Annotated in this window: 52 protein-coding genes and 4 pseudogenes; 28 read left to right on the forward strand and 28 right to left on the reverse strand. The window is 45.3% G+C overall.

The genetic code is table 11. The features are described from left to right. Positions 1-182: 182 nt before the first annotated feature. The 3 genes from HMPREF3034_RS05590 to HMPREF3034_RS05600 are packed head-to-tail and all read right to left on the reverse strand — an operon-like array spanning position 183 to position 3087. Complete coding sequence (locus tag HMPREF3034_RS05590) at positions 183-638, reverse strand: gliding motility lipoprotein GldH (RefSeq protein ID WP_036898351.1); 456 nt, start codon at positions 636-638, stop codon at positions 183-185. Beyond that, positions 635-1915, reverse strand: coding sequence for a PSP1 domain-containing protein (locus tag HMPREF3034_RS05595; RefSeq protein WP_062433906.1), 1281 nt, complete (start codon positions 1913-1915; stop codon positions 635-637). Before HMPREF3034_RS05595 ends, HMPREF3034_RS05590 begins: the two co-directional genes overlap by 4 nt. A gap of 20 nt (positions 1916-1935) precedes the next feature. Continuing rightward, positions 1936-3087 (reverse strand): DNA polymerase III subunit, encoded by a 1152-nt coding sequence (locus tag HMPREF3034_RS05600; protein WP_062433909.1) that lies wholly within the window; start codon positions 3085-3087, stop codon positions 1936-1938. Positions 3088-3522: 435 nt separating this feature from the next. Here HMPREF3034_RS05600 and HMPREF3034_RS12560 point away from each other — a divergent pair, with 435 nt between their 5' ends. From HMPREF3034_RS12560 to xylE, 4 genes are all read left to right on the forward strand, one after another. After that, positions 3523-3663 (forward strand): hypothetical protein, encoded by a 141-nt coding sequence (locus HMPREF3034_RS12560; protein ID WP_156431049.1) that lies wholly within the window; start codon positions 3523-3525, stop codon positions 3661-3663. Further along, positions 3653-4189: a hypothetical protein gene (locus HMPREF3034_RS05605; RefSeq protein ID WP_062433912.1), complete on the forward strand. Its 537-nt coding sequence runs from the start codon at positions 3653-3655 to the stop codon at positions 4187-4189. The genes HMPREF3034_RS12560 and HMPREF3034_RS05605 overlap by 11 nt, the downstream gene beginning before the upstream one ends. Further along, complete coding sequence (locus HMPREF3034_RS05610; protein ID WP_062433916.1) at positions 4176-4838, forward strand: ATP-binding cassette domain-containing protein; 663 nt, start codon at positions 4176-4178, stop codon at positions 4836-4838. Before HMPREF3034_RS05605 ends, HMPREF3034_RS05610 begins: the two co-directional genes overlap by 14 nt. 226 nt (positions 4839-5064) lie before the next feature. Continuing rightward, positions 5065-6531 (forward strand): D-xylose transporter XylE, encoded by a 1467-nt coding sequence (xylE, locus tag HMPREF3034_RS05615; RefSeq protein WP_036898341.1) that lies wholly within the window; start codon positions 5065-5067, stop codon positions 6529-6531. 9 nt (positions 6532-6540) lie between these two features. Here xylE and HMPREF3034_RS05620 read toward each other — a convergent pair whose 3' ends face one another. Then, the gene (locus tag HMPREF3034_RS05620; protein ID WP_036898338.1) at positions 6541-6909 is read right to left on the reverse strand and encodes a DMT family protein; all 369 of its coding nucleotides are present in this window, start codon (positions 6907-6909) and stop codon (positions 6541-6543) included. A 189-nt stretch (positions 6910-7098) separates the two neighbouring features. Between HMPREF3034_RS05620 and HMPREF3034_RS05625 the strand changes: the two genes are divergently transcribed. Then, on the forward strand, positions 7099-8337 hold the full coding sequence (locus HMPREF3034_RS05625) for an anaerobic sulfatase-maturation protein (RefSeq protein WP_036898335.1): 1239 nt from the start codon (positions 7099-7101) through the stop codon (positions 8335-8337). A 23-nt stretch (positions 8338-8360) separates the two neighbouring features. Here the strand turns inward: HMPREF3034_RS05625 and HMPREF3034_RS05630 are convergent, their stop codons facing one another. Then, positions 8361-9242 (reverse strand): carbohydrate kinase family protein, encoded by an 882-nt coding sequence (locus HMPREF3034_RS05630; RefSeq protein WP_036898332.1) that lies wholly within the window; start codon positions 9240-9242, stop codon positions 8361-8363. Between the two features lie 4 nt (positions 9243-9246). Between HMPREF3034_RS05630 and HMPREF3034_RS05635 the strand changes: the two genes are divergently transcribed. The 3 genes and pseudogenes from HMPREF3034_RS05635 to HMPREF3034_RS12950 form a co-directional block, all read left to right on the forward strand. Next, the gene (locus tag HMPREF3034_RS05635; RefSeq protein WP_036898329.1) at positions 9247-9873 is read left to right on the forward strand and encodes a MotA/TolQ/ExbB proton channel family protein; all 627 of its coding nucleotides are present in this window, start codon (positions 9247-9249) and stop codon (positions 9871-9873) included. Beyond that, the gene (locus HMPREF3034_RS05640) at positions 9870-10208 is read left to right on the forward strand and encodes a DUF2149 domain-containing protein (protein WP_006950051.1); all 339 of its coding nucleotides are present in this window, start codon (positions 9870-9872) and stop codon (positions 10206-10208) included. The genes HMPREF3034_RS05635 and HMPREF3034_RS05640 overlap by 4 nt, the downstream gene beginning before the upstream one ends. 388 nt (positions 10209-10596) lie before the next feature. Further along, positions 10597-11172, forward strand: a pseudogene (locus HMPREF3034_RS12950) (transposase); the annotation flags it as partial. A 287-nt stretch (positions 11173-11459) separates the two neighbouring features. On the opposite strand, the gene HMPREF3034_RS05655 reads toward HMPREF3034_RS12950, so the two are convergent. The 3 genes from HMPREF3034_RS05655 to xerA all read right to left on the reverse strand — a co-directional run bounded on the left by HMPREF3034_RS05655 (position 11460) and on the right by xerA (position 15871). Continuing rightward, positions 11460-12812, reverse strand: coding sequence for a hypothetical protein (locus HMPREF3034_RS05655; RefSeq protein ID WP_036898322.1), 1353 nt, complete (start codon positions 12810-12812; stop codon positions 11460-11462). Between the two features lie 11 nt (positions 12813-12823). Continuing rightward, positions 12824-14224, reverse strand: coding sequence for an HmuY family protein (locus HMPREF3034_RS05660; RefSeq protein WP_062433920.1), 1401 nt, complete (start codon positions 14222-14224; stop codon positions 12824-12826). 726 nt (positions 14225-14950) lie between these two features. Continuing rightward, positions 14951-15871, reverse strand: a complete 921-nt coding sequence (gene xerA / locus HMPREF3034_RS05665; RefSeq protein ID WP_036898317.1) for a site-specific tyrosine recombinase/integron integrase — start codon at positions 15869-15871, stop codon at positions 14951-14953. A 39-nt stretch (positions 15872-15910) separates the two neighbouring features. Here xerA and aroQ point away from each other — a divergent pair. Further along, positions 15911-16327: pseudogene (gene aroQ, locus HMPREF3034_RS12260) on the forward strand (type II 3-dehydroquinate dehydratase). A 15-nt stretch (positions 16328-16342) separates the two neighbouring features. Next, positions 16343-17041: an O-methyltransferase gene (locus HMPREF3034_RS05675; protein WP_082721709.1), complete on the forward strand. Its 699-nt coding sequence runs from the start codon at positions 16343-16345 to the stop codon at positions 17039-17041. 68 nt (positions 17042-17109) lie between these two features. Here the strand turns inward: HMPREF3034_RS05675 and HMPREF3034_RS05680 are convergent. Beyond that, positions 17110-17364, reverse strand: a pseudogene (locus HMPREF3034_RS05680) (FtsX-like permease family protein); the annotation flags it as partial. On the opposite strand from HMPREF3034_RS05680, the gene HMPREF3034_RS05685 reads away from it, so the two are divergent. Both HMPREF3034_RS05685 and HMPREF3034_RS12955 read left to right on the forward strand, forming a co-directional pair. Beyond that, positions 17322-18077 carry a ParA family protein gene (locus HMPREF3034_RS05685; RefSeq protein WP_062433925.1) on the forward strand — a complete coding sequence of 252 codons (756 nt, stop codon included), beginning with the start codon at positions 17322-17324 and terminating at the stop codon, positions 18075-18077. The pseudogene HMPREF3034_RS05680 and the gene HMPREF3034_RS05685 sit on opposite strands and share 43 nt — an antisense overlap. 223 nt (positions 18078-18300) lie before the next feature. Next, complete coding sequence (locus HMPREF3034_RS12955) at positions 18301-18615, forward strand: hypothetical protein (RefSeq protein WP_231725616.1); 315 nt, start codon at positions 18301-18303, stop codon at positions 18613-18615. Between the two features lie 99 nt (positions 18616-18714). On the opposite strand, the pseudogene HMPREF3034_RS12960 reads toward HMPREF3034_RS12955, so the two are convergent. The 4 genes and pseudogenes from HMPREF3034_RS12960 to HMPREF3034_RS05710 all read right to left on the reverse strand — a co-directional run. Further along, positions 18715-18915, reverse strand: a pseudogene (locus HMPREF3034_RS12960) (hypothetical protein); the annotation flags it as partial. 11 nt (positions 18916-18926) lie between these two features. Further along, positions 18927-19142 carry a hypothetical protein gene (locus HMPREF3034_RS05695; protein WP_062433928.1) on the reverse strand — a complete coding sequence of 72 codons (216 nt, stop codon included), beginning with the start codon at positions 19140-19142 and terminating at the stop codon, positions 18927-18929. A 1145-nt stretch (positions 19143-20287) separates the two neighbouring features. Then, complete coding sequence (locus tag HMPREF3034_RS05705; RefSeq protein ID WP_062433931.1) at positions 20288-21124, reverse strand: bifunctional metallophosphatase/5'-nucleotidase; 837 nt, start codon at positions 21122-21124, stop codon at positions 20288-20290. Positions 21125-21163: 39 nt separating this feature from the next. After that, on the reverse strand, positions 21164-21928 hold the full coding sequence (locus HMPREF3034_RS05710; protein ID WP_052052896.1) for a 5'-nucleotidase C-terminal domain-containing protein: 765 nt from the start codon (positions 21926-21928) through the stop codon (positions 21164-21166). Positions 21929-22848: 920 nt separating this feature from the next. Here HMPREF3034_RS05710 and HMPREF3034_RS05715 point away from each other — a divergent pair. From HMPREF3034_RS05715 to rplS, 3 genes are all read left to right on the forward strand, one after another. Then, on the forward strand, positions 22849-25896 hold the full coding sequence (locus HMPREF3034_RS05715) for a SusC/RagA family TonB-linked outer membrane protein (protein WP_052052756.1): 3048 nt from the start codon (positions 22849-22851) through the stop codon (positions 25894-25896). A 12-nt stretch (positions 25897-25908) separates the two neighbouring features. After that, complete coding sequence (locus HMPREF3034_RS05720) at positions 25909-27459, forward strand: RagB/SusD family nutrient uptake outer membrane protein (protein WP_062433934.1); 1551 nt, start codon at positions 25909-25911, stop codon at positions 27457-27459. A 190-nt stretch (positions 27460-27649) separates the two neighbouring features. Further along, on the forward strand, positions 27650-28015 hold the full coding sequence (rplS, locus tag HMPREF3034_RS05725; protein WP_036896348.1) for a 50S ribosomal protein L19: 366 nt from the start codon (positions 27650-27652) through the stop codon (positions 28013-28015). A 116-nt stretch (positions 28016-28131) separates the two neighbouring features. Here rplS and HMPREF3034_RS05730 read toward each other — a convergent pair whose 3' ends face one another. After that, positions 28132-28410, reverse strand: coding sequence for a hypothetical protein (locus HMPREF3034_RS05730; protein ID WP_036896347.1), 279 nt, complete (start codon positions 28408-28410; stop codon positions 28132-28134). Positions 28411-28632: 222 nt separating this feature from the next. On the opposite strand from HMPREF3034_RS05730, the gene HMPREF3034_RS05735 reads away from it, so the two are divergent. Beyond that, complete coding sequence (locus HMPREF3034_RS05735) at positions 28633-29475, forward strand: DUF3737 family protein (protein ID WP_062433998.1); 843 nt, start codon at positions 28633-28635, stop codon at positions 29473-29475. 12 nt (positions 29476-29487) lie between these two features. Further along, entirely contained in the window at positions 29488-30636 is a 1149-nt protein-coding gene (locus HMPREF3034_RS05740; protein ID WP_062433937.1) for a MalY/PatB family protein, read from the forward strand. A 37-nt stretch (positions 30637-30673) separates the two neighbouring features. Here HMPREF3034_RS05740 and HMPREF3034_RS05745 read toward each other — a convergent pair whose 3' ends face one another. From HMPREF3034_RS05745 to HMPREF3034_RS12575, 7 genes are all read right to left on the reverse strand, one after another. Next, positions 30674-31453, reverse strand: coding sequence for a FecR family protein (locus HMPREF3034_RS05745; protein ID WP_036896344.1), 780 nt, complete (start codon positions 31451-31453; stop codon positions 30674-30676). A gap of 78 nt (positions 31454-31531) precedes the next feature. Next, positions 31532-32527 carry a DUF4249 domain-containing protein gene (locus HMPREF3034_RS05750; protein ID WP_036896340.1) on the reverse strand — a complete coding sequence of 332 codons (996 nt, stop codon included), beginning with the start codon at positions 32525-32527 and terminating at the stop codon, positions 31532-31534. A gap of 3 nt (positions 32528-32530) precedes the next feature. Then, complete coding sequence (locus HMPREF3034_RS05755; protein ID WP_062433943.1) at positions 32531-35206, reverse strand: carboxypeptidase-like regulatory domain-containing protein; 2676 nt, start codon at positions 35204-35206, stop codon at positions 32531-32533. A 470-nt stretch (positions 35207-35676) separates the two neighbouring features. Next, on the reverse strand, positions 35677-36720 hold the full coding sequence (locus tag HMPREF3034_RS05760) for a DUF4831 family protein (RefSeq protein WP_036896394.1): 1044 nt from the start codon (positions 36718-36720) through the stop codon (positions 35677-35679). A gap of 10 nt (positions 36721-36730) precedes the next feature. After that, entirely contained in the window at positions 36731-38248 is a 1518-nt protein-coding gene (locus tag HMPREF3034_RS05765) for a bifunctional ADP-dependent NAD(P)H-hydrate dehydratase/NAD(P)H-hydrate epimerase (protein WP_036896337.1), read from the reverse strand. 62 nt (positions 38249-38310) lie between these two features. After that, on the reverse strand, positions 38311-38535 hold the full coding sequence (locus tag HMPREF3034_RS05770) for a hypothetical protein (RefSeq protein WP_036896336.1): 225 nt from the start codon (positions 38533-38535) through the stop codon (positions 38311-38313). Between the two features lie 42 nt (positions 38536-38577). Further along, on the reverse strand, positions 38578-38745 hold the full coding sequence (locus tag HMPREF3034_RS12575) for a hypothetical protein (protein WP_156431051.1): 168 nt from the start codon (positions 38743-38745) through the stop codon (positions 38578-38580). Positions 38746-39332: 587 nt separating this feature from the next. Between HMPREF3034_RS12575 and hpt the strand changes: the two genes are divergently transcribed. The 5 genes from hpt (at position 39333) to HMPREF3034_RS05800 (ending at position 44007) form a co-directional block, all read left to right on the forward strand. Further along, positions 39333-39869, forward strand: a complete 537-nt coding sequence (hpt, locus tag HMPREF3034_RS05780) for a hypoxanthine phosphoribosyltransferase (RefSeq protein ID WP_036896333.1) — start codon at positions 39333-39335, stop codon at positions 39867-39869. A gap of 29 nt (positions 39870-39898) precedes the next feature. After that, positions 39899-40471 carry an adenylate kinase gene (locus tag HMPREF3034_RS05785; protein ID WP_036896331.1) on the forward strand — a complete coding sequence of 191 codons (573 nt, stop codon included), beginning with the start codon at positions 39899-39901 and terminating at the stop codon, positions 40469-40471. A gap of 348 nt (positions 40472-40819) precedes the next feature. Then, positions 40820-42001 carry a GTPase ObgE gene (obgE, locus tag HMPREF3034_RS05790; protein ID WP_036896330.1) on the forward strand — a complete coding sequence of 394 codons (1182 nt, stop codon included), beginning with the start codon at positions 40820-40822 and terminating at the stop codon, positions 41999-42001. A gap of 10 nt (positions 42002-42011) precedes the next feature. Beyond that, entirely contained in the window at positions 42012-42800 is a 789-nt protein-coding gene (gene pgeF / locus HMPREF3034_RS05795) for a peptidoglycan editing factor PgeF (protein ID WP_036896329.1), read from the forward strand. A 19-nt stretch (positions 42801-42819) separates the two neighbouring features. Next, the gene (locus HMPREF3034_RS05800) at positions 42820-44007 is read left to right on the forward strand and encodes a M23 family metallopeptidase (RefSeq protein ID WP_062433949.1); all 1188 of its coding nucleotides are present in this window, start codon (positions 42820-42822) and stop codon (positions 44005-44007) included. Positions 44008-44015: 8 nt separating this feature from the next. Here HMPREF3034_RS05800 and HMPREF3034_RS05805 read toward each other — a convergent pair whose 3' ends face one another. From HMPREF3034_RS05805 to dnaE, 4 genes are all read right to left on the reverse strand, one after another. Continuing rightward, complete coding sequence (locus HMPREF3034_RS05805) at positions 44016-44204, reverse strand: hypothetical protein (RefSeq protein ID WP_036896327.1); 189 nt, start codon at positions 44202-44204, stop codon at positions 44016-44018. A gap of 163 nt (positions 44205-44367) precedes the next feature. Beyond that, positions 44368-45549: a phosphoribosylaminoimidazolecarboxamide formyltransferase gene (locus HMPREF3034_RS05810; RefSeq protein ID WP_062433952.1), complete on the reverse strand. Its 1182-nt coding sequence runs from the start codon at positions 45547-45549 to the stop codon at positions 44368-44370. 153 nt (positions 45550-45702) lie between these two features. Then, on the reverse strand, positions 45703-46017 hold the full coding sequence (gene trxA, locus HMPREF3034_RS05815) for a thioredoxin (RefSeq protein ID WP_062433955.1): 315 nt from the start codon (positions 46015-46017) through the stop codon (positions 45703-45705). 106 nt (positions 46018-46123) lie between these two features. After that, on the reverse strand, positions 46124-49831 hold the full coding sequence (gene dnaE, locus HMPREF3034_RS05820; protein ID WP_062433957.1) for a DNA polymerase III subunit alpha: 3708 nt from the start codon (positions 49829-49831) through the stop codon (positions 46124-46126). A 205-nt stretch (positions 49832-50036) separates the two neighbouring features. On the opposite strand from dnaE, the gene HMPREF3034_RS05825 reads away from it, so the two are divergent. Continuing rightward, positions 50037-50732, forward strand: coding sequence for a phosphatidylserine decarboxylase family protein (locus HMPREF3034_RS05825; protein ID WP_036896323.1), 696 nt, complete (start codon positions 50037-50039; stop codon positions 50730-50732). A gap of 340 nt (positions 50733-51072) precedes the next feature. On the opposite strand, the gene HMPREF3034_RS05830 is transcribed toward HMPREF3034_RS05825, so the two are convergent. Further along, positions 51073-51531, reverse strand: a complete 459-nt coding sequence (locus tag HMPREF3034_RS05830) for a nucleoside deaminase (RefSeq protein ID WP_156431052.1) — start codon at positions 51529-51531, stop codon at positions 51073-51075. 80 nt (positions 51532-51611) lie between these two features. Between HMPREF3034_RS05830 and HMPREF3034_RS05835 the strand changes: the two genes are divergently transcribed. From HMPREF3034_RS05835 to pyrH, 4 genes are all read left to right on the forward strand, one after another. Then, positions 51612-52412 carry a hypothetical protein gene (locus tag HMPREF3034_RS05835; protein ID WP_062433960.1) on the forward strand — a complete coding sequence of 267 codons (801 nt, stop codon included), beginning with the start codon at positions 51612-51614 and terminating at the stop codon, positions 52410-52412. 3 nt (positions 52413-52415) lie between these two features. Beyond that, positions 52416-52790 (forward strand): YraN family protein, encoded by a 375-nt coding sequence (locus HMPREF3034_RS05840; protein ID WP_062433963.1) that lies wholly within the window; start codon positions 52416-52418, stop codon positions 52788-52790. 9 nt (positions 52791-52799) lie between these two features. Further along, positions 52800-53531 carry a biotin--[acetyl-CoA-carboxylase] ligase gene (locus HMPREF3034_RS05845; RefSeq protein WP_062433966.1) on the forward strand — a complete coding sequence of 244 codons (732 nt, stop codon included), beginning with the start codon at positions 52800-52802 and terminating at the stop codon, positions 53529-53531. Positions 53532-53603: 72 nt separating this feature from the next. Continuing rightward, positions 53604-54314, forward strand: a complete 711-nt coding sequence (gene pyrH, locus HMPREF3034_RS05850) for a UMP kinase (protein WP_062433969.1) — start codon at positions 53604-53606, stop codon at positions 54312-54314. A 177-nt stretch (positions 54315-54491) separates the two neighbouring features. On the opposite strand, the gene HMPREF3034_RS05855 is transcribed toward pyrH, so the two are convergent. Both HMPREF3034_RS05855 and HMPREF3034_RS05860 read right to left on the reverse strand, forming a co-directional pair. Then, entirely contained in the window at positions 54492-54773 is a 282-nt protein-coding gene (locus HMPREF3034_RS05855) for a DUF4834 family protein (RefSeq protein ID WP_062433972.1), read from the reverse strand. Beyond that, positions 54774-55487: a CDP-alcohol phosphatidyltransferase family protein gene (locus HMPREF3034_RS05860; RefSeq protein ID WP_062433974.1), complete on the reverse strand. Its 714-nt coding sequence runs from the start codon at positions 55485-55487 to the stop codon at positions 54774-54776. 279 nt (positions 55488-55766) lie between these two features. On the opposite strand from HMPREF3034_RS05860, the gene HMPREF3034_RS05865 reads away from it, so the two are divergent. After that, complete coding sequence (locus tag HMPREF3034_RS05865) at positions 55767-57668, forward strand: LptF/LptG family permease (RefSeq protein ID WP_062433977.1); 1902 nt, start codon at positions 55767-55769, stop codon at positions 57666-57668. Positions 57669-57671: the final 3 nt, after the last annotated feature.

Below are 57671 nucleotides of genomic sequence, written 5' to 3' on the forward strand. Positions count from 1 at the left end.
CAGGGTGGGTCAAATTAGTGTGGCTTTTCCAAATATCGCTCATTTCCAAATCGTTACCTATACAACCAGTATTTAATCGCAGAGTATTGTGTTTTAAGCACTTAGCCCAATATCATATTTTTTTACCGGACAGCAATAAATGTATATATCCACTCTTTTTTTTGCAAAGAGTTGTTTCTATTTTATCTATTCAGCATGATGCCAATATCGCTGATGCCGGGAAGAATTTCACGCTTCATATCATGGCGTACGCTGATAGACAGGCTGTCGCCAGCGTGCAGATACATCTCCGTTACCTTGAAATGGTATTGATAATAGCTCAAACCGCGACCTTTACTGTTGCCTCGACGGTCTATCAATTCACAGTTGAGGGTATCTGATTTCACGCTACGGCCGGGGAAACGAGTCTGGTCTACAATCAGTGTCAGCTCCATAAAAGGGTACGAGCCGTTGATACGCAAGCCTAACTCAGCCTTGTACATGCCCGACTGTGCTACCGGTGGTATCTGATATTTCAGTGTGTCGTTCTTCTCCCATCCGGCAATAGGTGTATGCTCATATTTGTCATACACCTTATTTCCGGTACAAGCCGACAAGAGTGCGACTGCCACGACTATGACTGAGAGAAATCGTTTCATTGTTTTGCCGGTGTGGCGGTCTCTTGATTTCTTGTTTGTGAAGCCTGTTGAGGTTTGTTATCACGGTTTTGTCCGTTGTTCCTGTTGCCGTGATTGTTGCGATGATGACCATTCCTTGTTCCACGGTTGTCGCCATTGCGCTGTTCACCCTCTTTGGTTTGAGGTCTCGGTCTATTGTTTGGTTTGTTGTTACGCTTCTTTTTGTTACGATCAAAACGACTCAAATCGCCACCTTCCAATAAGTCTTTAGGCCGTTCGGGTTGCTTCTGCTTGTCGTCTTCCAAGAGCGATAGGGGCTTCTCTCCACGCTTGTTCATCTCGATAACTTCGCGTGCTCGCTGTGCAGAGATGGTCTCTAGATTCACGGGCATGCGTTTGTCGGTAGAGTAAGTTACCTCTCCTGCCAATATATCTTGCTTGAAAAAGTAGTAATCGCTGTCTTGTGTCTGTAGCATTACCTCCTTGCTAGGCATCTTACGCCCTGCTTCCATGTAGGTATCCACTTCGTAGTTCATGCAGCATTTCAACTTGGCGCACATGCCGGCAAGCTTCTGTGGGCTCAGTGAGATGTCTTGGTAGCGTGCAGCGTTGGTGCTTACGCTCACAAAGTTCTTCAACCATGTAGCGCAACAAAGCTCACGTCCACATGGGCCAGTACCACCGATGCGCCCTGCTTCCTGCCTTGTACCAATCTGTTTCATCTCAATACGCACGTGGAAAGTGTCGGCCAACACCTTGATAAGTTGTCTGAAGTCTACACGTTCGTCGGCAATATAGTAGAAGATAGCTTTATTTCCGTCGCCTTGGTATTCCACATCGCCAATCTTCATTTGTAGTCCTAGGTTCTTAGCTATCTGTCTACTCTGTATCATGGTGTCGTGTTCGCGACTCTTAGCTTCGTGATATTTGTCCATATCAACAGGCTTTGCGATGCGGTAGATACGCTTGATGTCGTCTGCAGACTTCAGGTTTGCTTTCTTGATTTGCAGTGTGACGAGCCGTCCTGTGAGTGTTACAGTGCCGATGTCGTGACCCGGTGTGGCTTCCACGGCCACGATGTCGCCCTTTTTCAGAGGCAGGTTGTTCACGTTATGGTAGTATCCTTTGCGCGTATTTTTGAATTGTACCTCCACCAAGTCGGTACTTTCTGCGTTGCCGGGAACGTCGGCGAGCCAGTCGTAGGTGTTCAGCTGGTTGTCTTGGCGGCCACATCCATGGCAGCTAAGCCCCCTGTCGCACCCTCTGGATATCTTGAATTTCATGTTTTTGTAGTCCATAAACAATTCTATAGTGGGTTTTATTTTCTCACGAGCAACACTATCATCTTCAGTGCAAAGTCAAAGAATACAATTTTTGCATTGGCATTTTGCCCGATGTCTCGGCGTGCTCGTTCTATTAATTCGGTAATATCTATGATGTTGGCTTCGTTGATGAAGCGTGCAAAATTCTTCGCAAAGTCCTCTTCGGCCTGCGTCATGTAGGTGAGTTCATGTATCTTGAAGTTGTACATGAAGCTCTCTCTCACCATTCGCAGACTATAAGCTAGGAGTCGACGCTGCTTCTCTCGTCCGTACGACGCTACTGCTTCGCTCCATACTTTCAACTCTTTCACGTTGCGCATGTAGGACAGTCGCATCAGCATCACGAACATGTCGAAGAATATTGCGTTCTCGTTATTGGCATCAAGTGTTTGTATTGCCTTGTGCCAACTGCCTCCGGCCATACGCGCTATACGGTAGGCTATGTCGCTCTCCAGTCCGCGTCGCTCTATCAAAGCTTGTTCTATGTCGCCCTCTTCTATTCGGTGTATGTCGATACGCTGTACTCGGCTGCGGATGGTATCGATGAGTTGGCCGGGCTCTTCGCACACGAGTATGAAGACGGTCTGCGTAGGTGGTTCCTCCAGTAACTTGAGTAGCTTGTTGGCGCATTCTGCATTCATACGCTCCGGCAGCCACATGATACACACCTTATAGCCGTTTTGGCTCGATTTCAGACTCAGTTTGTGAATCAGCGCGTCGCTCTCTCCGGCACCTATCTGCGCCTGCTGGTTGGCGGCATCCATCTGTGTCAGCCATTGGTCGATGGTGAAATAAGGTCCACGCATCATCATCTCGTGCCATTCAGTTGCGAAGTCGTCGCTCACCATCTTATGTTCCGACCCTGTGCCAGAGGGGCGAATTACGGGGTAGGAGAAGTGAAGGTCGGGATGTTCCCATACCTTTAGCATGGCTTCGGCATTGAGTGTGGCGGCTTCGTCGGTAATGATTCCCTTACCATGCTCGTCGCGCTCGCCCAAGAGATAGGATGCGAAAGCCATGGCCAGCGCCATCTTGCCACAGCCGGTCGGCCCGCATAGCATCATGGCATGGGGAATACGATGTTCCTCTACCATTTGCATGAAGCGTTGTTTGGCTTCACCTTGTCCTATGACTTCACTGAATTTCACTCTATAATTTTCTTTTATAAAAGAGGTATATTTGTGGCAAAGTTACTAAAAAGCATTGAGATAAACGAACAAAAAGAGCGAGTAGTTTGGAGTGAAAAGTAGGGAATGATGGGCGGATAGGGAAGAGTGAGTGGTTAGAAGTGATGGGTGAAGAGAACAAAAATATCTAATTTGTCTACCGATTGCGGCTCCCTCTCTGAAGGAGAGAGGCTGAGTGAGGTTGTTGCAAGGGCTTCGCAACGATGCTGGCTTGCCTTTGCAACAGTGCTGATAAGTTGAGGCAGCATTGCTGAGTCGCCATTGCAGCATTTTAAGTTTGCCAGTTTGTGAGTTTATAAGTTATTAAGTAAGGCTGTGAGTTCATGAGTTTTTGAGTTGATAAGTTGTTGAGTTTAGGATGAAAATAATGAGCTTTAAGAAGTACATAACCCTTTTATGGCGAGTAGTTGGTTGCATTGGATGGAAGTCATTGCCATACCGTTGGTGGGTGTGATGGTGGCTTGGATACCACAGGTTCATACCTCTATCGGGGGGAAGTGCACATTCTCTCTTTCCTCAGGGGAGTATGGAGTATGAGCGAGGATTGCGTGTGATGTTGCCCTTTTGGAGTGTATTGCTAGTAGGAGCAGTCGTAGGCGTGGTGAAAGACAATCCGCGCATCTCATTGGTAGCAATGCTTTTAACTCTTTTCTTGGTATATCCTGTGATGCTTAGCAATCTTGTCAACCCATTGTATATGCGCAATTACTCATCTGTAAGCAGGTTTGTGAAGACGCATATACGCCATGCAGTTGTCAATACGCTTGTTGTTTGGCTGCCGTTTGCACTAATGCTTTGTCTTGGTTATCCATTGTTGATAGGCCTGTCATTATCGGTTCAATTTTATTTGGCGACATTTTTGTTGGTGGTGCAGGTGTGTTTTTTGCGGATTCTCTGTCGTAATAATATGGTGATGGAGGGACTTCTCCTACTGGCTTTATGCCTGCTGGCTGGTTTAGTAGTATATTCTGCTTGGGGCATTGTTGTGCAATTCTTGATTGCCTGTTTGCTTTTTCAATTTTCATTATCGTCACTTAAAACTTTGATTGATGGTTATCGTTGAGCACTTGAACAAGAAATATGGTTCGCATCTCATTTTGGGAGATGTAAATTTCAGGCTCGATGCTGGTTGGGTCTATAGTATCATGGGTGAGAATGGAGCCGGGAAAAGTACGCTTTTTCGCTGTCTGATGGGGCTTGAGCGGTATGAAGGACAAGTAGAGATAGATGAAGATAAGGGAACGATAGGTTATTTGCCCGATGTGCCTTTCTATTATTCATACGTCACGGGTTACGAGTATGTGGAGTTTTGTTTGGAAGCGCAGGGAGTAAAAGCGAGCAGACAAGAAATTGATGAAGCTAATGTACTGTTACGATTGCCACTCGACCGATATGCCACGCGATATTCGTTAGGCATGCAGAAACGGTTGGCGTTGCTCGCTCTCATGCTCCAACGCAACCTTGTTTATATACTTGATGAACCTTTTAATGGCATGGATATGCCGGGAACGCTCATCTTGAAGCGGTGGATAAACGAACTTCGACAACGCGGATGTACCATACTTTTTTCCTCACATATCATTTCTTCGTTGACTGATGTGTGCGATGAGATATTCTATCTGTACCAAGGTAGTATCGCACGATGCTATGTAGACGAGTCGGCCGAAGCCATAGAGCAAGACATGATGGATTACTTCTTGAAGGCGAAGTGAACAAAATATGAGATGAGAAGTGTCAGATAAGTCCTTGATAAAGAGGTGGTAATAAGCCGTTTTGTTTCCGAAACCGTCATTTCCGAAACCGTTGTTTCGATAAATTTGTTTACAATGGAAATAGAGAGGTTATCGGTTCTTAGGCAAATCATTGCAATATGTCAAGGGGATTTGCCTTGCTGAATCGTATTATGAACTGTAACTAAGCAATTTAAACCTAATAGATATGACACAAAATTCGCAAGGCTCTAAAGCCTACCTAGTTTCTATTGTGATGGTCGCTGTACTTGGTGGCCTGCTTTTTGGCTATGATACGGCAGTTATTTCGGGTGCGGAGAAAGGCTTACAGGCCTTCTTTATGAATGCTACCGACTTCGTTTATGGTGACGCATGGCACGGTTTTACGTGTGCAAGTGCATTGATAGGCTGTATTATTGGTAGTGGATTATCGGGTTTGTTGGCCTCTAACTGGGGACGTAAGCGCTCACTTATTTTTGCCGGTATCATGTTCTTCATCTCGGCTTTGGGCAGTATGTATCCCGAATTCTTGTTTTTCGACTACGGAGAGCCATCACTTAGTCTGCTCATCTCGTTTAATATCTATCGCGTGATAGGCGGTGTGGGCGTCGGATTGGCGTCGGCTATCTGCCCAATGTATATCGGTGAGGTGGCTCCTTCTAACATTCGAGGAATGCTCGTAAGTTGGAATCAGTTTGCCATTATCTTTGGTCAGCTGGTCGTTTACTTCGTTAATTTCATGATATTGGGCAGTCATGCCAATCCCGTTATCGAACTTGTGAACGGTGTAAACCAAGTGGTGAACGGCGAAGCAGCCTCTTGGACCATCGCAACCGGATGGCGTTATATGTTCGGAAGTGAGGCTGTACCGGCCGGATTGTTTGCTTTGCTCATCTGTTTTGTGCCGGAAACACCTCGTTATTTGGTGATGGTGGGTCGCGACGAACGTGCTTTGGGTGTGCTGAGTCGTATCAATGGCAGCGAACAAGCTGCTTTGATACTCAATGATATTAAGAATACTATCAGTGAGAAAACCGAACGTTTGTTCTCTTATGGATTCCTTTGTATTTTCATCGGCATCATGCTGAGCGTGTTCCAACAGGCTGTAGGCATCAATGCCGTGCTGTATTATGCACCTCGTATCTTTGGTGATATGGGCATGGATAACCCGATGGTGCAGACCGTTATCATGGGTATTGTGAATATTCTCTTTACGTTGGTGGCCGTATTCACGGTGGAGAAGTGGGGGCGCAAGCCTCTGCTGATAACCGGTAGTATCGGTATGGGCATCGGAGCGTTTGGTGTTGCGCTCACATTCGGCAATGTCTCGCTGCAGATTATCACCATGTTAAGCATCATGGTTTACAGTGCTTCGTTCATGATGTCGTGGGGACCAATCTGTTGGGTACTCATCGCTGAGATCTTCCCCAATACTATTCGAGGCAAAGCGGTGGCTATAGCGGTGGCTTTTCAGTGGATATTCAACTGGATAGTAAGCAGTACTTTCGTTCCAATGTTTAATATGCACCTGACTCCGGGAGACGACTTTGGACACTGGTTCACCTATGGTCTCTATGGCGCTATTTGTGTAATTGCAGCTATTTTCGTTTGGCGACTGGTTCCGGAAACCAAGGGTAAGACCCTTGAAGAGATGGGCAAGTTGTGGAGAAAGTAGGTTTTTGGTCTATTTGAATACCAAGTAGACCGCTAAGATGAGGCAGCCGAAAGCTGCATAGTGGTTCCAATGAAAGGTCTCGCCTTTGAAAAAGAGTACGGTAAAGACGGTGAACACGGTAATGGACAGTACTTCTTGCACTACTTTTAATTGCAAAAGTGTGAAGTGCCCTCCATTACCTTGGAAGCCGTATCTATTGGCCGGAACCTGACATATATACTCGATGAGTGCCAACATCCAACTTAGTAGGATGACAAAGATGAGTGGCGTAGCGTTTGAGAGGAGTTTCATCTCTTGCAATTTAAGGTGTCCGTACCATGCAAAGGTCATGAATATGTTGGACACCAAGAGCAGAAATATTGTAAGATATGGATTCATAACAATTTAAATTTTGACTTGCAAAAATAGATAAAAACGATGAAATAGCAAAAAGGGACTTCTGTTTGTTGAAGCCGGTAGAATTATGTGGAACGCATGGAAAGACCAGATACAATAATCATGTGGGTGCACTAAAAACCTTTAAAAAGTGTGTAAACAAGAAACTTATGCTTATTTTTGCAGCTATCTATGACAACAATATCACCTTTTTCACGACCTTTATACGTCATGCTCAAGCCTGTTGGTTCGCATTGTAACTTGGCTTGTGAGTATTGTTACTACCTTGAAAAGTCGAAATTGTATCCCGATTACTCCAAGCAAATGATGACTGACGAGTTGTTGGAGAAGTTTACAGAGGAGTTTATTGGTGCTCAAACCATGAACGAAGTGCTGTTCCAATGGCATGGTGGCGAACCGCTGATGAGGCCATTGTCGTTTTATAAACGAGCATTGGAGTTGCAGAAAAAGTATGCCGGAGGCCGTAAGATAGACAATGTGTTGCAGACCAACGGTACATTATTGACCGATGAGTGGTGTAAATTCTTGCATGATAACAACTTTCTTGTGGGCGTTTCGATAGATGGGCCGCAAGAATTTCACGACGAATTCCGCAAGTCGCGCTCCCGAAAACCATCGTGGGCGCAGGTAATGAAAGGCATCCGACTGCTCAATAAGTGGGATGTGCAATGGAATGCGATGGCTGTTGTGAATGAATTCAACGCTGATTATCCGCTTGAGTTTTATCGTTTTTTCAAAGAGATAGGAGCACATTATATTCAGTTTGCGCCTATTGTGGAGCGTCTTGTGAAGTATCCTGCACCCGAAAAACCGAATGAACCGGAGGCTGCCAAGCGTCATTTGGCTCATATGTTGGACACGAATGCTCCGTTAGCTGACTTCTCTGTATCGCCAAAGCAGTGGGGTAGATTCCTATGTACGCTGTTCGATGAGTGGGTAAAGCAAGATGTGGGCGAGTATTTCGTTCAGATCTTTGATGCCACACTGGCCAATTGGGTGGGCGAGATTCCCGGTGTATGTACCATGGCACAGCGTTGTGGGCATGCAGCCTGTATGGAGTTTAATGGCGATGTGTACTCTTGCGACCACTTTGTGTTCCCGGAATTCAAGCTTGGAAACATCCATGAGCACTCGTTGGTAGAGATGCTTTATGGCGAACGACAGCAACGTTTCGGTGATATTAAGCAGCAGTTGCCCCGTCGTTGTATGGAGTGTGAGTGGAAGTTTGCTTGTAATGGCGAGTGCCCGAAGAACAGATTTGTGAAGATTGCGGCTGGTGAGCCGGGCCTAAACTATCTATGTGAGGGATATAAGATGTTCTTTAACCATGTCGCACCCTACATGGATTTCATGAAAAAGGAGTATGAGAATGGCCGTCCACCGGCTAATGTGATGAAATTTAGACCGTAGATAGCGTTGTTATAGTAAGCGTATTATGCTTTCAAATTAGTGAACTTCTTTGGCAAAACAGGCATGGCACCGTTTTGGGTACATACGTATGCACTTACTTCTACGGCTAACTTGTGAGCCTCTGTAACACTCTTGCCGGCCAAGATAGCCGCACAGAAGGTGGCGGTAAATGAATCTCCCGCGCCAACAGTATCGGCAACGTCTACCTTTAGCGTCTCTAGGAACGATACATTACTAGGTGTAAATACGTAACTTCCGTCTGCTCCACAGGTAAGTATCAGCATGTTGAGATTGTAATGATTTAGAATCAAGCGGCATTTGTCCTTAATATTAAGCTTTGAACAACCTAGAAGTTGACCAATGATAACCAATTCTTCATCGTTGATTTTGAGCACATTACAGAGGTGTAGAGACTCTTTGATAATTTCAGCAGTATAGAAATTTTGTCGAAGATTGATGTCGAAGATACGTAAACAGTTGTTAGGTGTGATGTTGATAAATCGTTGAATGGTGTTGCGAGAGCCGGAACTGCGCTGCGCAAGCGAGCCCCAACATACGGCACGAGCATTCTGTGCGAGGCTAATCATTTCCGGTGTCAGCGGTATATTGTCCCATGCCACATCCTCACGAATATCGTATGTGGGTACACCTTGGGCGTCGAGCTCTACTTGTACGATGCCTGTAGGGTAGTCAACACGTGGCATCAGATACTTCAAGTCTTTGCTTTCGAGAGCTTTGATAGTCTCATCGCCGAGCGCATCTTTGCCTAATGCACTGACAGCTTTGGTCTCTAAACCGAATTGCCCTACGTGGTAAGCGAAGTTAGCAGGTGCTCCTCCCAGCTTCTTCCCTTCGGGTAGTACGTCCCAAAGAACTTCTCCCAGTCCGATAATTGCTCCGTCCATAACGTTGAAAGACTGTGTTTCTCGTTTTGAATATATATCACATGCCCTTTTCGGGATAGCCAACAGTCTGCTGATTCCCGACATCATCTTGTTGATTCTCTTCTTTCTGCGCGCCCTTGTGCTGCTTGGCGGCACTTACAATGGCTTCATGCTGCGCCGCAGAAACAATCAGTGCTTCAACCATCTCATAAAAGACCTTACCCCCGACGGTATCGAAAACCTCAAGGAAAGCCTGCCGCAGAAGACCGACTCCTTGTACGTCCGTTATCTGAAAGACATGCTCGACAACGGCAAAGACCATGAGGACTATACCGACTATCTCATCACCCAATATGAAACTGAGAGTGTCAAGGAGGTGAATCTATCGCGCCTGCTGGCCAAGTTAGGCCCTGTTCTCGGACTTATCGGTACGCTTATCTCCATGAGTCCTGCACTGGTAGGTCTCTCGACCGGCGACATCTCCGGCATGGCCTACAACATGCAAGTGGTCTTTGCCGCAACGGTCGTGGGTCTGGTCATCAGTGCCGTAGGCCTATTTACCCTACAGTTGAAACAACGATGGTTCTCTCAAGACGTAAACAACCTCGACTACGTAGCGCGCATACTGAATCAAAAGGAGGAACACCCATGAGCCGCAGGAGAAGAGGTAGCCGTCTTTTAGTAGATGATGATGCCGACCCGCTGAGCGTGGTTGTCAATCTGTTCGACGTGGCCATGGTGTTTGCCGTCTCTCTGATGGTGGCCATGGTGATGCACATGAATATGACCGAGGTTTTCGGAAATGAGGACTTTACTGTGGTCAAAAACCCAGGAAAGGACAATATGGAGATAATTACAAAGCAAGGAAAGCAGATAAACACGTATAAAGCCTCGGGAGAGACCACTGATAACAATGGTGCGAAAGGTAAACGGTTAGGCACTGCTTACCAGCTGGAAAACGGACAAATCATTTATGTGCCCGAGTAAGCACACTGTCCTCGCTCCTTTCCTGTCATAACGTATGGCTATTTGAACGTTTACCAAAGGCACGGAAGATCCCTGAAAGTGTTGCACGATAGGGTGCATGGATGCCCTGTTGCCGCCCTGCGATGTATGGGGCAAGTGCTGAAGCACTCGTTTTGCAAGACACATCAATACCTTATTATCATGGTGTGGGGTGCAATGTAAGTGCCGGCAGCGTATGATTGCGCAGTACCTCAAATGCGAAATATAGTGGTACGAGGTGTAATGTAAGCTCTGCAAGAGTGCAATATGGGCCCTCTACAAAACTATCACCCACGGATTCGTTCATGTCAAAAATAGTCAGTACCTTTATATTATGAAATAGAGGCCATCGTCTCCCAGTTTTGCCAACCTGCTCCTCGGTCAGCGCAAAGGTCAAGCAGGCCTTCTTCTTCCAGATAGACAGGATAATCGACTGGATTCCCATACGAAGCATTATAGCAATCGCCTATACCAAGGGCCATAAATCAACAGGTCGCCCGAGTTATGACGGCTTGGTTTTATTCAAGACCAAACTTCTGCATACATAGTATGGACTGAGTGACGGTGAAGTTGAGGAGGAGGTGAACGATCGCCTCTCTTTCAACCGTTTCGTCGGTTTGGTATGGAAGACACTGCTCCCAACAGCACGACTGTCTGCCGTTTTCGGAATACACTGGTAGAGGCCGGCCTGTACGATATGATTCTCGATGAAATGAACCGTAAACTTGAAGAGAAAGACACTATCGTCAGGAACGATGCCATCGTAGAGACAAGTATTATAGACACTCCCCATCGTCCTCGTGGGTATAGGAAATATGAGGTGATGGAAGACTGTAATGAGGAGGACGGCCGAGAAACCTTGCAAGAAGCAATGCTTAAGGAAGTTATCAAATCCAATGTGGACGGGGATGCCCGATGGAATGTACGTTGTCAAACGAAAGTGCACAACTGCAAATATAGTTATTTACTCTGATATTTCATTGTTTTTAATGGCTTAAATGAGCGATCTTATGACCGATTGGTGTTCAACCCCAAAGGAACGACAGACCGACTGCTCAATCCTTCTGTCACTCTTTTGAGGTTTATCGTTTTATTGACTGTTCACGAGGACGATGCTTCCGCTTGTTTCCGTCCGTCGTCTTCCACTCTTACAGGTCTGATTGTATCACGATATTCTTCTATCGACCCCATGCTCTCTTATGACCGTTGGGTGATTGTGTTTTCTCTCTTCTTCTATTGCATTTTTAGAGTTACTTTGGCAGGGTACACGCGTGAGGGGTCGCCGAAGAGTGCCGTTGATTCCACCATCGTACCTACATTGGGGGTTATTTTATCATGGAAAACAGTCTTCCCGTTATACGTTACCTCTATGGGACGCGAGAAATCCACCTCGCTGATGTAGAGACAGAAGCTGCCCCCGACCTTCCCTTGGCTTGTTTTGGTTTCCACGACAAAGCGGTTTCCATCGTGCTGTACGTCGAAGAACAGACTGCTCCCTTTCTCGGGTTGCAGGTTTTGAAAGCCGAGATAATACACGCCGGCAGCATAGCTGTCTTTGCCGTCGAGGTCGTAATAGCGGTAAGTTATCCGTTTCGGATAGTGCCTTCGTGTGTAGTTCAACAGCCATGGAATTACTTTCGTATAATCTATTTCATGGCCTTGTCTTGCCTGCAGATTCACTTCGTGCACAAAATCTTCCGGCCACTGCTCATGCAGAGCTTTCATTTCGAGTTGCCAGATACCTGCGTAGTCGGCACGACCATATTGATAGTCCTTCTCGCCCACTTCCATTCTGAAAGCCGTATTGCGGTAATTCTGTGCCTCTCCATTTATTTTCTCGGCAGCGGCCATCGGGCCTACGCCGGCAAAATAGTCGGGCATGAAGATGCCGAGCCGCAGACTTCCGTACCCGCCTTCAGAGATACCGGTGAGATATACCTTGTCGGGATTCACCAACCCGCTAAGTACTGCCGCCTGTATCGCTTGCTTGAAAGCCACGCGCTTAGGCAGGAAATACCATCGTCCCTTGCGGTCGTCAGGCATACGGGGCACCATATAGGCCACGGGTTGTCCCTCTTGGAACACGCGATGGGCAAGGTCGAAGTTGATTTCAAACTCCTCCGTGTTAATCAGACTTTCCCACGGCCCGGGCGCATCGGCATATAAACCGCCGCCATGAAGGTGGATAATCAGCGGATAACCTCTGGCAGGACGGACTCCTTTGGTAAAGAGGCGCACTTTCATGCGTTCCTTTTCGGGTATTTCCCATACCGTTTCTTTATACGTTGCGTTCATTCCTGCGAAGTCGAAAACGCGTGTCCATCCCGTGTGCGCCTGCTTCCAAAGTTCCCAAATGCGACGTTGCTGCGTACCGACATCAGCCGGTTCTATCTTCTCACGATACATTCCGACCGATGGGGCGGCAGGTATCTCGGCGTCGGATATGCTCCGATAATAACTGATAATCTCGCTATCCGTGGCCGGAACTACAGGAGTATCCTCCTGTTCGGACTGCTTACAGGAAGCGCCGAGCAAGAGGATACCACAGAAAAACACGTACAGACAAATGCTATATCTGTGTCTCATACTGTTCTCAATTAAGGATTGTCAGTGGATTCTTGAAAGTATTTCTTGTCGTCTGCTGCCCATCCCCATGCTTTGATGTAAGCATCGATGGTACCTTTCGGCACAATGAAGTGGAGGAACACGTTGCCTTTGGCATCATCGAACTGAAGGTCTGAGAAAGCATCGTAGGGACTTGTCGCCTTTTGGGGTGGTGTCGTTCCTTTGAAAACGATTTCTTTCAATGCTTTGTCATAGAGGAATGCGCCGGCCTTTATTTCCTTTACGGCTGCCGGAATCACTACTTTTTGCAGTTTTTTGCAGCTCATCAGACAGTGTTTGGATATGATCTGCACTTTCTCGGGGAAAGCGAACTCCTCCAGACCTGCACCTTGGAACGCGCCCTCACCAATGGTCAGCACCGATGAAGGCAATGTGATTTTGCGCAGTTTGGGCAGACCCGTAAAACCTTCTGCTTGAATATTCTCCAGCGAATTGCCGGGGAATACGAGCTCTTCGAGGTTGCTCATGTAGATAAACCACGGCCAAGCACCGGCAATACTCTGCAGGTTGGCGGGGGCAATGAGCTTCTTGATGTTCCTGAAGTCTTTAAAACCGGCACTTTCATCCGATAGTTTCAGCGTAGCGCCGCTGATGTCGAGCACCTCGAGTGTTTTGGTTTGTTTCAGTGTATCGAGGTCTTCGTCGTTGATATTGCCGCTTTTGATGGTGAGGTAACGCAACTCTTTCACATTGCTCTTCTTGAGTAGCTCGGTCAGTTTACCGGCTTCCAGCTGCTCTACCACTAATTCTCCGGGGGCAAGTGCATTGGTTCCTGTCTCGTCAATATATGCATACTTGAATTGGATATTTCCTAAAGTGCCGTCGGCTCCATGATGGTTTGTGAACTGGAGTTTCACGTAATGACCGTCTGCTGTGCGCACAATATATACCGTAGGCTTTACAGACAGCGACATACCCTTCATGGTATACCATTCCGTAAAGGCGGGGTTACACATCTTTTCCACAGTAACAGGGGGCATACTGCGCAACGACATGACATTCATTTTCCTGTCGGTAAGCCATTCGTTCTTAGCGCCTCCCTCTAAGAAGGGTTTCACTGTTTTCACAGCATCAAAGTCCGTGTATCGTGTCACGTAGACGGCACCGTTGTTGGTGCGACCGTTCAGCATGTCGAAAGCGATGTCCCAGCTCTTCGTTCCCGATGTTTCTGCCGCTGTTGCATCTACCATTTGGTTTGTGGCAAACGAGAAATAAGCGAAGCCGCTCTTAGTCATTTTCAGTTCCGTGCTGACCGTTCCTTGCGGACGAGGCGAGGGAGTGGGGTCGTCATCATGCGAACATGCGGTGAAAAAGAACACGCCGCACATCAAAGCACCAGCAATGCTGGATGATTTTACAAAAGTTTTCATCATGTAATGTTTGGATAATGTAAATAATTAAATGGGTTTGTCTTACGGCGCAAAATTAGATCTTTACCGTCAGTATCACAATACCTAAAAATCGGTATTCGGCCAATGCTCGTATATATAATAAAGGTAATACGACATGAAAAAGTCGTGGAAATCCTCAATAATAGGGAGGTAAGACGATGGCCGGGATGTGGTGAGAGATGAAAAGTTTTGTTGTTTCCGAGGAAAACCGCATTTTTGCACCATTCATTTATTAAAAACAAGCAATCATGGTCGTTTTCTATGAGCGACAACGGCTTTTCTCTCTAGGGAGAAACGCAGAAAACGGGTGATTTTGATTTTCCCCAGGGTGGGGAAACGCAAAAAATGGGTGATTCTGACTTTCCCCAGGGTGGGGAAAGCCGGTTTTTTCCGTTTTTTGATGATTCTGCCCACGGAATTTGCAGTTTTCGTCGATTTCTGATGATTCTGTCCACAGAATTTGCAGTTTTCGCTGTTTTTTGACGATTCCGTCCACGGAATTCGCAGTTTTCAGCGATTTCTGATGATTCCGTCCACGGAATTTGCAGTTTTTTCCGTTTTTTCGCTCGTCGGGGTGCCCCGAAACACAGTTTCTGCTGTTTTTCGCTCGTCGGGGTGCCCCGAAACGTTGTTTTTCATCGAGCAGCAGCCATGAAAGACAATGTGGCTTGTGGCACTTCGCTTTGGAACGCACAAGAAGTCCCCCGCCTAAGAATCGGACGACGCCATATTCCTCGGATGATGCCGGAGGATCTCATCCCGCAAGGTTTTTGTATCAATATGGGTATAAATCTCGGTCGTGCTGATATCTTCATGCCCCAGCATCGCCTGTATGGCCCTCAGATCGGCTCCGCCCTGCAACAGGGCCGTGGCAAACGAATGGCGCAGCGTATGGGGAGAGATCTTCTTGCGAATGCCTGCATCGCGAGCGGCTCGCGTAATCATGATGAAGATCATGGTGCGCGTAAGATGATGCCCGCGGCGATTCAGAAATACATAGTCTTCCTCGCCCGGCTGAATGGCGAGCTGCACACGATCAGCAAACCAGAGCTGGAGCTCCTTGATGGCCTTCTGCGAAATCGGGATAAGGCGTTCCTTCTTTCCCTTGCCTAACACGCGCACAAATTGCTCCTCCAGAAAAAGCTGAGAGAGCCTGAGAGCCACGAGCTCCGACACGCGGAGGCCACACGAGAAAAGCATTTCTATGATCGCTTTATTGCGCTGCCCCTCTGGCTTGGAAAGATCCAGTGCAGCCTCCATGCGATCCACCTCCTCTTCAGAGAGCACCTCGGGCAGATGCTCGCCCAGGCGGGGCGATTCAAGAAGTTCCGTAGGATCCTTCTCCAAGAATCCATCCAGCAACAAAAAGCGATAGAACGCGCGCACGCCGCTCAATATACGGGCCTGCGAAGAGGCCCCGATTCCTTTCTCTCGCAACAAGATGACAAACGTCTCCAAGTCTTCCAACTGCAAACGAAGAAGATCTTTCTCATGCTCCCTACAGAATTCCAACAGATGCGCCAGATCATTCCGGTAAGCCTCTACGGTGTTTGCGGAATAACTCCTTCCCAACTTCAGATGCCGCAAGTAGAGCTTCATTATATCAATGGAAGATTTGTCCCTTTGCATTTTATTTGCTATATTTGCTCGCAAAAATACAAGAAAATTATGAGAATACAAATTATAAACGGACCGAACCTAAACCTTTTGGGCGTGCGTGAACCGGAAATCTACGGACAGTAATCTTTTGAAGACTATTTCGGAAAGCTCACCGCGCAGTATCCGGACATTCAATTCTCCTATTTCCAGAGCAACATAGAGGGCGAACTCATCAATAAAATGCAAGAAGTAGGATTCGATTTCGACGGCATCGTCTTGAATGCAGGCGCCTACACACACACCAGCGTGGCCCTGCAAGACTGCATACGGAGCCTGAAAACACCCGTAATAGAAGTCCACATCAGCAACGTTGCCACACGCGAAGGATTTCGCCAACAATCGCTCATCGCCCCAGCCTGCAAAGGCATAATCGCAGGATTCGGACTCGATAGCTATCGACTGGCCGTAGAATCCTTTCAGAAATAAGAAAAAGGCAAACCCATGAGCAACGGCAAACAAAACAACTCCATCACCCAAGGCACAACAGCCGTTGGCACAGAAGCCTCTGCAAGAGAAACGCTCGACGACTACATCCTCTCCCACATAGACCCGGAAAGCAACTATCTACACAACCTTTGGAGAGCCACCCACGTAAAAACCGTGCACGGAAGAATGGCCAGCGGACACCTGCAAGGTCGCCTACTCAAGATGCTGGTAGAGATGATCCGCCCCAAAAACATACTCGAAGTAGGAACATTCAGCGGCTATAGCGCACTCTGTATGGCAGAAGGACTCCCACCGGAAGGTAAACTTTATACGCTGGAAATCAATGACGAGATGGAAGACTTCGCGCGGCCATGGATAGAAGACTCTCCTTACGCCGACAAGATTGAATTCATCATAGGCGATGCCAACCAACTGATTCCAGAGCTGGGCATTACCTTCGACATGGCTTTTATCGACGGCGACAAGCGCTCATACAAAGAAACTTATGAGAAGGTGTTGGCCGCCATACGACCCGAAGGCTTTATCCTTGCCGACAACACGCTATGGGACGGACATGTCATTGACCCTGCCTATGATGACGACCGACAAACTCTGGGCATCCGAGATTTCAATGAATTCGTAGCCAAAGACAACAGGGTGGAAAAGGTCATACTACCCCTGAGAGACGGACTGACCCTCATCAGAAAGAAATAAAACATCCGAAGAGAAAAGACCTCGTATCTATAAGCAATCCCCGAGGAAACATCCCCTAAAAGCCCGTATCAATCGCCCAGCAGCCTTTTGCCCAATGCGCGCACCGGATACCACACCGCAAGCCAACCCACAGTAATCACCGTAACAAAGACAAAGGCTACATCCGTGTAGTGAACACTTATCGGATAAGCATTGACGATAAAAGATCCTTCACTATCACCCAAATGCACAAAGCCGTAAGTCTGCTGCAACCAACAAAGCAATAAACCAATCAAAACTCCTGCTACGGCACCTATTACAGCTATCATTCTTCCCTCAAAAAGGAGGGGCAGGCAAAACGACGTTCACGGTACTCGTGGCAAGCTACCTGCATTATGTAAAAGGGTATGACGTCGCCGTCATCGACTGCGACTTCCCCCAGTACAGCATCCATGACATGCGCAAGCGCGACATGGACAGGATTTCAAAGGACGATTACTACAAGGTGCAGGCTTTCGAGCTGATTAAGACGCTCCAAAAGAAGCCCTATATCATCGAGTGCAGCAGGGCCGAGGATGCCATTGGTAAAGCCGAAACGTTGCAGGCTTCGCTGCCGTTGGACTTCATCTTCTTCGACCTGCCCGGCACCGTCAACAATGCCGAGGTGGTGAGCACCCTGTCGCGGATGGACTATATCTTCACGCCCATCATCGCCGACCGCGTGGTGATGGAAAGCTCCATCAAGTTCGCCACTGTCATCAACGAGCAGATGGTCGTCACGGGCAGGTCGGACATCAAGGGGATTTACCTGATATGGAACATGGTAGACGGACGCGAAAAGACGGAGCTTTACGACATCTATGAAAAGGTGTGCGCGGAGTTTGCCCTGCCCGTACTCAAGACCTTCCTTCCCGACAGCAAGCGGTTCAGAAAGGAGTCGGAGACTGGTCGCAGGAGCGTGTTCCGCTCGACGATTTTCCCGCCCGACAAGGTACTTGTCAGGGGCAGCAACATTGACGCCCTGACCGATGAAATCCTTTCTCTCATCCATTCGTAAACTTCACCATCATGGCACGAAAGACAAAAGCCTCGGATATCGACAGCAATTTCATCATCAATGCATTCAGGCGCGATGACATGAGCATCCCGCTGGAGGCCTCGATGAAATATTTACCGACATCAAGATAAATGACGTTGCAGGTGAAAACGAAGACGCAGAGGACGATGAGCCCGATACACCTGCGGCAAAGGGAACGAGCTTCGAGGACATCGACAGGGCGGTGAAGTCCGTGAGAAAGCCCGAGGCGAACGAAGCAGAAAAGCTCCACGCCGGCAAGACCTTCAAGGACATCGCCGAGACGGAACTCTTTCAAAAGATCACCGAGAGCTTCGCCGGCATTTCCGACAGGGTCAACGAGGTTATCGACCTCTATACCGCCCGTGCCGCAGAGGCAAAACCGCTCGTCCTGCCCGCGCGCATCGAAGACTTCGATATCCGCGTTTTGTATAACCCGTTAACAAGAAACGACAATGAAAGAAAAAGACTACGGATAAGGTGCACCTGCTGCCACTATATCCACAAGAAAGTTAAGTAAGACAATTTCAATTCAACCCCGACGGGCGGTGTATGACCGTTTTTCATGCACGCCCGTCACCAAACAACGTTTTATGAACAACAAGCAAAAACCATTTCTCTCGCATTCTGTGTTGGGACTGACCATTTCAAAGTAGAATGCGATAAACTCTTTTCTTGCTTCTCTGCGCAACTCCTTATACAAGATTTTCAGTTGCGAATGGTTACCGTTGATGTAGGTTTCATACATATACTCGAAGATGTCGTTCACTTCGTAGTATCGGCATTGCTGGCTGGGTGTCTTACTGTGTCTTATTTTTATCTTGAATTATGTTATAGGGTGAATATCCAAAGAATAAGGGCGAGAATACTTACGAGGGTGAGCACGTAGAGGACTATTGCCCAAAGGGTGCGGAGAATGCCTGTGAAGACTTCCGCAAGCAAACCGACAACCACACCGACCGCTCCAAAGACGATGCTTATAACGCTTGTGAGCAGCAGGCGAAGGGTTGCGCGCAAGGCTCGGTGAATGTTGATTGACTTTTTCATTTTATTTGAGTTTTTAATGTTTAATGCGGATCCAAGAGCTTGAGGGAGTTGAGTTTCACTGCTTATCTGTCTCTCGTTTATCCGACATTTTTTTTAATGCGTCTTCCTGTCGCATCGGTCGTTTTCGTTTCAGGTGCCTCACAAAGGTAGGGATGAGCGAATGCAAGGTTTTTGAGGGAAAATACTACCCAGAGCAAAACGCAGTGGAGCGTAGGCGTGGAGATTTTCTCCAAAACCGAAGGCACCGACCTTGCAGTAGCGTAGCATGCCGGAATTACCTTTGCGCCTGAACGGGGACGACCAGCGGATGCGATACGGTGAAGACCGCATCGAAATGGAGGTAAACGGAAAAGAGACAGATTCGGATGAAAAAGTAAAAAATCTGATTGCATGCCATACAATCAGATAGTAAAAAGCGTAATGAAGCGGGCATGTAAAAGCCACCTATAGAAGACAAAGACGGAAGAGGAAAGGTACGAAGTCTGCCTTTCGGGCTTGCTGCGATGGGCAGGCGTGTACTTTTTCCTACGGCTTTGTCAGACAAGTCGGAGGTAGACGGGTGAGGGATTTATCACCACCTGAATAGCTCCGACGACAAACAATGCGGCTTTTACAACCGCTTCCAAGAAAAGGAAAAACATCGAAAAAGAAAAATCTGAAAAATTGTCTTGCTGAAATCCATACCTTAGAAAGTATAGCCGGTACACAGAAAAGTGGCAGGAAGCAGATTTGCCGAAATCCTTTTCGACAGGCAGCTCCCTGCCTCTTTTCGTCGGTCATGCTAAAGGCAGGAATGTGTTATGCCCGATAGCGAAGTTTGCGAAGACAGAGGGGATAACTTATTTCTGCCGAAGATGAGAAGGATTTCAGCAAGACAATTAAACCATCGAAATGACAACAGAAAAGTCTGCCCGATAAGAAAAAATAAGTTTTTCTTTGGTCGGACAGCACATTTTATTTATCTTTGCATCAATAACAAGAGTTGTTTGAAACGACAGCAAATCAAGGAAGTCCGGGGAATTTGAGTAGTAACCAAATCGTAACCCTTTTCCTTTTTCCAATTTTATAAGTACTTATAATCAAAGAGTTATAAAGAATCGACTCTTTTAGCCATTAAAACGTTCCTTATAATTTGCCTAGTATCTTTATTTCTTCTGTAAATCCAGTGTCATTTTCCCCACGAATATGGCGTTTTTGCCATTTTGGTCTACTGGAACCTGCCTGCCATCTAAGTCGGTGACGTAGCGCAGCGCTTGGAAATAGGTGTGTGAATGACCACCCAATACCAAGTCGATGCCACGTGATGCGGCTATCAACTTTTGATCGTTCATATCGCTTTCGTCCCATCCCAGATGCGAGATAAGTATTACTACGTCACACTTCTTTTCTTCTTTGAGTAGCTTCGTCATGCGGTTGGCCACTTCGATAGGGTCGAGATATTTCACGCCTACAAAGTTTTTAGTAGCTACCAGTCCCTCCATCTTCGGGTCAAGTGCAAAGATTCCTATTTTGACACCTTGTCTTTTTAGCACTATATAGGGCTTCGTGAGTCCCTCGACTGGTGTTCCTGTGAAATCGTAGTTAGAACAAATGATGGGGAAGTTAGCCATCTTGAAGAGACGAGCCATGTTTTCCAGTCCGAAGTCGAACTCATGATTGCCCACTGTCGAAGCGTCGTAGTGCATGCGATTCATGAGTTCTATCTCTACATCGCCCTTGAAAAGGGTGTAGTAAGGCGACCCTTGCGAGAAGTCTCCGCTATCTAATAGCAGTAGTTTGGGATCTTTTTTGCGTTCCTGTTCTATCATGGTGAGACGGCGAAGGAATCCACCTCTGCCGGCTTGCATGGTGTCAGCCAAATTGATACTGAGCGGTTCTATGCAGCTATGTGTGTCGTTGGTGTGGAGTATGGTGAGCTGTTTCTGTGCACCGACGGCCAGTGTAGACAGGCAGAGTGCGATGCTGATGATATATCGTTTCATGATTGTATGGTCTTAAACTTTTCAGAATGGGTAGTTATATTACTTCAAAACGACAATGCGTCCTTCTACATTGCTGTCTACTACCTTGCCTTCGGCTTGCATCTCCTTGAAATAATTCATGATGATGAAGCGTGTATCGTTTTCTTTAGACTGCGGAGATAGCAAATCAGTACCACGTTTGAGGGCCGTCATATGGTCATTGCCTTGCGCCAAATAGTCGATGGTGGCAATGCGATATTGCTTATTCGGATCGATAGGTTGGCCGTTGAGGGTGACGCTTACGAGTTTACGGTCTTTGATTTGCATAGTCACGCCCTTGCTGACCCCCTCTCCGCCGACGGAGGCGATGTTACTGAAGAGTTCCATGAGGGCCTCGCCCGACAAGGTAATAAAGCATATTTTGTTCTCAAAGGGTGCTATTCTCACCACGTCGCCTACGGTGATGTTACCTTTAGACAGTCCCGCGCGGATGCCCCCCATATTATAAAGCCCCATGACGGGATGCTCGTTGAAATCCTTTCCGCCCCAAACCATGATGTCGGCCAAGAGATTTGATAACGTACTTTCGGGTCGACGGGCAAACATGGGCTTTGCCAGTGTACCCACCACCGGTTTCATGATGCTGTCTATTTGTTGTTTATAAGGTTTTAGGAACGCGGCAGCTTCTGCGTCTTGTGGTTGGTCGTATCGCTTGTCAATAATGATACGGGTACGCTGAATGCCTGTTAGTTGATAGTGGGAGTGGCAAGATACCATCATCATTCCGACCAGTGCCACGCCCAATCCTGTGTATTTATGTTTCATAAATAAGTTACTGTTATACGATACAAATTTACATAAAAATCGCGATATATAAGCCAGTGGAAATAAAAAACGGGAAATAAATTCCCGAATCGCCTTCCCATTTGACGTGCACAAAGATAGGAATAAAATACGATAATAATGATTTCTCATCTTTATTTCATTTTCCGAATCTAGTAAGACTTCCCTTCTCACCAACACTTTATATAGAGATTGGGCAAAGAGGGGGAGCCTTTCAGGCTCGGTCATGTTCGGCTTCTTTTACCGTAAGCCTAAAGGCATACGGTAATTCATGGGTTGTCCTTCAGACAGAAAAGCTCTTATATCACGACTTATAAAGTCTGTTTGTACTTGGAAATAGTTTATGTCTTTCTTTAAACTAGTCTCTTTCTCCTTCAACTTACAAACTTATTAAGTCATAAACTTGCAAACTTAATCTGCTGCACGGGCTTGGCAGCGATGCTGCCTCAACTTTTCAGCAATGTTGCAAAGGCGAGACAGCATTGTTGCCAAGCCCGTGCAGCAGATTCAGAGTGAGGAGTTAAGAGTGAGAAGTGGGGAGTTAGTAATGGTGAATAGTGAGGATTTTGTGATTATCAGTCTTTGTTTCGAGATGGGGAATGGGCTAAAATGCGGATTTATTGTTTAAATTTTCTGTGTTATTTTGAATAACGTAAGTAAAAAAACAGTATATTTGCATCAGATATAACTATTTGTGCTATGAGGACGGAAAGCCAAATAATCTATGCCGATAAACAAAAACGATGACTTATTTCTAGCCAGCTATGACTATAACATGTCATGGGGAATATGTCGGATACATGGTTGTTTCTTCCCTTTTGAAATGCATATAGTAGTGAATAAGGATGTTATTAACTGTTAGGAATCAACCTATACTTATATATTAACAAAACTGTATTAACATGAAAAAGACAAAAAGATCCAAGATCGGCCTGTTTGGAGGCATTGTACTTGCTATCGGAGTCTCAGCAACACCTGCTCATGTCTATGCTGTAACAGATGTTTCACCTGCAGCCAGTGTACAACAACAGAACTCGCAACGTGTAGTTGGGGTTGTGAAAGACCACAAAGGCGAACCTATTATCGGTGCCGTGGTTACCTCGGCCGGGCGAAAAGCGGGAGCTGTGACAGATGTTGATGGGCACTTTACCATTAATGTGTCACCCGGAAGCGAACTCCATGTGTCGTGTATCGGTTTCAAACCGGCTGTTGTTCGTGTGAAGGGAGATACTAACCAATACAATATTGTGTTGGAAGAGGACAACAAGGCTCTGGACGAAGTGGTGGTAGTAGGTTACGGAACACAGAAAAAGGTAAACCTGACCGGTTCTGTTGCGTCTATCAGTTCAGATAAATTGGCCAATCGTGTGGGTAGTGATGTCACCAATATGTTGACAGGTTTGATGCCCGGTGTGACGGTCATACAGAATAGCAGCATGCCGGGGGCCGACCAAGGAATCATGCGTGTGCGCGGATTGGGCACTATGGGCGATGCCAGTGCGATGGTAATCGTCGACGGAGTAGAAAGTAGTATGAGCAGTGTCAACCCCAATGATATTGAGAATATATCGGTATTGAAAGACGCTGCAGCCTCGGCTATCTACGGTGTTCGTGCTGCTAATGGTGTAGTACTTATCACGACGAAGCGCGGAAGCAAAGGTCGTACGAACGTAAGTTACGACGGTTACGTGGGATGGCAGCAAGCTACGCGCATGCCCAAGTATCTAGACTCTTACAATTATGCTACCCTTATGAATGAGGCATATACGAACGATGGCGTGCCGGCACCTTTCTCTAACGAAGATTTGCAGAAATTTAGAGATGGAACTTCACCCGATACGCATCCCAACTCGGACTGGTTGGATGCTTTACTCTCGCGTAGCGGTTTCTTCCACAATCACCATGTGAGTATCAAAGGTGGTGGTGAGAAAGTGACTTACTCGTTAGCGCTGAACTATTATGACAAGCAAGGACTTGTAGAAAATACCAACTTCAAGAAGTTCAACGTGCGTACGAACATCGATGCACAGATTAATAAACGTGTGAAGTTGACTACCGACCTTGCCATGTATCGCAGTCGGTCTACGCAACCGGCCGATGGTATGGACAACTTGATGCATTATGCGTTCCGCGAAACACCTACTACGCCTATCCAACTCAGCAATGGTAACTACCCATTGTTCAAAAACGAGCATAATTCTGTGGCTTATTCAAGGATTGGTGGTACTGATGAGGCAATCAATACCAACTTCCAAGGAAGCTTGGGATTACAAGTAGACATCATCGATGGATTGAAATTGCGAGGCTTGGCAGCTTCTACGGTGAGCCTGCTCGACAATCCTATACATACTAACTCGATGAGTTTCTATGAAGCCGGCCGGGAAACGCCTATCAAGGTGACGCAAAGTAAGCAGGCAGAAAGCGATACCAAAGCATACGAAATCAATTTACAGGCCTATCTGGACTACCATAAGTCGTTTGGTAAGCACGACATAGGTGCGCTTTTGGGTTACTCACAACTCTATCAACAGACGCGTCTTTTAGGAGCTTCGCGTAAGAATCTGTCTAACTCACTTAGCCAGCTTAATGCCGGAGAAGTGACTGGACAGACAACTACCGGTACCGAAGTGGAATATGCACTTCGCTCTGTATTCGGTCGTCTGACTTATGCTTATGATAACCGTTATCTATTCGAAGCAAACCTTAGAGACGACGGAACATCGCGCTTCCCCAAGAATAAACGTTTCGGTGTATTCCCCTCTTTCTCTGTAGGATGGCGTATCTCAGAAGAGAAATTCTTCAAAGTCGACTGGGTAGACAACTTGAAATTGCGTCTGTCTTGGGGACTTTTGGGTAATCAAGAGACCATCGACGTGAATGGAGTAGTTAATAACTATCCTTTCCAGAATACTTATGTGTACGGTTACGATTATAGTTTCAATAACAAACTCTACACAGGTATCTCTATTGCCAGCCCAATGGCTAATAACAATATTACTTGGGAAAAGACCGAACAGTGGAACGTTGGTTTTGATGCTACACTGTTTAGAAACCGCTTAACGTTCTCGGCCGATTTCTTCCGCAAGGAGACTCGCGATATATTGTTGCAACTTCCTATTCCCTATATTACAGGTGTAGGTGCACCGATGCAGAATGCCGGAACCGTACTCAATACCGGTTTTGAATTGCAGTTGGGCCACAACAACCACATTGGTGATTGGAACTACTCGCTGAATGCCAACTTCAGCTACGTACACAATAAGATAACCGACCTCAAGGGGGGCGATACTCCCGGACAATCTGTAGGCGATCCGTTGTGGGCTTACTATGGATACGAGTGTGATGGTATCTTCCGTAGTGCTGACGAGATAACAAAACACCCTGCACAGACAATGGGTACACCTGTTCCCGGCGATTTGAAGTATCGTGATTTGAATGATGATAAGACTGTAGATAGTCGCGACCGCCGTGTGCTGGGTTCGTATTTCCCCAAGATTGGTTTTGGTCTTAACTTCGCAGTACAATATCGTAACTTCGATTTGAATGCCGTATTCCAAGGCTCTGCAGCCGTTAAGGGACTTCCGGTGAGCGAGATTCGCTATGCTTTCTACAATGGTGGAAAGGTGACCGATAAGTATTTGGATCGTTGGACCAAGGATAATCCCAATGGTTCGATGCCTCGCTTGTCGATGAAAGACTCTAAGAACCGTGTCACTTCTAGCTTCTGGGTACAGGATGCATCCTATCTTAAGATGAGAAATTTGCAAGTAGGATACAGCTGTCCGAAGTCTTTTATCTCTAAGTTCGGTATCAGTCGCCTACGTATCTATTGCAGTATTGACAATCTCTTTACGCTCTCCGGCTTCGATAGTGTCGATCCGGAAATGGTATCGGGTAACTATTATCCGTTGACACGCAATTATTCATTCGGTCTCAACATAAACTTCTAAATTTTGAACAGTATGAAAATCAAACAATATATTCCACTGTTGGCTGCCGGCTTATTGCTGTTTGCATCGTGCAACGACAGTTTTCTAGAGCGTACTCCGAAAGATCGCCAGTCAGATGCATCGTTTTGGAAAGACGGCAATGATGCCCAAAGCTATGTTAATGGTATCTATCTCTACTTGGTACAGCCTGAGAACCACACCATCATGACCGATTGCTATACCGATAATGCTGTTCCGGTGCATGTGGGAGCAGAGCAGGGAGCACTCTCGGCAGGTACTTCTACATCGAGTAATCCGCACTTCCTCCAATTATGGAACGATGCTTATCAAGGTATTCGTCGCTGTTTGGTGTACAAAGAGAAGATAACCGATGTCCAGATGAACGACAAAGACAAAGCACAACTCACAGCAGAAGTGCAATTCTTGGAGGCATTCTTCTATTCTACCTTATTAAAATATATGGGTGGTGTGCCTGTTTTGGATCATCCTTTGGCACTCAATGAGACGATGCCTGCAAGGAAGACGGCTGAGGAGACCTATGATTATATCGTAGGATTACTTGACAAAGCTGCTCCCAATCTGCCTATGAAGCGTGCTGTTGTAGACCATGGTAAACCCAGCGCCGGTGCTTGTTATGCCTTAAAAGCGCGTGTGGCTTTCTATGCCCATAAGTATGATGTAGCGGAAGAAGCTGCTGCCAAGGTGATGGCCTCAAAGCAATTCAAACTCTACGATAATTATGGTGACCTTTTTCAACCGGTAGCTGAGACCTGCGATGAAATACTCTTCGATCGCGAATATATCGAGAATCCGAAGAATTCTAAGGAAGGTAGCAAGATAGGATTGTTCTTTGCACCTATCATGATGGGTGGTTGGGAAGCTCTTTCGCCCACTCAAGATATGGTAGATGCTTATCCTTGTACCGATGGAAAGTCTATCAAGGAGTCGCCACTCTATAATCCGGCTAAGCCTTTTGAGAATCGTGACCCACGATTGGCTTTCTCTATTCTTTGGAAAGGGGCACAGATAGCAGGTAAAGCCTATGATATTAAGCAATTGGGCGATGGTAGTCATACCCGTACAGGATATTGTATGCGTAAATATATGAATCCGGAGAATGATGGTATCAATAATTATGACTGGACCAACTTTATCTATATACGTTATGCTGAAGTGCTGCTTACCTTTGCAGAGGCTCGTAATGAACGTCTCGGAGCACCCGATCAGCAGGTATATGATGCCGTGAATGAAGTTCGTCAGCGTCCGAGTGTTAATCTACCGGCATTGCCTGCAGGGCTTAACAAAGACCAAATGCGTACAGCCATTCGACTGGAACGCAGACTGGAATTGGCCTTTGAAGGTATCCATCTCTTCGATACGCGTAGCTATAAGACTACTGAGAAAGAAGTGACAAAGCCTGTCATGGGCGTGGATGATAGTGGAAAGCCATTCCAAGTAGAAGTTCGCAAGTTTAATCCAAACCGTGATTACTTGTGGGCAATCCCTCTGAAGGAAATCGATTTGGGCAAAGGTGTATTGAAACAGAATCCCAATTGGGATTAAATCCATAGGAAGGAATGTTGGCAAAAAAGTACAGTGAGATATTCCAATGACGTCAAGAATTATGTAATAACATTTGGCATATCGTGGAAAAAGCTGTAACTTTGCACCGATTTTCGGCGTAACCGCTGGTGACAGAAGAGTTGTCGCGCACGTTGCGTTGGAGCAACAAACATTTTTTTAATACAACAAAATGGATTTAATAAAGGTTGCTGAGGAAGCATTTGCTACCGGTAAGCAGTTCCCATCGTTCAAAGCCGGTGATACAATCACTGTAGCTTACAGAATCGTCGAGGGTACAAAAGAGCGTATTCAGCTCTATCGTGGTGTGGTAATCAAAATATCCGGCCATGGTGACAAGAAGCGTTTCACTGTTCGTAAGATGTCTGGTACCATAGGAGTAGAGCGTATCTTCCCTATTGAGTCGCCTGCTATAGACAGCATCGAAGTGAACAAGCGTGGTAAAGTACGTCGTGCTAAACTGTACTATCTGCGTGCACTTACCGGTAAGAAAGCTCGTATCAAGGAGAAGAGAACTCTTGTTGCTACAGCAGAATAATTCATTCCATCCGATAAGGATAGTAAAAAAAGAGGTTCAGCCCATTGCGGTGCTGAACCTCTTTTTGGTTATTGGGGGGATGAGAGTAGTCGTACTAATTGGCCTTTATAGACTAATTATTTGTTATTAGTGTTTTCTTCCTCATCCTTAAATGTTGTACGTAGGGTGTTCCAATCGTCAAAACCCGCAAGCAAGGCAAGGCGGTCAAGGACTTCAGGAGACGGTTTCTCTATCCCCTTGACGTATTTCCAGAGCTTACGGAGCGATGCTGACTTCAGATGTATGTGATGTTTGGAAAAATATTTCGATAGTTTTTCGAAATCTACTTGTATCGTTTCTCTTGCATTCAGCTTGGCTTGGACTTCTTTCCAGATAATCTTAATATCTTTTCCCATATCTCATAACAAAACAAATAACTTATTAAGTGTTTCTATTATTTGTTTGCAAAGGTATGAAAAACTTCATGAGTGCCATCTTAAAGCAATGAATATTTCTTGTGTGAGGGATGATATGATGTTCTTGATGTGGCGTCAAGTAATATTGATAGTTAAATCTGTAAATTGTTTAATTGCCGTTTACGATATTCTCTTTACCTTTGCAAAAGATACAAGATGAAGATGGAAATAATAAAAGATAAAAAGTTTGGGGGCGAGCGCCCTCTCTTTGGAGCACACGATGTGCGTTTGGAAAATATTGAAATAACGGACGGTGAGTCGGGTATAAAATGCTGTCGAAATTTGGAATGTGACCATTCTGCATTCTATGGCAAATATCCTTGGTGGCATGTAGACGGCAGTCTGATAACCAACTGCTACTTTGCGCCGGAGAGCCGGTCGGCTATTTGGTACAGCACAGATATGGTAATGAAAGATAGTGTGATTGATGGACCGAAGTTTTTTCGTGAGATGAAGAACCTTACATTGGAGAATGTGAAAATCAATGATGCTGATGAAACTTTCTGGAAAGTTGATGGTTTGACAATAAAAAATGTATCTTTGCATGAGGGGACTTATCCTTTCATGTTCAGCAAGAATATCTATGTGGATGGATTGGAGAGCGATGCAAAATATGTTTTCCAATATTGTGAGAATGTAGAAGTGCATCATGCTAAGATTACCACGAAGGATGCGTTTTGGGAATGTGACCATGTGACCATCTATGATAGTGAACTTGACGGTGAGTACTTGGCTTGGCATAGCAATCATGTGCGCTTGGTAAACTGCCATATTAGTGGAGAACAACCGCTATGTTACGTGGAAAACCTCGTGTTGGAGAACTGTACATTTGATGCAGCATGCGACCGTGCCTTTGAAGACTCGGATATTCAAGCCGATATTCGTGGTACGATAACCAACATCAAGAACCCTCGTACCGGTCGTATTGTGGCCGATGAGATTAGCAGTGTGACTTACGACGAATTCGTGAAAGCACCAAATAACTGCGAAATAGTAAAACGATAAATTTATAATAACATGTTTGACTTTGATAAACTAATAGACCGTCGTAATTCCAATTGTATTAAATGGGATTTAGTGAAAGACACTGATGTCATCCCAATGTGGGTGGCCGATATGGATTTTGAAGCTGCTCCTTGTATCAAGGAAGCATTGATGAAGCGTGTAGAACATGGCGTTTTCGGTTATACACTAGTGCCCGAAAGCTATTATGAGGCTGTGCAGGGGTGGTTTGCGCGTCGTCATGGATTTACGATTGAGCGCGACTGGATGCTCTATACATCGGGAGTAGTACCCGGAATTGCCTGTGTTCTCAAGGCATTGACGATGCCGGGAGAAAATGTTTTAGTTCAAACACCGGTATATAATTGCTTCTTCTCGTGTATCAAAAATGCCGGGTGTAATGTCTTGGAGAATAGATTGGTACGCCGAGATGATACCTATGAGATAGATTTTGAGGATTTTGAAGCGAAGTGTGCCGATGAGAAGACGACGGTATTCTTGCTTTGTAATCCTCATAATCCGGGTGGACGTGTATGGCGGAAAGAGGAATTAGAACGCATGAACGATATCTGTTTGCGCCATGGGGTGCGTGTGGTGTGTGATGAAATACACTGTGAATTCGTGATGCCGGGCTATCAATATACTCCGTTTGCGACTGTATCGGAGGCTTGCTTAAAGAATGTGGTAACGCTGAATGCGCCTTCTAAGGCTTTCAATATTGCAGGTTTGCAGATTTCTAATATCATTTGTGAGAATGCAGAGGTACGTCGTCGTATCGACAGAGCTATCAATATCAATGAAGTTTGCGATGTTAATCCGTTTGGAGTGGTGGCTCTTGAAACTGCTTATCGGGAGGGTGAGCCGTGGATTGATGAATTGAATGTTTACTTAAGAGATAACTACAAAGCACTAAGGGCATTCATTGTAGAACACAAACCGGAATGGACAGTGATGCGACAAGAGGGCACTTACGTGGTATGGGTAGATGTTTCGGCTATGGGAAAGCCTGTCGCTGAATTGGAAGAATGGTGGCTGAAAGAACGTAAAGTGTACGTCAATGCCGGTACACATTACGGTGATGTCGCCGGAGAAGGCTATATTCGTATAAATATAGCTTGTCCTCGGAGCAGGATGCTGGAAGGTTTGAGTCGACTATGTCGCTAAACTACTGTTACCATTCCGAGGACTAAGCGCGTGTGTATTATAATGAAAGGTTTATATCAAGTGTCTTATTGATAATCTCAATAATCTCATCTAGCTTCCCGGCATCAAAGTTTCCTGTGAGACGTTTATTGGTGTTGGGAGCTATAAGATGAGTTCCATAGTGGGCATTCAGGTCTTCCACCACCTCATTGATAGGGGTGTTATCGAAGTGGAAGCGATGGGTGGCCCAACTAACGTGGTTCTCGTCTTCGTCAGCAATGCGTACAGGGCGCTCATCTTTTTGTGATATGACGGCGCGCATACCCTTGGTTAGCATGATTCCATCGGCTTGACCTAGTGCAGTGAAAAGCACTTTCCCACTATTGACATATACTTCTGTATGTGCTGTCGTTTCGGCTATCTCAAACTTAGTACCCAATACTCGTACATGGCCTTGGCTACTTTCCACATCAAAAGGGCGCTGATTGTCATGCTTTACTTCAAAGTATATCTTGCCAGTCATGGTTACTTGTCGGCAGTTATCGCCTTTGTAAGAGAGTGTCGAGTGTGGTGATAGGGTCACATGTGTGCTGTCTGACAGCCAAAAACTTTGGGTCTCTGTCCGGGCAACCAATGTAGTTGTGGGCTGACGCAGCATCAAGTAGCTGCCAATAGAGAGCAAAATGAGGAATGATGCTACCATACTGACGATTCGTAAGGCTGTATGTTTCGGCTTTATACCGACGCTTGCACGAAATCTATGGATAGCTTTTCGGGTATCGAGCTTTCCTTCTTGATAATAATGCAGCACAAAGGCAGTTTCTTGTTTTTTGTCCATGATCAAATTACTATTTCATTCATATGACGTAAGAAAGTCTATTTCCCCCCATTCAAAATGCAAATAAAAAAACTTTTCTCAATATTCTAGTTCTACTTTCATCCAATCGCTCTCGCTCAGAGCGTAGCAACCAAGGACGCCAAAGCCCCCGCGGATGTTGGTAAAAGAGGGTTTCATCTGCGATAAACCATAGCGAGCAAGCTTGTTATTGGCTAATTCATTGATTGATTTGAGGAATTTATAATACTCCGGGGAAAGCTTGTAGAGGAATACCTTAAAGCTTCGACTGATGGGTACTTGGCTTGTCATGGCGGTTTGATAACTCAACACGTTGAGGCGTAGGGTATGGGTTAGTCCGTTGATATTGTGGTCGTTGAAGATGTAGAAGTTACGATAGAACATGTTGTTGAAGCCCAAACTGTTGTCAATATCGGATATATGGTTGAGCACAATTTCGTCTTTGGTATTGATGTCAGCCCAGAAATAGGCGGAATCTAAATCTTGTAGATTCTCATACGAGTCGTTTTTGGGTGCTATATCCTTTACTAGAATGCGCACGGCATAGTAGTCTGCAGTAGCTTCGGGGTCGGTAAAGTGGGCTTGTATTTGGTAGTATGTATCCTTGATGTTATCTTCTCCGATGCGTGTGACGTATATAGTATTGTCGGATATAATCGGAATAGCTTGTGGAATGGAACCTTGCGATTCTACGTTAGGGAGACTGTCGGTTGATACACTCAAGTTGATGAGATCTCCGGTTTGCTGTTTCCCCGTGGTATAGTACATACCATTCTCTTTCTTGTAAACTTTGCGTGGCATGCCATTGACACTATATTGTATGTTGGCTTCCCTTACCTCAGAGGCTGATATAGACCGTTTTGTACCTACAGGAATGCTCTTCCATAGTTGTATATAGGTGGTGTCGGCCGTAGAAGGGAATACATAGGCTACTAATTTGTTGTTAGTATCGGTAGAAACAATATTGAAATCATCTTGACATGCCACCGTACTGAACGCCAACAAGCATATGATACAGAGGATGAAAGTATGTTGTATGAATCTTCTTAGTCTCATTTTTTAGAACTTATAAGTGTAACTTATTGATGGAATGATGGGTATAAAGCCTTTTGCCTGAGCTGTAAACTTACCTTCTTTGTTCACTTTGATTTGTACGTAAAGTGGGTTTAGGTGACAATATACATTATAAAGACTGACGTTCCATATACGTTCGTGTTTCTTCTTGGTAAGTTTATGGAAGTCGAATCCTACATCCAAGCGATGGTAGAGTGGCAACGATTGGTTGTGGGGACGGTCGTAGATATAGCCAAAGCTAGCTATATTATCGCCCAGATTCAAATAGTATTGCACGATTCCGTCGTCAATATTTGCGGGCACTTCCGGCAAATTAGCATACTGTGTAGGGATACTTACGCGATTACCACTGTGTAAAGTCCAAGCTGCAAAGCAATAGATGTTGCGTGCTAGATGGTATCTGCCACTGATATTGAATTTATGTCGGTTGTCGAATTTGTCGTAATACCATCCCGGATAGAACTCTTTAAATTTGCGTTTATTCCATGAAAGCGTGTAAGCTGCGTCTATCTTGAGGTCTTTGGTCTTATATCCGAGGTCGACCGAGATGCCGTAATAGCGTCCTTTTCCTTGCATGATGTCTTTGTCCCAACTAGCTGCCGGCGGTTCCAGTCCCATCCAATTAGCATATTGTACTAGATTGTGCGAAGACTTATAGTATGCTTCAAGCGAGGCTGTCCAGTTATGTCCAAGCTGCGTATATACTCCTGTGGCAACCTGATACGACCGCATTGGTCTTAGCGAACGAGTTGTCGGCACCCAGTAATCAGTCGGCATGTCAAGATAGGTATTGGAAAGTTTGTGAACGAATTGGGTCATGGATGTCCATGAAAGTTTCATGGAGAGATGGTTGTTTACCTGATATTTGATAGCTAAACGAGGATCAATATTGAAGTAATTCTTACCCACAATACCGAAAAGGTCTAAATGTATGCCGGCATTGAGGCTTAGATGGTTGTTGAAAGTCATCTCATCTTCGATGTAAGCATTCCGTTCCATAGCGTGCAAACGGTTGTGGCTAGTGGTTCTAACGCTATCCAGTTCGTTCTCGTTATAGCCATAGTAATCCAGTCGTCTGTAGGTTTGGGGATGGAATGTATGGTAGGTAAGGTCGTTACCAAAGCGTATATGGTGGGTTGGGTTCGGTCTGTAATCGAACTCAGTACGGTATCCTAAGTCGTAGATAGTAGATTTGTAGCCATGCTCTGTGTGCGAAATATCGGCCGTAGTATGGTCTAAGAAGTATATTCTATCATCGTCGCTATAGGTGTAGTTCGACCTGTTATAAGAGTAAATACCAATGAAATTGGCGAAAAGTTTGTGCGAAAATTGGTATCGCCAAGCCACTGTGGCGTTGAAATTCCCCCATGTTAATTTCGATTTACTGATTTCCCGATCCCATTCGGTCAATATGGCTGAAGCCACATTGTTGTCTAATCGTAGCATATCGCGCCCCGAATAGAGGCTCAATGCCAATTTGCTTCGGTCGTTAAACTTATGTGTAACCTTCGCATTGACGTCATGGAAGATATAGTTGACAGTGGTCTTTTTGAATTCTTTACTATGACTGATAATCGAAGAGATAGGCTTGGAGAGCAGGTCTATCCATGAACGTCGGATGCCAATATTGAATGAAGTCTTGCCTTTCTTGATAGGTCCTTCGAGTTGGAACCGTCCGTCTATCAGTCCGATAGAGGCAGCTCCGTGTATTTGTTCCATATTTCCTTCGTTGGTACGGACGTCGATAACCGATGACAGTCGGCCACCGTAGCGTGCCGGAAAGCCGCTTTTATAGAAGTCTACATTGTTTACTATGTTTGTATTGAAGGCCGAGAAGATACCTAATGTGTGGTTTGAATGGTAGAGTGGGCTGCTATCCAGCAGGAATAGATTCTCATCATTGTTGCCACCATGTACGTAAAGTCCGGAGGCAATCTCTACACCTTCGGCCACACCGGAGAGTCTTTGTAATGTCTTTACCACATCGGGCGAACTGAGTAGTGAGAACTCTGTCTGTAGATCTTTGCGTCCAAACGAACGTTTACCTGTCTGTGTGGTCAGCAAAGGTGAGTTCAAATCGCCCGTGACAACAATCTCCGAGAGGTGTGTATTCTCCTTGAGAATGATAGAACAATTGTGGTTGCGCTTGAGTTCAAAGCTTCTTATTTCATCAGAGAACCCTATGTAAGAAATGCGAATCGTATGTTGCCCACTTGGCAGTGTGAGACTATAGAAGCCGTATTCATTGGTCATGGTGCCTGCACCTGTATCTTTATCGTAGATGGTTGCATTGATAAGCACTTCTCCATGTTCGTCGTGTACGTATCCACTAATTGTATATAGGGTAGGTGGTTTGGGCTGGTTTTTGACGACTTGTAACTCTTTGGCTGTCAGTATTACGTATTGTCCTTGTATCGACCAAGCTATATGGGTATTGCCAAAGAGTTGTGTTAAAGCTTCAGAGAGTGTCAAGCCTTTTATAGAAGCCCCATTGTAAGCTTGATTGATGGGTAGTGAAGAGTCATAAATGAAGTGTACATGCCTATCTTTCTCAATGAGAGCCATTTGTTGTTTGATAGAGGTTAGATCTTTTCCAAGACTCTCCATCGAAACAAAACAAATAAGTGCTATTGTTATATATATGGTATGAATGAACTTCATTCTACAAAAATACGCAAAAGTTTGCGTATTTCTTATTCCATCAAATCTTTTTCTTAGAAAACATGAACAGAGAGGAGAGACTTTAAATCGTGTGAGTTGGCGTGTTTACCGCCATCGTAAAGTTGAGTGTCTAAATGTGTGTCCGTTATATGAAAGTATATTGCTCTCCTTCTGTTTCATGCATATATATGTCCAGTTGAGATTTCATGGCTAGCCGGGAATGTCTTTATTCCCTTGGTTGTCAATCACTTTACTGTCTTGTAGAGAGAGATTCTACTCGTTAATTCATCTATATGACGAGAAAAAATAAAATCCCCCTATCCGCTTAAGATATTTTTTTATTTTCTTTTTCCAAATGATTGAAATAGAATATAGTCCTTGTTAGAAATCCATATAAAAGATATGCCATGCACGACTCGTTCAAAGTCCTGCATGACATATTATATAATAGTACGCGCGTGTGCGCGAGTTTACTGTGGTTGCATATTGATACTCTCCACGTTTCCTGTGATACCGTTCAATATAAGATTTGTATTGAACTTCTTACCAAATAATTCTCCGCTCATAGTTTCCATGCGTCCGAACTGCGCTGCATAAAGTTCAAAGCTCGCCCATTGTTCATCTGCCTTGAATAAGGTGAGGCGGATACGTCCCGGCAGATTGACATTCAGGCCTATATCATCCTTGGATTTCTTCTCTTTCTCGGTTCCCAGCTGAATCGTAGCGATGTCGTGCAAGTCCTCAACCTTTACAAGATAAGGTCTGCCGGCAAGATCGTCAATGTCTACCATGCCCAATTTTTGAGAGAAGCGGAATAGTAGTTGTTTATCAACCTCTTTTTCTGGAACGAATGTTATCTCTGTCTCAACGGTGTCTTTTTGCGTTGTTCCTTCGAACACCTGCATCAGTGCACGCTCCTGTTTGTCTAGGTTTTCAAACATCAATTTGAGTTGTTCTCCATCTTTGGGCATAAAGTCGGCCTCTCCACGCGACAGTTGGTTGCGGCTATCGCGTATGTCGTATATCTCACGTGCAATGAGTTCGGCCATTTTCGCAGAACTTCCGGCAGCCAAAATGTCCTCAGTCATATAGTTGTGGGCGTCTATTGGAGTCGGTTTGCGAGCCGGTTTGAAAGCCTTATAAGGTCGTTGTTTCTTCGGTTGGGCGTTGACAGCCAGCAGCACGCCGTTCTCATCTCTGTTCACACTATAGATGACATGCTTCTTGTCCAGTTGCAATGTGAACTGCTTGGTAGAGTCGGGTAGACCCACCGAACGTGTACTTACGCTTACCAATCTGTATGTAGTGGTTGGTTTTTGCGGTACGTCGCGCATTCTCATATATTTGTCGGCATAGAGCGCCAGTTGCCCCGGAGTGGTGGTAGTCTTCTCTATGAGCACGTTGAACTTGATGGCCGTTTTAGGCAAGAAATACGTTGTTCCTTCCACAGGCTGTTGAGCTTGTAGATTCATGGCAGTCAGTATAAGGGCTGCCGGTAGCAAGATTTTCTTGATATTCATAGTTTCAGTCGTTTAAACGTTTAAAAGCTTGCGGCAGATACTCTATCAAATCGCTGGCTATGAGGCTCTCCATGCCTTTGTCGCGAACAGCGATGTCGCCGGCCAGTCCATGTAGATACATGCCTAATAGGCATGCTTCGCGCTGCTGATAACCACGAGCTAACAAACCTGTGATGATACCTGTGAGTACGTCACCGCTCCCCGCTGTGGCCATACCGGCATTTCCTGTACTGTTGAAGAGGATGTTACCATCGGGCAAGCAGAGTGCCGAGTAGTGTCCTTTTAGGATGATGTATGCCCCCAAATGCTCAGCTAAGTCGCGTGCTTTGGCCAATCGTTCGTAGTCTCCGTTACTTGCTCCGCCCGATAGACGGTCGAACTCTTTGGGATGTGGTGTCATGATGATACCCTTAGGCAACTGTTGCATCCATGCCCGGTGGTTGGCCAACATGTTCAAAGCGTCGGCATCGGCCACGATAGGGCACTGAGTACGACGTAATTGGGCAATCATAGCGATGGCTGTACTCTCCTGTAGCCCCATACCGGGACCTATACCTAGTACATCGAAGTCGGCAGTATCAACAGGTTCGGAGAAGAAAGTTTCGTCTTTATCTAGTTGCATCACGGCTTCCGGGACGCTGATTTGCATGATGTCGTAATTGCGTTTTGGCGTGTTTATGGTTACCTTTCCTGCTCCCGAACGCATACAAGCTTTGGCAGCGAGTATCGCTGCTCCCGACATACCGTAGCTTCCGGCAATGAGTAAAGCGTTGCCCATGTTGCCCTTGTGTACGAAGTCACCACGATGTTTAAGCAGTTTTCTTACGTCGGTCTCATCAATAAGTGTGTAGGAAGCTTCTGTTTTTGCGATGTATTCGGATGACAATAGGATGTCGAGTACCTGTATTTCGCCGAGGTATAGTTGGTTATCGGGCAACAGCATCGACAGTTTTTTCTGCTGTAAGGTGAGGGTGACGTTGGCTCTTATGATGTTCATACGAACATTATAAGTATTGTCTTCGGTCATCAACCCCGACGGCATGTCGATGCTTACCACCTTGGCCGGTGACTGGTTGATGTATCTTACGAGCGAGGCAAAGCCCCCCGCCAGTGGCTTGTTGAGGCCTGAACCGAAAAGTCCGTCGACCACTAAGGTGTCGCTAGTGAGTTTGGGAGGATCAAAGTTGACGGATATTTCGTTGAACTCCTTGACACGTTTACAGTCAAGCAGTCGCTGTTTGTTGATGGTACAATCCTCGGATAGATAGTTGTGTACGTTGAATAAGTACACGTTTACTTGGTAATCGTGCTCGGCTAACATGCGTGCTACGGCCAATGCATCGCCTCCGTTGTTACCCGGGCCGGCAAAAACCATCACTTGCATACGGTTGGTCCACCGGTCGGTGATGGCTCTTGTGATGGCTTTAGCAGCACGTTCCATCAAGTCAATCGACTCGATGGGTTCGTGCTCTATAGTATATTTGTCGAGTTCTTTGATTTGAACTCCGGTAAAAATCTTCATATCCCTGCAAAAATACAAAAAAATGGCGGATATGAGAGTGGTTTGTCCTACTTTTTATTTGGTTATTGTATGTTGGCTTTACCGGCAAACTCGCCCTTTCGCTTCTGTTCTCCGCCACGAATAGTCTGCTTCAAATTGAAACGAAGTTCTATATTTTCTTTGCCCACCCTCTTTACAAATACGGAGCTTGTAGGGTCAAGTAAATTGTCTTTGCCATTGGCTTTGATGTCTTTGCTATCTACAGTCCAGTCTCCATTTTTGCTGAGATCAATCTCTTTACCGTCCATATTGCTGGGTACGGTGAATGTGATGTCTGCTTCGGGAGCTTTTCATGTGCTGTATTTGAAGATGTATTTACCGTTGGCTTCTTTAAATGTGAGCATCTTGGAAAGTACATTCTTGTCGAACTCGTCGTCTTTGCTGCACGAGCTGAAAACAGTTGTTGATACTAAAGTAATTGCTGCTAAAAATAGAATCATCGAGATTCTTGAAATCATTTTCTTGTCCATATAGTTATAATCCTGATTAAAATAAAAACTTAAATAATTGGTGCAAAGTTATACATTTGTCTTGATAAAACTTTCAGTTTATACATTTTTCAATGTTATTTTTGGTGTTTTGGGAAGTTGGTTAGGGCGTTTTGAAGGCATGTGTAAGTGGCTGAGCCGACAGCAACTACTCTATCAATGACCGATGGTTTCCCAAAAGGGAGGGAGAACAAAGAACTTATCAGCTTAAAACTCATGAACTAACAAGTTCACTCGATAACTCATCTACTCAAAAACTGATGAACTCAATTTGTTGCAGTAGTTTCTCAGTACTGCTGCCAAGCCCATTCAGCATTGCTGCAAGGGGGAGACAGCAAAAATGCCAAGACGCTGCAGTGGGCTAGTTGACAAATTGACGAGTAGACAAGTAGACGAGAGGGGGAACTAGAAGTGAGGAGTTAGGAGTTAGAAGTGATGAGTTGGTGGGGGTGAAAGAGACAATTTAACGATGTTGACTACGTAATATCTATGTGGAAATGTACTATTATTCATTTCTTTTTCGTATTTTTGCAATCAAATTTTTTATTCCAAGTGCAATGGATAAAGTAACTATTAAGGACAAAACGTTTAGGACGTTTATCCCTGAAGCAAAGATTCTAGAACGTGTGAAAGCAGTGGCTGAAAGGCTCAATCGTGATATGGCTGGCAAGAATCCACTGTTGTTGGCTGTGCTCAATGGCTCGTTTATCTTTGCAGCTGATTTGATGCGCAACCTCACGATACCTTGTGAAATCTCATTTGTGAAGTTGGCTTCTTATCAAGGGACGACTTCTACGGGTACAATCACAGAGATTTTTGGTGTCAATGAAGATTTGACGGGGCGCACAGTTGTTATCGTTGAAGATATTGTGGATACCGGATTGACCATGAAGCGCATGGTGGAACAACTTGGAACGCGTAAGCCTGCGTCTATCCATATTTGTACGTTGCTGTTGAAACCCGGTAAGTTGCAGGTACCACTCAATATAGAGTATGCTGCAATGGAGATTCCCAACGACTTTATTGTGGGCTATGGACTAGATTACGACCAGCAAGGTCGCGAGTTGAGAGACATTTACACGTTGGACAGCTGATAAGAGAGAAGAAAATAATAAGATAAAAAATGAAGAATATTGTAATTTTCGGTGCTCCCGGTGCTGGTAAAGGTACACAGAGCGATAAGTTGATTGAAAAGTACGGATTAGGTCATATCTCTACTGGTGATGTGCTCCGTAGCGAGATTAAGAACGGTACAGAACTTGGCAAGACTGCGAAGGGATATATTGATAACGGCCAGTTGATACCCGATGAATTGATGATTGACATCCTCGCCAGCGTATACGACGGCTTTGGAAAAGACCATGCCGGTGTGATTTTTGACGGGTTTCCCCGTACAACTCCACAAGCTGAGGCTTTGAAGAAGATGCTCTCTGAGCGTGGACATAAGGTGGCTGCCATGCTGGAACTATCTGTTCCGGAAGACGAATTGATGGCTCGACTCATCAACCGTGGTAAGGAAAGTGGCCGCTCCGATGATAATGAAGAGACTATCAAGAAGCGTTTGAATGTATATAACACACAGACAGCTCCGCTTATCGACTGGTATGAGCAGGAAGGTATCCATCATCATATCGAAGGACTTGGCACCGTTGACGAGATTTTTGCTCGTATAGCAACAGTAGTAGACGCTCTATAATAATATAGGGTGTTTAAGTTTCGCATGTATGCTCAACTTAGGAGTTATCGGGAATTAAAGGGAGTTAGCAGGAGCTATCGGACAAATGTCTGTTATCTTCCGCTATCTCCCGTTACCTCCTACTAACTTCTATCTATATATCAACTTGTAAAAGCAGAGTAAGGTATAGGAGTTAGTGGGAGTGGATGGAAGCGTGAGCCACGGGCTTATGACTTTGCTGAGAACTCGAATCCTACTAACTCTTGTTCGTTTTTAATAGATGGAGGTCTCTCCATGGATTTTTAGAAGGCATAAAGAATTGACTCCTAAACATCTGAACAAATTCCCCAACGTGTAATCTAACAATATATGGCCGATTCAAATTTCGTAGACTACGTAAAGATACATTGTCGCTCAGGTAAGGGCGGAAGAGGTTCTATGCACTTACGCCACGTGAAATACCAGCCCAACGGTGGACCCGATGGTGGTGACGGTGGGCGTGGTGGTAACATCTATCTGCGTGGTAACCACAATTACTGGACGCTATTGCACTTGAAATACCAGCGCCATATATTTGCAGAGCATGGTGGAAACGGTGGAAGAGACAAGTGTCATGGTACCGATGCTAAGGATGTGTACATTGATGTACCGTGTGGTACGGTGGTCTATAATGCTGAAACGGGTAAGTATATCTGTGATGTGATGGAAGACGGACAGGTGGTCATGCTGCTGAAAGGTGGTCGTGGCGGACTTGGAAACTTTCAGTTCCGCACCGCAACCAATCAGGCTCCACGCTTCGCACAGCCCGGAGAACCGATGGAAGAGCTCACCGTAGTGATGGAGTTGAAACTTTTGGCTGATGTGGGATTGGTGGGATTCCCCAACGCGGGTAAGTCCACGTTGCTTTCATCGTTGTCGAGTGCACGCCCGAAAATAGCCAACTATCCTTTCACAACGCTAGAACCGTCGCTTGGAATTGTGGGCTATCGCGATATGCAATCGTTTGTCATGGCCGATATTCCGGGAATTATTGAAGGGGCAAGTGAGGGTAGAGGACTCGGTTTGAGATTCCTTCGCCATATAGAACGAAACTCATTGTTGCTCTTTATGGTGCCCGGTGATACAGACGACATCAAGAAAGAGTATGAGATTTTGCTGCGCGAATTGGGTAATTTCAACCCTGATATGCTGGATAAGCATCGTGTATTGGCCGTAACGAAGTGTGACTTACTAGACGAAGAGTTGATGGAGATGCTGAAAGAGACGTTGCCCGACGACCTACCGGTGGTGTTTATCTCGTCGGTGACAGGGCAAGGACTCATGGAATTGAAGGATATTTTGTGGCGCGAACTGAACAGTGAGAGCAACAAACTGCAAGGAATCATGGCCGAAGATACACTCGTACATCGCGACAAAGACATGATACGCTTTGCCGACGAGATGCATGATGAAGGTGCCGATGAGGATGTTGAGGAACTGGAAGATGCTGATATCGAAGACTTCGACGAGTTGGATGACTTCGAATATGAGGATGAAGACGATATAGAATAATAACAAGCCCATGACAAAGCCTATACTCCATACTTATAAACTGGCCGAAGGTGTTGTGGCTTTTAGCACGACACGGCATGGCGGAGTGAGTAAAGGCGATTATGGAGAGTTTAATATCAACCCCTATTGTGGGGATGATGCGGAAGCGGTGGCTGATAATAGAGCCGCGTTTTGTGCGACATTAGGTATTGACGACGACAGGTTGTTGTTGCCGCATCAGGTACATGGTACGGAGAATCGGGTGGTATCGGCCGACTTCTTTACCTTGCCCACTGGTGAACGTCGCATTATTCTCGATGGTGCGGATAGCATCATGACCGATATTCCGGGTGTTTGTATCGGTGTGTCGACAGCCGATTGCATCCCGGTTTTGCTTTACGATCCTGTGCATCGTGCCGGTTGTGCTGTTCATGCCGGTTGGCGTGGCACTGTAAAGCGCATTGTATTGAAGAGTGTCGCCGAGATGGTTGCAGCCTATGATACCAAACCTTCTGACCTATTAGCAATCATTGGTCCCGGCATTTCACTGGAACATTTCGAAGTTGGACAGGAAGTTTACGATGAATTTGAGCAAGCATCGTTTGACATGTCTGCCATTACGCGAAAGTTAAATAAGTGGCATATCGACCTGCCGGAGTGTAATCGACTCCAGCTACTACAGGCAGGCGTGGCTTCACAGTGCATTCGCATGAGTGGGATATGCACGTATGCTCATTCCGATGAATTCTTTTCGGCTCGTCGACTGGGTGTCGAATCCGGCCGAATATTCACTGGGATACTTTTGACAGAGACTATATAACAATTAAAACCTAAACAAAATGAATACACGACTCAGACAGATTGTCATGGGCCTGACGCTTATTGGTATTACAACGGGATTTATGCCTGCTAAAGATACATTCAGTGCGTCGGAACAACAACAAATCAGTATCAGCACACCGGGGCTGTTCAGTCGTTCCAATGCTTTCAGTGTAGACTTCAGTATACTTAAGAATAGCGATTATTCTTTCCCACTTCCGGTGGGAAAGGCAGAGGTGGTGAATCAACAAGAAGTGAAGATAACGACCACGCAGGGCGATGCTGTAAAGGCTATGTTTGAAGGAGTAGTCCGTTTATCGCGTTCGGTGAACCGCTTCGGAAATGTGGTTGTCATTCGCCATAATAATGGATTGGAGACTGTGTACAGTCATAATGCGCAGAATTTGGTACAGGTGGGGCAGCACGTTCAGGCCGGACAGACAATCGCTATTGTGGGGTATGACGGTGCACAAGCTTATACCTTGTTTTCCATTATGGTGAATGGAGCGCGTATTAATCCCGAAACAATTCTGGAAATAAAGTCACATCGATTGCGTAAACAGACTTTGTTGTGCAAACGTGTAGGCCAAAGAGTGAGTGTAACGGTATCGCAACCGGAGCCATCGAATGCAGGTTCACAGAGTTTGGCTATGGCTAATAAGGGTGGAACAAGCAATAGTATGAGCGGAGATGTGGACAAGAATCCGTTTGAAGGAGGCAATACGATTAGGCTGAATTTGTCTAATCTGTCGAAGATGGAGTGGTCTTATCCACTGTTAGGAAGTAAAGTGATAAGTCCGTATGGCGGAAAACGTCACCATTCGGGTGTTGATTTGAAGACTAGACCGAACGACAATGTGCGTGCAGCATTTGATGGTGTGGTTACTCGTTCGGGGCGTTTCTCAGGCTATGGTAACTGTATCGTTATTAAGCATGCCAATAGCTTGGAGACACTTTATAGTCATCAATCAAAGAATCTAGTTAAGGCTGGGCAGCGAGTGAAAGCCGGAGAGGTGATAGGATTGACTGGTCGAACCGGTCGCGCCACCACGGAGCACTTACATTTTGAGGTGCATTTTCAAGGTCGAAAGGTGAATCCGGCTGTTGTCTTCGACCATGCCAACCGTTCTTTGCAGCAATGTACGCTCGTATTGTCAAAGAACGGGAATATCAAAAGCGAACGTAATTATTTCGCAGAGAAGAAGTAAGATGATGATTACTTGTGCCGCTTAGCTCGTTGTTGTCTGTATTTAGCCTTCTGACGAGCTGAGCCTGAGCCGTGAGCTCCGGTGATATATTTCTTCTTCTTAGCTTTGGTCTTTACTTTATCATCATTCTGCCCGCTCTTATTGGATGCGGCCTTAAAGACCATTCCTGTTTCTATTATCTCGTTGATGTCGTTCATTGTGGTTTGAGTTGACGAGTTAACAAGTAGACAAGTTAACAAGTCTATTTTTGAATAAATAATTAAGTAGGCAAGTGAACGAGTTTACAAGTAGATTAAAAGTTGTTGGTTGTGTTTTCTAACTAGTCTGCTTGTCAACTCGTTTACTTGTTAACTTTAACTCTTAGTGATGGAACAATCTCACTCCAGTGAATGCCATAGCAATGCCATATTTGTCGCATGTGTCGATAACATGGTCATCGCGGATGCTTCCACCGGCTTGTGCGATGAATTCAACGCCACTCTTATGGGCACGCTCGATGTTGTCTCCGAATGGGAAGAAAGCATCGCTACCGAGAGCAACTTTCGTGTTTTGGGCAATCCAAGCTTTCTTTTCTTCCATCGTAAGTACCTCCGGCTTCTCGGTAAAGAACTGCTGCCATACGCCATCTGCTAATACATCATCGTGCTCTTCGCTGATATAGACGTCTATGGTGTTGTCTCTGTCAGCGCGACGGATACCCGGTTTGAACGGAAGATTCATAACCTTGGGACATTGGCGCAACCACCATGTGTCGGCTTTGCTACCAGCTAAGCGAGTACAATGGATGCGACTTTGTTGTCCGGCCCCTATTCCTATGGCCTGACCATCCTTGACATAGCATACGGAATTGCTTTGGGTGTACTTTAAAGTAATCAATGCGATGATGAGATCGCGACGAGCTTCGTCGGTGAAAGTCTTATTCTGAGTGGGGATATTCTCGAAAAGTGCAGGATCATCGAGCTTGATTTCATTGCGTCCCTGTTCAAATGTGATGCCGAATACTTGCTTATGTTCGATGGGATTCGGTCGATAGTTTGGATCAATCTTGATGACATTATAGGTGCCTTTACGCTTGTCTTTCAGGATTTCGATGGCTTCCGGCGTGTAATCGGGAGCAATAACTCCATCGCTAACCTCACGTTTTAAGAGGGTCGCGGTGACTGCGTCACAGGTGTCACTCAATGCAACGAAGTCGCCATACGAACACATTCGGTCAGCTCCTCTGGCACGAGCATAGGCACAAGCGATCGGAGAAAGCGGAAGTTTAACGTCGTCTACAAAGTAGATTTTCTTGAGTGTATCGCTCAAGGGGAGTCCTACGGCAGCGCCGGCTGGGCTTACGTGCTTGAAACTTGCGGCTGCCGGAAGTCCTGTTGCTTCCTTTAATTCTTTCACAAGTTGCCAACTATTCAAGGCATCCATAAAGTTAATGTAGCCCGGGCGACCGTTAATGACTTCGATAGGTAGTTCGCCTTCTTCGATATAAATACGTGAAGGCTTCTGGTTCGGATTGCATCCGTACTTTAATGCGAGTTCTTTCATACAGCAGGATAAGTTGAATATCTTATGCAAAGATACTTGATTTTACACAAAAAGGGAAGAGATAAGGTCACATTTCCTATTCTTTGAGAATAAAAAAAGTGCAACGACATTCTGTCATGTCATTGCACTTGTATGTTTAAAACATTCTGTAGATTACAGAAGTACCTTGAATTTCTCTTCAATACGTTCTTTGCTTGCAGCACCAACAAACTTGTCAACCAGCTGACCTCCCTTGAAGAAGAGGATAGTTGGGATGTTGCGAACACCATACTCCATTGCGATTTCGTTGTTTTCCTCAACATCGCACTTGCCTACAACGATTTTGCCGTCGTAGTCGTTTGCCAACTCTGAGATGATAGGACCAACCATACGGCAAGGTCCACACCATGTTGCCCATAGGTCAACTACCAAAGGTAACTCTCCATTTTTGTAACTCTCAAAGTTCTCGTTTGTAATTTTAACTTCCATCTTTTCGTTCTTTAATATTCTATATGTATTTTATTATTCTTGTCACAATATTGTTATGAGCAAACTGTATGCCAAAAGTCGCGACCGATAGTAATTGCCATTTTTGTCAGTTCACGTGGTAACTCATGACTGGATTAGACTCTACATAGTTTACAAAGTCGCGAGTAAGGCCTATTTCATGAGCTCTTGAACGCAGTATTAAGTTTGAATTATGCTCTTTATCAACTACTTGTATGAAGAGCATTGTGTGTCCCGGACTGTCTGATACCAGTGTAGATATGTCGTTTACTATGGTCTCGTTGATGTCGTTGATGTCCATACTGATGGTGAATCTTTCGATGCGTGTGTCGCGAATAGTTTGCATATACTGGATGTCGGCAATCTTAAAGTCGACGTAGGTGCTTGTGGGATATCTCTTGCTACAGTTCGCTTTCATGAAGATGATGGCTCCCTGAATAAACATTCCGCTCCATCTGCCCCATTCGGCATCCATGATAAAGAGTTCACCACTGCCTTCGAAGTCTTCTAAAGTGACTACTCCATAGGGCTTACCTGATTTGGTGAAACCGGATTTTACGGCCGTTACCATACCGCCAATTGTTATCTCTTGCTTGCCAACGAGAGCTTCCTTGTCCTCTAATTCGGCACAATGTGTGTTGCACATAGAGTTCAAGATGATGCTGAATTCATCGAGAGGATGAGCCGACAGATAAATACCTACGAGGTCGCGCTCATGATTTAATTTCTCTATTGTGCTCCATTCTTCCACTTGAGGAATGGGAGGAGTGGCTATCTCTACGGCGTCTGAACCTCCAAACAAGGAGTTACGAGCCTCTGCCTGTTCCGCTTGATACAACTGACCATAGCGAACCAAGGTGTCCAAGAAGGCGTCACCTTTATTATTCTTGCCGAAATATTGCTCGCGTTTCAGCCCGAAACAATCAAATCCGCCACTCATGGCGAGCGATTCAAAGGCTTTCCTATTGACGTTAGAGAAATCTACTCGTTGTGCAAAGTCGAATATATCCTTGTATGGCCCATTCTCATTTCGCTCGTTGATGATAGCTTCTGCGGCCTGTTCGCCCATTCCTTTGATGGCTGCCAAACCAAATCTTATCTCGCCTTTTTGGTTTACACCGAAGTTACCATAGCTCTCGTTGACACTCGGTTCCAGCGTAGGAATACCCATAGACTTACATTCATCCATGAGTTTCGTGATTTCTTTGATGTCGCTTTTACGTCGTGTCATAATGGCAGCCATAAACTCTGCCGGGTAATGGGCTTTCATATAAGCCGTCTGGAAAGCCACCCAACTATAGCAAGCTGCATGAGACTTGTTGAAAGCATAGGATGCAAACTTCTTCCATTCTTCCCAGATATGATTCAAAGTCTTGTGGTCATGCCCGCGTGCTTCGCCTCCCTCGTAGAACAATTTCTCCAGTTTGTTCATCTGGTCAATCTTCTTTTTACCCATAGCTTTACGCAATGTGTCGCTCTGTCCACGCGTAAAGCCAGCCAATAAGCGGCTCAGAAGCATGACTTGCTCTTGATAAACGGTGATGCCATACGTATCTTTTAGATACTTTTCCATCTCAGGAATAGGGTAGGTGATAGGCTCTTTGCCGAGCTTACGGGCAATGAACGACGGAATATTGTCCATTGGTCCGGGGCGGTAGAGGGCGTTCATGGCAATGAGATCGCCAAATACCGTGGGATGAAGTTCGCGCAGATATTTTTGCATACCGGGCGATTCAAACTGGAAAGTACCAATCGTTCGTCCCTGTTGATAGAGCTGATAGGTAAGCTCATCGTCAATAGGTATGTTGTCAAGGTCTACTTCTACGCCCGTTGTCAGCTTTACATTCTTGACAGCTTCTTTCAACTCAGAGAGCGTCTTGAGTCCGAGGAAGTCCATCTTAATGAGTCCGGTAGACTCGATAACGTGCCCATCGTACTGCGTCACAGGCACTTTTAAGTCCTTAAAGTCGGGATCGTCGGCCGTTGAGATAGGCACCCAATCGCTGATAGGGTCGCGACAAATGATGAATCCGCAGGCATGGATACCCGTTCCGCGTACCGTTCCTTCAAGCATCTTTGCATACTTCATGGTGTTACGTTCGCGTGGGTCGATCGAAGCTTCCGCCTCGCGTAGCATGTCAACGCTCTTGATAGCGTTGGTAAGATTCATCTTCAAACCATTCGGCAGACGGTCGGGGATAGCTTTACAGAGTGCATTCGCTTTTTCCAACGGGAGTTTTTCTACACGTGCCACATCCTTGATGGAGTTTTTCGTAGCCATACTTCCGTAGGTAATGATATGCGCACAGTTCTCGTGACCATACTTATCCATCACCCATTGGAGCACGCGTCCACGTCCGTCATCGTCGAAGTCGGTATCAATATCGGGGAGAGAAATACGGTCGGGGTTGAGGAAACGCTCAAACAGCAAGTCGTATTTCAACGGGTCTATCTTCGTGATTCCTAAACAATAGGCAGCTACCGAACCCGCAGCAGAGCCACGGCCGGGACCTACCATCACTCCTAACTGCTCGCGAGCAGAGTTGATGAAGTCTTGTACAATGAGGAAGTAGCCGGGGAATCCCATTGTCTTCATCACGTGAAGTTCAAATCTGATGCGCTCTTCTACCTCTTTTGGCACCGGGTCTCCATATATTCTTTTGGCTCCTTGGAATGTCAATTCATCCAAATAGTCGGCTTCAAACTTGATTCGATAAATCTTGTCGTAACCACCAAGATGTTTGATTCGCTTCTCTCCATCTTCGGCCGACATGGGATTTTCGCCATTCTCGTCGCTGCAAAATTCCTTATATAAGTCTTCTTCTGTGAATTTTTGACGCCACTGTTCTTCTGTTCCGAAGCTCTCCGGGATTGGGAAGAAAGGCATCACCGGGTCGTGGTCAATACTGTAGAATTCCACTTTGTCCAGAATCTCAAGCGTATTTCGCATGGCTTCCGGATGGTCGGGGAACACCTCGTTCATCTCTTCGCGCGTCTTAAACCACTCCTGTTTGCTGTAGCGCATGCGGTTCGGATCGTCCAAATCCTTTCCTGTGGCTAGGCAAAGCAGGTGGTCGTGCGCCTCGGCCGTCTCTTTATCTTCGAAGTGGCAGTCGTTGGTACAGACGAGTTTGATGCCCAATTCCTTGCTGAAGTCTTCCAATACAGCATTCACTTTCTGCTGTAAAGGATAGGCAGTACGATTGGCTAGCAGGGTAGGGTCGGTAACTTGATGGCGTTGTAACTCCAAATAAAAGTCGTCACCGAATAGATTCTTGTACCATAGACATGCTTCGCGTGCGCCGTCAAGATCGTCGGCCATAATCTTACGAGGTACCTCTCCGGCCAAGCAAGCTGTACAAATGATAAGTCCTTCGTGGTATTTCTCTAGGTCTTCGCGGTCAGTTCTCGGTCGGTAGTAGTAACCGTCTACCCACGAACGCGATACCAATTTAATAAGATTCTTGTATCCTTGATAGTTCTTGGCAAGTACAATGAGGTGATAACCCGAATTGTCACCATTCTCTTTCACCTTGTCTTCCTTGCGATGGCGGGCCACATACATCTCGCAACCCAATATGGGTTTGAAAGGTTCCAGTCCATCTGCCTTTCGTTTTTTGTTGACTTCGCTACAATAATCCCAAAATTCCTTAATGCCAAACATGACGCCATGGTCGGTAATGGCCATGCCTTTCATGCCGTTGCCAATGGCTTTATTGACCAAGTTTGAAATCTTGGACTGGCCATCTAGAATAGAATAATAGGTGTGAACGTGTAAATGAACGAAATCTTCCATGAAAAAAACACAATTAGGAGTTCAAAGTTACGGCTTATCCCCGACACAACAAAAGAAAAATAGTAAATTTTTGTGGAGCTAACAAAAAATCATTAACTTTGCAAATGGTAGGTAAAAGGCCTTCCCAGTATTATTGAGCATAAGTCAGAACAACCTTTGGCACCGGCTAACGCCTTGTTGAAATGTTCGCATATCCTTAGTTACTATGATTAAAAGAATCAATAAACTCAAAAAGATACGCATACACAGAGAAGGTACCGATACACTTCTTTATGGTTTTATCGTAATGGCTTCCATTATATTATTATTATGGAGAGGCTTTGATACCAAGATCCCTTTTTGGGTGGTTTTGGTTGTTTTTTCAACAATCTATGGTATCGTACTGAACTTCTACCGCTGTCCCATTCGCTATTTCTCTGCCGAAGACAATACCGATAAGGTGGTTGTAGCTCCTGCCGATGGCCGAATCGTGGTTATAGAGGAAGTAGAAGAGAACGAATATTTCCACGACAAACGTCTTATGATTAGTATTTTCATGAGTCTGTGGAATGTCCATGCCAACTGGTTCCCTGTAGACGGTAAGGTGAAATTCGTATGCCATAAGGATGGAAACTATCATAAGGCATGGTTACCTAAAGCTAGTTCGGAGAACGAACATGCTGATGTGATGATTACTACACCCGATGGAGTGGACGTATTGTGCCGTCAGATAGCCGGCGCCATGGCTCGTCGCATTGTTACTTATGCCAAGGAGGGCGAAGATTGCTATATTGATGAGCATCTTGGTTTCATCAAGTTGGGTAGCCGTGTAGATGTATTCTTGCCTATAGGTACAGAAGTTTGTGTCAAGATGGGACAATCTACAACCGGTGACCAAACTATTATTGCGCGGTTGAAATAACCAACTCGGAAAATTATTCAATTTATTATATTCGATAAGTTGCTTCTCTTTATCTAAGAGGAGCAACTTTTTTATGCCGTAAATTTGACTTGTGATGTAGGGACGGATAGTATTTGCCCTATATTGGAAGTCTCTCTTGTCTTATAACTCAATAACTCGTCAACTTAAAAACGGCCAAACTTAATTTACTGCAAGGGTATGGCAACATTGCTGTTTCGCCCTTTCAGTAATGCTGCCAAGCCTAGGCAGCAATGCTGGCAAGCCGTTGCATTTCGCTGATAGATAAGTTGACGAGTAGACAAGTTAACGAGTTGGGAGTGTGAAATGATGGGGATAGAAATTATCTTTTGCTTCTGAAGAACTCTTGCATCAAGGCTTTGCACTCCTCTTCCAGTATCCCTCCAACGATTGCTGCTTTGGGATGGAGGGCATGGGGAGCGTATTCCGTGTATCCACGTTTTTCATCGGGCGCTCCATAGACGACACGACTCATTTGAGACCATCCCAAGGCGCCGGCACACATTACACAGGGTTCGACGGTGACATAGAGTGTACAATCTTGTAAATACTTCCCTCCGAGCGTGTTGGCAGCCGCAGTGATGGCTTGCATCTCGGCATGTGCTGTGACATCATTGAGCGTTTCGGTGAGGTTGTGCGCCCTGCTGATGATACGACCTCGGCATACCACGACTGCACCAATGGGTATCTCGCCCTCGTCTAAAGCCCGATGTGCTTCGTCTAGCGCTTTGAGCATGAATTGCTCATCTATCTTTTTTAGTTCTTCTTCCTTTGTTATCATGGCTGCAAAAATAAGGTATTTTATTGTAAGAATGGAAGAATTGTATTATTTTTGCAACTAATCAAACCCGATAGGAGGTCATGAAAAAGGTTAACGTTTTATTTTTCTTTCTGTTCATCATGGTCGGTCATCTCTATGCAACCGATGATTCTAAAAAGCCAATTCTAGGTGCCTTTACGCTAGGAATGACACCAGAAGTGTTTCAAACTCAATATCATGCGTTGCTGGAGAAATATGAGGTGGCACAGAAGGATGGCTATGAAAGTGTTTATCCGGTATCAATCGGTGGAGTATCGATGGATATGAAGAGTCTTGGCGAAAATATGTATGAGACAGATAAGATACTGAACGATTTATACAAGGTGTCTTTTCAAGGTGACGAACCTCTCTTTTTCTGTGGCTCTACCACCTTTTCCGAGAATAAACTAAGCGCTGTGACCATCATCGGATATGGCAATCAAGATGCTACCATATCTTATATTATAAGTAGAAATCCGCTGAAGATAGATGCCGAACCGGAGTTGGTGTGCTGTGACTATAAGGCTCATAACGACGTTTTGGAGGCTTGTAAATCGCTCACTGTTTTTCTTCAAGGAAAGTATGGGGTGCCTACAAAGACATACACTATACCGCAGATGCCCTCAAAACAAGAAGTGGGCGACCAACAGATACTCAAGGTGAAGTTCGTACAGGCGAATGTCTACGGTTCGGTTGTACCTTACGCTGAATGGAAGGTCGGAGATATGCAGGTGGTAGTAGGTATCAAGACGGCCGGGGCAGAACCGTTTATTATGTTCTACGATGCACATCGGCTCTCGCACTCATATCTTAACAATCTGTTGCAAGAAGAACCATTGCCGACAAAAGAACTCAATTGGTAGGCTATGGCTGCGCACAACGATCTTGGTAAATGGGGCGAGGACTATGCCGCCGACTACTTGGTGCGTGAGGGATATGATATTATTGAGCGCGATTGGCGGTTGGGTGGAAAGGACATAGACATTGTTGCTCGGACACCGGATGGTACGACTGTGGTCTTTGTAGAGGTGAAGACGCGTCGCTCGGATGCCATCACCAAACCGGCTGATGCGGTGAATCGGCAGAAAATGCGGAATTTGGGACATGCTGCCAATGCTTATGTGAAGATGCATCAGCTGTGGGACGAACTGCGATTTGATGTGATTACAATTGTAGGATGTGATGAGGAAACGGTACGCATGGAACATATCAAGGATGCGTTCAACCCATTGCTACTTTAAAATACGGAAATGAAAAGAGAAATCATACGACTGAACGAGGTGGGCTCCACCAACGATTACTTACGTCAACATGGGGTTGTGGGCGATGAAGAAATGACGGTTGTTGTGGCCGATTATCAGACTTCGGGACGTGGGCAGGCTACAAATACGTGGGAAAGTGAGGCTGGGAAAAACCTGCTATTAAGCATCCTCGTGCATCCTTGGCACACCCCTACAGCCTATCAGTTTCTTTGGTCCATGGCCGGAGCGTTGGCATTGAAAGATACGCTTGGTGCTTATACGGACGGAATTACGTTGAAGTGGCCGAACGATGTGTACTGGCACGACCGTAAGATTAGTGGTACGCTGATAGAAACATCGCTGAGTGGCGGTCGTTTGAAAGGGTGTATATACGGTATCGGACTGAATGTCAATCAACTGATGTTTGTGAGTGACGCGCCCAATCCGGTATCATTAGCCGGTATCGTAGGGCATGAAGTGGATCGAGAGCAAGTGTTGCAACGGTTGTTAGATAACTTTGAGAAACGCTATGAGCTTTTGGAACGAGGTGGAGCAGCCGATATTTCAGAAGAATACTATATGTCTCTTTACCGTCGTGATGGTTTCTATCCTTACGAAGATGCCGACGGACAGTTTGAAGCTAGCATCGTAGAGGTGGCAGATAATGGCACTATCGTCTTGCGAGACAAGGAGGGACGATTTAGGGAATATACATTTAAGGAAGTGAAATTTGCGAGGTAAGATAATTTATACATACGACAATGATATTAAATCAAGTCTCTTTTAGGGGATGAGATTGCTACAAATAGAACTATGACAAAGTTTAAAAGAATACTGCTCAAATTGAGTGGTGAGAGTCTAATGGGCTCACAAAGTTTCGGTATCGACCCCGAACGTTTGGCAGATTATGCACGCCAAATTAAAGAAGTGCATGAGATGGGTGTACAAATCGGTATTGTTATCGGTGGCGGTAACATTTTCCGTGGTCTCAGTGGCAGTCAGAAAGGCTTTGACCGAGTAAAGGGTGACCAAATGGGAATGTGTGCTACGGTCATCAACTCGCTTGCATTAAGTTCAGCGTTGGGTGCTATCGGGGTGAAGACAAAAGTGCTTACGGCTATTCGTATGGAACCTATCGGTGAGTTTTATAGTAAGTGGAAAGCCATCGAATCAATGGAACAAGGATATGTTTGTGTATTCTCGGCCGGTACAGGCTCGCCTTATTTCACCACGGATACAGGAAGTTCGTTGCGTGGTATCGAGATTGAGGCCGACGTGATGTTAAAAGGTACGCGCGTGGACGGAATCTATACGTCAGATCCGGAGAAAGATCCTACAGCCACAAAGTTTACGGATATTACCTACGACGAGATTTATACACGCGGTCTTAAAGTCATGGATCTCACTGCAACTACGATGTGTAAGGAGAACAATCTACCTATCTATGTGTTCAACATGGATGTTGTAGGAAACTTGAAGAAGGTGATGGACGGCGAGCCTATCGGCACGTTGGTACATAATTAACGAAAAAGACGCACCTTTGAATAAAGGTGCGTCTTTTTTCATGATAAGGGATTAGGGGGAAAAGATGAGAAATTAAAAGTATACACTCTCTTTTGTTCTATTGTCCCCGGTTATGAATGGGAATCTCTTCAGGCTGTTTTAAGCTCACTCTCTTTGGAGAGGGGTATGGAGAGGTCTCTATTCCTCCTTAAAATCTACATATTCTCCCTCGTCTTTAGAGAATATTTTATGGTTGGCCTCGGCTGAAGTGCGATGGTCAACAACAGTTTCGCCTTTTTTGTTTGAATATGTTTGGCGTGTAGATGACGACGTTCTTGTTCCACTCGTATATCGCCCGTTCATTTGGTCTTGCATTCTTTTGGCAGACTCACGGAGCCGTCTAAAGAATGAATAAGCGATGAATACGAGGGCAAAAAGTCCTGCGACAAAAACGAAAAATATCAATTTGAGAATCACCATCTACTTCTTATTTTTAGCATTAATAATGGCCGACAAGATTACATACCACGCAATGATAACGGCAAAGGCCGATAATCGGAAGATAATCAGGATGGGTAGGCATGTGGCAAGGAAGATGTATTTTACTTCGTTACCTTTGTATTTCCACTGTTTGAACTTGAGTGCGAACATTGGAAGTTCTGCTATCAATAGCCAACTGCTCAAAGCTACCATGCCTAAAACGACGAATAGCATATACTGTGTAGACTCCAAGAAATTGCTCGCCCCTACTATCAGAGAGCCCCAGAAGAGGGCGTTGGCAGGCGTGGGTAGTCCGATGAATGAGGTGGTTTGCCGTTCATCCAAATTAAACTTGGCTAATCGTAGAGCCGAGAAAGCCGCCATGATATAGGCAGCATAAGGCAGCCAATCTCTTAAAGGTTCTAACCCTGCCGGATAGTCCATAATGTAGAGCTCATTGAAAACCATTGTAGCAGGAGCTACCCCAAATGTAATGTCATCGGCCAGTGAATCCAACTCTTTACCAATGGGAGAAGATACATGCAGTAGGCGAGCGCTCATACCATCGAAGAAATCGAAGACAGCTCCCATTACTATCCATGCCAGTGTCCATGTAGGCTGGCCGTCTAAAGCACATACGGTAGCGATGCAACCACAAATGAGGTTGCAACAGGTTATCGTATTCGGAATATTCCTTGTTATAATATTAGCCATAACTTATAATTGTCTTTTGCAAAGATAACGCAAATGAGTACAATGAAAACTAGTTTCCAAATTGTCGAGTGCAGATTATCTTATGCAAAGATAGTGGAAACGTGCATAAATGCAAAATTTATTCCATACTTTTGAGATGTAAGTAGTTTAATTGCAGAAAGCATTGAGATTTGGGCTTAGATGTGGCGTGAGGCATAAAAAAATGAAAAAGACGGAGATTCTAACAAATTTATACTAATTTTGTATTCAAATCAATATGGTCACGACGGACAGTCAGTAATGTTTCGCATCAAGAAATTAGATATATTCATTGCCAAGCAGTTTGGTATACTTTTTCTGGGTACTTTCTTTATCAGTCAATTTGTGCTGATGATGCAGTTCCTTTGGAGGTATATCGATGAATTAATAGGTAAGGGGTTGTCTATGGAAGTGATGGCTCAATTCTTTTGGTACATGGGCTTGATGCTTGTTCCGCAAGCTTTGCCGCTAGCCATTTTGTTGTCTTCGTTAATAACTTTTGGTAATCTTGGAGAAAGTAGTGAGTTGACTGCTATCAAAGCTGCGGGTATATCTCTGATGCAATCGTTCCGTTCGCTCATCTTTATTTCGGTATTGATTTGTATAGGTTCATTCTATTTCCAGAATAATGTGGGGCCAACGGCTAATATGAAGATTGCGCAGTTGTTGATTTCCATGAAGCAGAAGAGTCCGGAACTGGAAATCCCCGAAGGTGTATTCTATGATGGTATCCCTAATAGTAATCTCTTTGTGCAAAAGAAAAATATGGATACCGGTAAACTTTACGGCATTATGATTTATCGTATGACGGGAAGTTACGAAGATCAAGCTATCATCTTGGCCGACTCCGGGATGTTGCAGGCCACGGCAGAGAAGAAACATTTGCTGTTGACACTGTGGAGTGGGGAATGGTTTGAGAATATGCAGTCGGATGAATTTGGTAACTCCGCAGCTATACCTTATCGTCGGGAGAGTTTCATACAGAAACGTATCGTCATAGATTATAATGGTGATTTCAATATGACTGATGCTACAAGCCTTTCTAATAACGCGAGTAGTAAGAGTCTTTTGGAGATCAATCATGCTATGGATTCGCTGAACGCCAGATATGACAGTATCGGTAGGATGTACTATCGAGATGAAAAGCAAGGAGAATATGCGGCGATAACATTGTCGAAGAAGGATTCGCTTGCGGCTGTAAAACTAGCGACGACAGATAAAGTGGATATAGACACGGTGTTTAACAAGCTGTCTTTAGACAGAAAACAACAGGCTGTGTCGATGGCTTTGAGCAAAGTACAATCCAAAGTAAGCGATTTGAACTTTAAAAGTTTGGTGACAAGTGATGGTGATTACTTCATCAGACAGCACGAAATAGAAGCTATCAATAAGTTTACGTTGGCTCTTTCGTGTTTGATATTTTTCTTCATCGGTGCACCGCTTGGTGCCATTATCCGAAAAGGAGGATTGGGTATACCGGTCATCATATCGGTTTTGGTGTTCATTATTTACTATATCCTCGATAATTCGGGCTATCGTATGGCTCGTGGTGGAATGTGGGCTGTGTGGTTTGGTAAAGGATTGGCTCCCGCGGTCTTGACACCTGTGGCTGTGTTTGTGACATATAAGGCAAATAATGACTCAATGGTATTCAACTTGGATTTATACATAGAGTTCTTCAGGCGCTTGTTGGGTTTGCGTGTGAAACGGCATGTGTTTGCCAAAGAGGTAATCATTAATGACCCGGATTATGAAAAAGATAAAGAGCGACTTCGCCAAATTAGCCGAGATGCATCGCGTTATTCGTTGAATCATAATTTGCGTTCGGCTCCTCATGTGGTGAATGTGTTTTTCAAATACCAGTCTGATCATGAGATAGAACGTATCAGTGGGGAAATAGAAGAGGTGATAGAAGATTTGTCGAATACGAAAGATAAACATATTTTAGGGGCTATTAGTAGCTATCCGATTCTTTCAGTAAGGGCACATACGCGGCCTTTTGCAAGAAAATGGATGAATGCGGTTGCGGCCATTATATTCCCGGTGGGTATCGTTCTTTACCTGAGAATGTGGCGTTTCAGACTGCGTTTGTTGCGCGATTTGAAATTGATTATGAGAACGAATCAACTGGTGGTAAGCAGAATTAACGATTTGAAAAAGTAGAAT

It is taken from the genome of Prevotella sp. DNF00663 (genome assembly GCF_001553265.1).
Classification (GTDB): domain Bacteria; phylum Bacteroidota; class Bacteroidia; order Bacteroidales; family Bacteroidaceae; genus Prevotella.

What these genes read in the sequence shown, in the direction of transcription:
- HMPREF3034_RS05590 (WP_036898351.1), bottom strand. Translation starts at nt 638, where the DNA reads ATGAAACGATTTCTCTCAGTCATAGTCGTGGCAGTCGCACTCTTGTCG.
- HMPREF3034_RS05595 (WP_062433906.1), bottom strand. Translation starts at nt 1,915, where the DNA reads ATGGACTACAAAAACATGAAATTCAAGATATCCAGAGGGTGCGACAGG.
- HMPREF3034_RS12560 (WP_156431049.1), top strand. Translation starts at nt 3,523, where the DNA reads ATGGCGAGTAGTTGGTTGCATTGGATGGAAGTCATTGCCATACCGTTG.
- HMPREF3034_RS05605 (WP_062433912.1), top strand. Translation starts at nt 3,653, where the DNA reads ATGGAGTATGAGCGAGGATTGCGTGTGATGTTGCCCTTTTGGAGTGTA.
- HMPREF3034_RS05610 (WP_062433916.1), top strand. Translation starts at nt 4,176, where the DNA reads ATGGTTATCGTTGAGCACTTGAACAAGAAATATGGTTCGCATCTCATT.
- xylE (WP_036898341.1), top strand. Translation starts at nt 5,065, where the DNA reads ATGACACAAAATTCGCAAGGCTCTAAAGCCTACCTAGTTTCTATTGTG.
- HMPREF3034_RS05620 (WP_036898338.1), bottom strand. Translation starts at nt 6,909, where the DNA reads ATGAATCCATATCTTACAATATTTCTGCTCTTGGTGTCCAACATATTC.
- HMPREF3034_RS05625 (WP_036898335.1), top strand. Translation starts at nt 7,099, where the DNA reads ATGACAACAATATCACCTTTTTCACGACCTTTATACGTCATGCTCAAG.
- HMPREF3034_RS05630 (WP_036898332.1), bottom strand. Translation starts at nt 9,242, where the DNA reads ATGGACGGAGCAATTATCGGACTGGGAGAAGTTCTTTGGGACGTACTA.
- HMPREF3034_RS05640 (WP_006950051.1), top strand. Translation starts at nt 9,870, where the DNA reads ATGAGCCGCAGGAGAAGAGGTAGCCGTCTTTTAGTAGATGATGATGCC.
- HMPREF3034_RS05655 (WP_036898322.1), bottom strand. Translation starts at nt 12,812, where the DNA reads ATGAGACACAGATATAGCATTTGTCTGTACGTGTTTTTCTGTGGTATC.
- HMPREF3034_RS05660 (WP_062433920.1), bottom strand. Translation starts at nt 14,224, where the DNA reads ATGATGAAAACTTTTGTAAAATCATCCAGCATTGCTGGTGCTTTGATG.
- xerA (WP_036898317.1), bottom strand. Translation starts at nt 15,871, where the DNA reads ATGCAAAGGGACAAATCTTCCATTGATATAATGAAGCTCTACTTGCGG.
- HMPREF3034_RS05675 (WP_082721709.1), top strand. Translation starts at nt 16,343, where the DNA reads ATGAGCAACGGCAAACAAAACAACTCCATCACCCAAGGCACAACAGCC.
- HMPREF3034_RS05695 (WP_062433928.1), bottom strand. Translation starts at nt 19,142, where the DNA reads ATGAAAAAGTCAATCAACATTCACCGAGCCTTGCGCGCAACCCTTCGC.
- HMPREF3034_RS05705 (WP_062433931.1), bottom strand. Translation starts at nt 21,124, where the DNA reads ATGAAACGATATATCATCAGCATCGCACTCTGCCTGTCTACACTGGCC.
- HMPREF3034_RS05710 (WP_052052896.1), bottom strand. Translation starts at nt 21,928, where the DNA reads ATGAAACATAAATACACAGGATTGGGCGTGGCACTGGTCGGAATGATG.
- HMPREF3034_RS05715 (WP_052052756.1), top strand. Translation starts at nt 22,849, where the DNA reads ATGAAAAAGACAAAAAGATCCAAGATCGGCCTGTTTGGAGGCATTGTA.
- HMPREF3034_RS05720 (WP_062433934.1), top strand. Translation starts at nt 25,909, where the DNA reads ATGAAAATCAAACAATATATTCCACTGTTGGCTGCCGGCTTATTGCTG.
- rplS (WP_036896348.1), top strand. Translation starts at nt 27,650, where the DNA reads ATGGATTTAATAAAGGTTGCTGAGGAAGCATTTGCTACCGGTAAGCAG.
- HMPREF3034_RS05730 (WP_036896347.1), bottom strand. Translation starts at nt 28,410, where the DNA reads ATGGGAAAAGATATTAAGATTATCTGGAAAGAAGTCCAAGCCAAGCTG.
- HMPREF3034_RS05735 (WP_062433998.1), top strand. Translation starts at nt 28,633, where the DNA reads ATGGAAATAATAAAAGATAAAAAGTTTGGGGGCGAGCGCCCTCTCTTT.
- HMPREF3034_RS05740 (WP_062433937.1), top strand. Translation starts at nt 29,488, where the DNA reads ATGTTTGACTTTGATAAACTAATAGACCGTCGTAATTCCAATTGTATT.
- HMPREF3034_RS05745 (WP_036896344.1), bottom strand. Translation starts at nt 31,453, where the DNA reads ATGGACAAAAAACAAGAAACTGCCTTTGTGCTGCATTATTATCAAGAA.
- HMPREF3034_RS05750 (WP_036896340.1), bottom strand. Translation starts at nt 32,527, where the DNA reads ATGAGACTAAGAAGATTCATACAACATACTTTCATCCTCTGTATCATA.
- HMPREF3034_RS05755 (WP_062433943.1), bottom strand. Translation starts at nt 35,206, where the DNA reads ATGAAGTTCATTCATACCATATATATAACAATAGCACTTATTTGTTTT.
- HMPREF3034_RS05765 (WP_036896337.1), bottom strand. Translation starts at nt 38,248, where the DNA reads ATGAAGATTTTTACCGGAGTTCAAATCAAAGAACTCGACAAATATACT.
- HMPREF3034_RS05770 (WP_036896336.1), bottom strand. Translation starts at nt 38,535, where the DNA reads ATGGACGGTAAAGAGATTGATCTCAGCAAAAATGGAGACTGGACTGTA.
- HMPREF3034_RS12575 (WP_156431051.1), bottom strand. Translation starts at nt 38,745, where the DNA reads ATGATTTCAAGAATCTCGATGATTCTATTTTTAGCAGCAATTACTTTA.
- hpt (WP_036896333.1), top strand. Translation starts at nt 39,333, where the DNA reads ATGGATAAAGTAACTATTAAGGACAAAACGTTTAGGACGTTTATCCCT.
- HMPREF3034_RS05785 (WP_036896331.1), top strand. Translation starts at nt 39,899, where the DNA reads ATGAAGAATATTGTAATTTTCGGTGCTCCCGGTGCTGGTAAAGGTACA.
- obgE (WP_036896330.1), top strand. Translation starts at nt 40,820, where the DNA reads ATGGCCGATTCAAATTTCGTAGACTACGTAAAGATACATTGTCGCTCA.
- pgeF (WP_036896329.1), top strand. Translation starts at nt 42,012, where the DNA reads ATGACAAAGCCTATACTCCATACTTATAAACTGGCCGAAGGTGTTGTG.
- HMPREF3034_RS05800 (WP_062433949.1), top strand. Translation starts at nt 42,820, where the DNA reads ATGAATACACGACTCAGACAGATTGTCATGGGCCTGACGCTTATTGGT.
- HMPREF3034_RS05805 (WP_036896327.1), bottom strand. Translation starts at nt 44,204, where the DNA reads ATGAACGACATCAACGAGATAATAGAAACAGGAATGGTCTTTAAGGCC.
- HMPREF3034_RS05810 (WP_062433952.1), bottom strand. Translation starts at nt 45,549, where the DNA reads ATGAAAGAACTCGCATTAAAGTACGGATGCAATCCGAACCAGAAGCCT.
- trxA (WP_062433955.1), bottom strand. Translation starts at nt 46,017, where the DNA reads ATGGAAGTTAAAATTACAAACGAGAACTTTGAGAGTTACAAAAATGGA.
- dnaE (WP_062433957.1), bottom strand. Translation starts at nt 49,831, where the DNA reads ATGGAAGATTTCGTTCATTTACACGTTCACACCTATTATTCTATTCTA.
- HMPREF3034_RS05825 (WP_036896323.1), top strand. Translation starts at nt 50,037, where the DNA reads ATGATTAAAAGAATCAATAAACTCAAAAAGATACGCATACACAGAGAA.
- HMPREF3034_RS05830 (WP_156431052.1), bottom strand. Translation starts at nt 51,531, where the DNA reads ATGATAACAAAGGAAGAAGAACTAAAAAAGATAGATGAGCAATTCATG.
- HMPREF3034_RS05835 (WP_062433960.1), top strand. Translation starts at nt 51,612, where the DNA reads ATGAAAAAGGTTAACGTTTTATTTTTCTTTCTGTTCATCATGGTCGGT.
- HMPREF3034_RS05840 (WP_062433963.1), top strand. Translation starts at nt 52,416, where the DNA reads ATGGCTGCGCACAACGATCTTGGTAAATGGGGCGAGGACTATGCCGCC.
- HMPREF3034_RS05845 (WP_062433966.1), top strand. Translation starts at nt 52,800, where the DNA reads ATGAAAAGAGAAATCATACGACTGAACGAGGTGGGCTCCACCAACGAT.
- pyrH (WP_062433969.1), top strand. Translation starts at nt 53,604, where the DNA reads ATGACAAAGTTTAAAAGAATACTGCTCAAATTGAGTGGTGAGAGTCTA.
- HMPREF3034_RS05855 (WP_062433972.1), bottom strand. Translation starts at nt 54,773, where the DNA reads ATGGTGATTCTCAAATTGATATTTTTCGTTTTTGTCGCAGGACTTTTT.
- HMPREF3034_RS05860 (WP_062433974.1), bottom strand. Translation starts at nt 55,487, where the DNA reads ATGGCTAATATTATAACAAGGAATATTCCGAATACGATAACCTGTTGC.
- HMPREF3034_RS05865 (WP_062433977.1), top strand. Translation starts at nt 55,767, where the DNA reads ATGTTTCGCATCAAGAAATTAGATATATTCATTGCCAAGCAGTTTGGT.